The sequence below is a fragment of the Pantoea alfalfae genome, from assembly GCF_019880205.1.
Classification (GTDB): domain Bacteria; phylum Pseudomonadota; class Gammaproteobacteria; order Enterobacterales; family Enterobacteriaceae; genus Pantoea; species Pantoea alfalfae.
On sequence record NZ_CP082292.1, the window covers coordinates 3,040,764 to 3,097,568 of the forward strand.

At 57.2% G+C, this 56,805-nt stretch carries 57 protein-coding genes (2 of these 57 running past the window's edge); 21 read left to right on the plus strand and 36 right to left on the minus strand.

Annotated features, from left to right (window positions below; all coding sequences use genetic code 11):
• Positions 1-113, minus strand: partial view of a YajQ family cyclic di-GMP-binding protein gene (locus K6R05_RS14365; protein ID WP_003852530.1) — the 5' end (the start) only. Its footprint begins 379 nt before the window's first position; 113 of the gene's 492 nt are visible here — the first part of the coding sequence; it begins with the start codon at positions 111-113; its stop codon lies beyond the left edge, outside the window.
• Between the two features lie 135 nt (positions 114-248).
• On the opposite strand from K6R05_RS14365, the gene panE reads away from it, so the two are divergent.
• Positions 249-1,169 carry a 2-dehydropantoate 2-reductase gene (gene panE, locus K6R05_RS14370; RefSeq protein WP_033731754.1) on the plus strand — a complete coding sequence of 307 codons (921 nt, stop codon included), beginning with the start codon at positions 249-251 and terminating at the stop codon, positions 1,167-1,169.
• Positions 1,123-1,719 carry a protein deglycase YajL gene (gene yajL / locus K6R05_RS14375; protein WP_161735249.1) on the plus strand — a complete coding sequence of 199 codons (597 nt, stop codon included), beginning with the start codon at positions 1,123-1,125 and terminating at the stop codon, positions 1,717-1,719. Before panE ends, yajL begins: the two co-directional genes overlap by 47 nt.
• A gap of 80 nt (positions 1,720-1,799) precedes the next feature.
• Here the strand turns inward: yajL and thiI are convergent, their stop codons facing one another.
• Complete coding sequence (gene thiI, locus K6R05_RS14380; RefSeq protein ID WP_222924433.1) at positions 1,800-3,248, minus strand: tRNA uracil 4-sulfurtransferase ThiI; 1,449 nt, start codon at positions 3,246-3,248, stop codon at positions 1,800-1,802.
• 232 nt (positions 3,249-3,480) lie between these two features.
• On the opposite strand from thiI, the gene xseB reads away from it, so the two are divergent.
• From xseB to K6R05_RS14400, 4 genes are all read left to right on the plus strand, one after another.
• Positions 3,481-3,723: an exodeoxyribonuclease VII small subunit gene (gene xseB / locus K6R05_RS14385; protein WP_161735253.1), complete on the plus strand. Its 243-nt coding sequence runs from the start codon at positions 3,481-3,483 to the stop codon at positions 3,721-3,723.
• Positions 3,723-4,622, plus strand: coding sequence for a (2E,6E)-farnesyl diphosphate synthase (gene ispA, locus K6R05_RS14390; protein WP_161735255.1), 900 nt, complete (start codon positions 3,723-3,725; stop codon positions 4,620-4,622). Before xseB ends, ispA begins: the two co-directional genes overlap by 1 nt.
• 19 nt (positions 4,623-4,641) lie before the next feature.
• Positions 4,642-6,507 (plus strand): 1-deoxy-D-xylulose-5-phosphate synthase, encoded by a 1,866-nt coding sequence (gene dxs / locus K6R05_RS14395; protein ID WP_161735257.1) that lies wholly within the window; start codon positions 4,642-4,644, stop codon positions 6,505-6,507.
• Between the two features lie 81 nt (positions 6,508-6,588).
• Positions 6,589-7,563 carry an aldo/keto reductase gene (locus K6R05_RS14400; RefSeq protein WP_161735259.1) on the plus strand — a complete coding sequence of 325 codons (975 nt, stop codon included), beginning with the start codon at positions 6,589-6,591 and terminating at the stop codon, positions 7,561-7,563.
• Between the two features lie 59 nt (positions 7,564-7,622).
• Here K6R05_RS14400 and pgpA read toward each other — a convergent pair whose 3' ends face one another.
• The 6 genes from pgpA to nrdR form a co-directional block, all read right to left on the minus strand.
• Positions 7,623-8,162 (minus strand): phosphatidylglycerophosphatase A, encoded by a 540-nt coding sequence (pgpA, locus tag K6R05_RS14405; RefSeq protein WP_161735261.1) that lies wholly within the window; start codon positions 8,160-8,162, stop codon positions 7,623-7,625.
• The gene (gene thiL, locus K6R05_RS14410) at positions 8,107-9,084 is read right to left on the minus strand and encodes a thiamine-phosphate kinase (protein WP_161735263.1); all 978 of its coding nucleotides are present in this window, start codon (positions 9,082-9,084) and stop codon (positions 8,107-8,109) included. The genes pgpA and thiL overlap by 56 nt, the downstream gene beginning before the upstream one ends.
• 55 nt (positions 9,085-9,139) lie before the next feature.
• Positions 9,140-9,559, minus strand: a complete 420-nt coding sequence (gene nusB / locus K6R05_RS14415; RefSeq protein ID WP_009091744.1) for a transcription antitermination factor NusB — start codon at positions 9,557-9,559, stop codon at positions 9,140-9,142.
• 19 nt (positions 9,560-9,578) lie between these two features.
• Positions 9,579-10,049 carry a 6,7-dimethyl-8-ribityllumazine synthase gene (ribH, locus tag K6R05_RS14420; RefSeq protein ID WP_161735265.1) on the minus strand — a complete coding sequence of 157 codons (471 nt, stop codon included), beginning with the start codon at positions 10,047-10,049 and terminating at the stop codon, positions 9,579-9,581.
• 90 nt (positions 10,050-10,139) lie between these two features.
• Complete coding sequence (ribD, locus tag K6R05_RS14425) at positions 10,140-11,240, minus strand: bifunctional diaminohydroxyphosphoribosylaminopyrimidine deaminase/5-amino-6-(5-phosphoribosylamino)uracil reductase RibD (RefSeq protein ID WP_161735267.1); 1,101 nt, start codon at positions 11,238-11,240, stop codon at positions 10,140-10,142.
• 3 nt (positions 11,241-11,243) lie between these two features.
• Entirely contained in the window at positions 11,244-11,693 is a 450-nt protein-coding gene (gene nrdR / locus K6R05_RS14430; protein ID WP_009091750.1) for a transcriptional regulator NrdR, read from the minus strand.
• Between the two features lie 186 nt (positions 11,694-11,879).
• On the opposite strand from nrdR, the gene lysM reads away from it, so the two are divergent.
• Together lysM and K6R05_RS14440 are read left to right on the plus strand one after the other, a co-directional pair.
• Positions 11,880-12,317, plus strand: coding sequence for a peptidoglycan-binding protein LysM (lysM, locus tag K6R05_RS14435; RefSeq protein WP_161735268.1), 438 nt, complete (start codon positions 11,880-11,882; stop codon positions 12,315-12,317).
• 16 nt (positions 12,318-12,333) lie between these two features.
• Complete coding sequence (locus K6R05_RS14440) at positions 12,334-12,912, plus strand: SadB/YajI family lipoprotein (RefSeq protein ID WP_161735270.1); 579 nt, start codon at positions 12,334-12,336, stop codon at positions 12,910-12,912.
• A gap of 59 nt (positions 12,913-12,971) precedes the next feature.
• On the opposite strand, the gene secF is transcribed toward K6R05_RS14440, so the two are convergent.
• The 5 genes from secF to queA form a co-directional block, all read right to left on the minus strand.
• Positions 12,972-13,940 carry a protein translocase subunit SecF gene (gene secF / locus K6R05_RS14445; RefSeq protein WP_013356971.1) on the minus strand — a complete coding sequence of 323 codons (969 nt, stop codon included), beginning with the start codon at positions 13,938-13,940 and terminating at the stop codon, positions 12,972-12,974.
• A gap of 10 nt (positions 13,941-13,950) precedes the next feature.
• Entirely contained in the window at positions 13,951-15,798 is a 1,848-nt protein-coding gene (gene secD, locus K6R05_RS14450; protein ID WP_222924435.1) for a protein translocase subunit SecD, read from the minus strand.
• 25 nt (positions 15,799-15,823) lie between these two features.
• Positions 15,824-16,156, minus strand: a complete 333-nt coding sequence (gene yajC / locus K6R05_RS14455) for a preprotein translocase subunit YajC (RefSeq protein ID WP_009091760.1) — start codon at positions 16,154-16,156, stop codon at positions 15,824-15,826.
• Positions 16,156-17,304: a tRNA guanosine(34) transglycosylase Tgt gene (gene tgt, locus K6R05_RS14460; protein WP_033731739.1), complete on the minus strand. Its 1,149-nt coding sequence runs from the start codon at positions 17,302-17,304 to the stop codon at positions 16,156-16,158. The genes yajC and tgt overlap by 1 nt, the downstream gene beginning before the upstream one ends.
• A gap of 79 nt (positions 17,305-17,383) precedes the next feature.
• The gene (gene queA, locus K6R05_RS14465) at positions 17,384-18,454 is read right to left on the minus strand and encodes a tRNA preQ1(34) S-adenosylmethionine ribosyltransferase-isomerase QueA (RefSeq protein WP_222925495.1); all 1,071 of its coding nucleotides are present in this window, start codon (positions 18,452-18,454) and stop codon (positions 17,384-17,386) included.
• A gap of 103 nt (positions 18,455-18,557) precedes the next feature.
• Between queA and K6R05_RS14470 the strand changes: the two genes are divergently transcribed.
• The 4 genes from K6R05_RS14470 to K6R05_RS14485 are packed head-to-tail and all read left to right on the plus strand — an operon-like array spanning position 18,558 to position 21,417.
• Entirely contained in the window at positions 18,558-19,139 is a 582-nt protein-coding gene (locus K6R05_RS14470; RefSeq protein ID WP_161735276.1) for an ACP phosphodiesterase, read from the plus strand.
• Between the two features lie 46 nt (positions 19,140-19,185).
• Entirely contained in the window at positions 19,186-19,338 is a 153-nt protein-coding gene (locus K6R05_RS14475) for a hypothetical protein (protein ID WP_161735278.1), read from the plus strand.
• Positions 19,339-19,347: 9 nt separating this feature from the next.
• Positions 19,348-20,160 (plus strand): inositol monophosphatase family protein, encoded by an 813-nt coding sequence (locus K6R05_RS14480; protein WP_161735280.1) that lies wholly within the window; start codon positions 19,348-19,350, stop codon positions 20,158-20,160.
• The gene (locus K6R05_RS14485; protein WP_222924438.1) at positions 20,161-21,417 is read left to right on the plus strand and encodes a histidine-type phosphatase; all 1,257 of its coding nucleotides are present in this window, start codon (positions 20,161-20,163) and stop codon (positions 21,415-21,417) included. It begins immediately after the preceding gene.
• A 522-nt stretch (positions 21,418-21,939) separates the two neighbouring features.
• On the opposite strand, the gene proY is transcribed toward K6R05_RS14485, so the two are convergent.
• The 6 genes from proY to phoB all read right to left on the minus strand — a co-directional run bounded on the left by proY (position 21,940) and on the right by phoB (position 29,301).
• Complete coding sequence (proY, locus tag K6R05_RS14490; protein ID WP_033731734.1) at positions 21,940-23,292, minus strand: proline-specific permease ProY; 1,353 nt, start codon at positions 23,290-23,292, stop codon at positions 21,940-21,942.
• 70 nt (positions 23,293-23,362) lie between these two features.
• Positions 23,363-24,682: a branched-chain amino acid transporter carrier protein BrnQ gene (brnQ, locus tag K6R05_RS14495; RefSeq protein ID WP_222924439.1), complete on the minus strand. Its 1,320-nt coding sequence runs from the start codon at positions 24,680-24,682 to the stop codon at positions 23,363-23,365.
• A gap of 391 nt (positions 24,683-25,073) precedes the next feature.
• The gene (locus tag K6R05_RS14500; RefSeq protein WP_161735286.1) at positions 25,074-26,180 is read right to left on the minus strand and encodes a cobalamin-independent methionine synthase II family protein; all 1,107 of its coding nucleotides are present in this window, start codon (positions 26,178-26,180) and stop codon (positions 25,074-25,076) included.
• Positions 26,181-26,343: 163 nt separating this feature from the next.
• Positions 26,344-27,264 (minus strand): PstS family phosphate ABC transporter substrate-binding protein, encoded by a 921-nt coding sequence (locus tag K6R05_RS14505; RefSeq protein WP_222924440.1) that lies wholly within the window; start codon positions 27,262-27,264, stop codon positions 26,344-26,346.
• A 19-nt stretch (positions 27,265-27,283) separates the two neighbouring features.
• On the minus strand, positions 27,284-28,597 hold the full coding sequence (gene phoR / locus K6R05_RS14510) for a phosphate regulon sensor histidine kinase PhoR (protein ID WP_222924441.1): 1,314 nt from the start codon (positions 28,595-28,597) through the stop codon (positions 27,284-27,286).
• 14 nt (positions 28,598-28,611) lie between these two features.
• On the minus strand, positions 28,612-29,301 hold the full coding sequence (phoB, locus tag K6R05_RS14515; protein ID WP_003852491.1) for a phosphate response regulator transcription factor PhoB: 690 nt from the start codon (positions 29,299-29,301) through the stop codon (positions 28,612-28,614).
• Between the two features lie 197 nt (positions 29,302-29,498).
• Between phoB and sbcD the strand changes: the two genes are divergently transcribed.
• Both sbcD and K6R05_RS14525 read left to right on the plus strand, forming a co-directional pair.
• The gene (sbcD, locus tag K6R05_RS14520) at positions 29,499-30,698 is read left to right on the plus strand and encodes an exonuclease subunit SbcD (RefSeq protein ID WP_222924443.1); all 1,200 of its coding nucleotides are present in this window, start codon (positions 29,499-29,501) and stop codon (positions 30,696-30,698) included.
• Positions 30,695-34,369, plus strand: coding sequence for an AAA family ATPase (locus K6R05_RS14525; protein ID WP_222924445.1), 3,675 nt, complete (start codon positions 30,695-30,697; stop codon positions 34,367-34,369). The genes sbcD and K6R05_RS14525 overlap by 4 nt, the downstream gene beginning before the upstream one ends.
• A 29-nt stretch (positions 34,370-34,398) precedes the next feature.
• On the opposite strand, the gene K6R05_RS14530 is transcribed toward K6R05_RS14525, so the two are convergent.
• The 3 genes from K6R05_RS14530 to K6R05_RS14540 are packed head-to-tail and all read right to left on the minus strand — an operon-like array spanning position 34,399 to position 36,100.
• Entirely contained in the window at positions 34,399-35,055 is a 657-nt protein-coding gene (locus tag K6R05_RS14530; RefSeq protein WP_161735295.1) for a DUF799 domain-containing protein, read from the minus strand.
• A complete protein-coding gene (locus K6R05_RS14535) occupies positions 35,052-35,411 on the minus strand; it encodes a DUF4810 domain-containing protein (RefSeq protein WP_161735297.1) in 360 nt (119 codons plus the stop codon). Before K6R05_RS14535 ends, K6R05_RS14530 begins: the two co-directional genes overlap by 4 nt.
• Before the next feature lie 11 nt (positions 35,412-35,422).
• The gene (locus K6R05_RS14540) at positions 35,423-36,100 is read right to left on the minus strand and encodes a CsgG/HfaB family protein (RefSeq protein ID WP_161735299.1); all 678 of its coding nucleotides are present in this window, start codon (positions 36,098-36,100) and stop codon (positions 35,423-35,425) included.
• 154 nt (positions 36,101-36,254) lie between these two features.
• Here K6R05_RS14540 and K6R05_RS14545 point away from each other — a divergent pair, with 154 nt between their 5' ends.
• Positions 36,255-36,647: a cell envelope integrity TolA C-terminal domain-containing protein gene (locus K6R05_RS14545; RefSeq protein ID WP_222924446.1), complete on the plus strand. Its 393-nt coding sequence runs from the start codon at positions 36,255-36,257 to the stop codon at positions 36,645-36,647.
• Here K6R05_RS14545 and qhpR read toward each other — a convergent pair.
• Both qhpR and K6R05_RS14555 read right to left on the minus strand, forming a co-directional pair.
• Positions 36,644-37,711, minus strand: coding sequence for an AraC-like transcriptional regulator QhpR (gene qhpR, locus K6R05_RS14550; RefSeq protein ID WP_222924447.1), 1,068 nt, complete (start codon positions 37,709-37,711; stop codon positions 36,644-36,646). The genes K6R05_RS14545 and qhpR overlap by 4 nt on opposite strands.
• Positions 37,712-37,873: 162 nt before the next feature.
• On the minus strand, positions 37,874-38,878 hold the full coding sequence (locus K6R05_RS14555; protein ID WP_222925496.1) for a phosphotransferase enzyme family protein: 1,005 nt from the start codon (positions 38,876-38,878) through the stop codon (positions 37,874-37,876).
• Between the two features lie 249 nt (positions 38,879-39,127).
• On the opposite strand from K6R05_RS14555, the gene eat reads away from it, so the two are divergent.
• Positions 39,128-40,492, plus strand: coding sequence for an ethanolamine permease (eat, locus tag K6R05_RS14560; RefSeq protein WP_222924448.1), 1,365 nt, complete (start codon positions 39,128-39,130; stop codon positions 40,490-40,492).
• Between the two features lie 84 nt (positions 40,493-40,576).
• Here the strand turns inward: eat and mak are convergent, their stop codons facing one another.
• Positions 40,577-41,488 (minus strand): fructokinase, encoded by a 912-nt coding sequence (gene mak / locus K6R05_RS14565; RefSeq protein WP_161735307.1) that lies wholly within the window; start codon positions 41,486-41,488, stop codon positions 40,577-40,579.
• A gap of 146 nt (positions 41,489-41,634) precedes the next feature.
• Here mak and rdgC point away from each other — a divergent pair, with 146 nt between their 5' ends.
• The gene (gene rdgC, locus K6R05_RS14570) at positions 41,635-42,546 is read left to right on the plus strand and encodes a recombination-associated protein RdgC (RefSeq protein WP_150013087.1); all 912 of its coding nucleotides are present in this window, start codon (positions 41,635-41,637) and stop codon (positions 42,544-42,546) included.
• 60 nt (positions 42,547-42,606) lie between these two features.
• Here the strand turns inward: rdgC and ppnP are convergent, their stop codons facing one another.
• The 3 genes from ppnP to aroL all read right to left on the minus strand — a co-directional run bounded on the left by ppnP (position 42,607) and on the right by aroL (position 43,978).
• On the minus strand, positions 42,607-42,903 hold the full coding sequence (gene ppnP / locus K6R05_RS14575; protein WP_003850060.1) for a pyrimidine/purine nucleoside phosphorylase: 297 nt from the start codon (positions 42,901-42,903) through the stop codon (positions 42,607-42,609).
• Between the two features lie 247 nt (positions 42,904-43,150).
• Positions 43,151-43,342 carry a YaiA family protein gene (locus tag K6R05_RS14580; RefSeq protein WP_161735308.1) on the minus strand — a complete coding sequence of 64 codons (192 nt, stop codon included), beginning with the start codon at positions 43,340-43,342 and terminating at the stop codon, positions 43,151-43,153.
• Positions 43,343-43,453: 111 nt separating this feature from the next.
• The gene (gene aroL / locus K6R05_RS14585) at positions 43,454-43,978 is read right to left on the minus strand and encodes a shikimate kinase AroL (RefSeq protein ID WP_161735310.1); all 525 of its coding nucleotides are present in this window, start codon (positions 43,976-43,978) and stop codon (positions 43,454-43,456) included.
• Between the two features lie 316 nt (positions 43,979-44,294).
• Here aroL and K6R05_RS14590 point away from each other — a divergent pair, with 316 nt between their 5' ends.
• A complete protein-coding gene (locus tag K6R05_RS14590; protein ID WP_161735312.1) occupies positions 44,295-45,023 on the plus strand; it encodes a DUF2076 domain-containing protein in 729 nt (242 codons plus the stop codon).
• Here the strand turns inward: K6R05_RS14590 and K6R05_RS14595 are convergent.
• Positions 45,020-45,475, minus strand: a complete 456-nt coding sequence (locus K6R05_RS14595; protein WP_003850071.1) for a YaiI/YqxD family protein — start codon at positions 45,473-45,475, stop codon at positions 45,020-45,022. The two genes, K6R05_RS14590 and K6R05_RS14595, sit on opposite strands and share 4 nt — an antisense overlap.
• 168 nt (positions 45,476-45,643) lie before the next feature.
• On the opposite strand from K6R05_RS14595, the gene proC reads away from it, so the two are divergent.
• Entirely contained in the window at positions 45,644-46,456 is an 813-nt protein-coding gene (proC, locus tag K6R05_RS14600) for a pyrroline-5-carboxylate reductase (RefSeq protein WP_222924449.1), read from the plus strand.
• A gap of 52 nt (positions 46,457-46,508) precedes the next feature.
• Here proC and K6R05_RS14605 read toward each other — a convergent pair whose 3' ends face one another.
• The 3 genes from K6R05_RS14605 to K6R05_RS14615 form a co-directional block, all read right to left on the minus strand.
• Positions 46,509-48,035, minus strand: coding sequence for an FAD-dependent oxidoreductase (locus K6R05_RS14605; RefSeq protein ID WP_222924452.1), 1,527 nt, complete (start codon positions 48,033-48,035; stop codon positions 46,509-46,511).
• Positions 48,036-48,253: 218 nt separating this feature from the next.
• Positions 48,254-48,556, minus strand: coding sequence for a PsiF family protein (locus K6R05_RS14610; RefSeq protein WP_222924453.1), 303 nt, complete (start codon positions 48,554-48,556; stop codon positions 48,254-48,256).
• A gap of 201 nt (positions 48,557-48,757) precedes the next feature.
• Entirely contained in the window at positions 48,758-48,904 is a 147-nt protein-coding gene (locus K6R05_RS14615) for a hypothetical protein (protein ID WP_222924455.1), read from the minus strand.
• 253 nt (positions 48,905-49,157) lie between these two features.
• Here K6R05_RS14615 and K6R05_RS14620 point away from each other — a divergent pair, with 253 nt between their 5' ends.
• The gene (locus K6R05_RS14620) at positions 49,158-52,295 is read left to right on the plus strand and encodes a beta-galactosidase (RefSeq protein WP_222924457.1); all 3,138 of its coding nucleotides are present in this window, start codon (positions 49,158-49,160) and stop codon (positions 52,293-52,295) included.
• Here K6R05_RS14620 and K6R05_RS14625 read toward each other — a convergent pair.
• The gene (locus K6R05_RS14625) at positions 52,177-53,451 is read right to left on the minus strand and encodes a multidrug efflux MFS transporter (protein ID WP_161736662.1); all 1,275 of its coding nucleotides are present in this window, start codon (positions 53,449-53,451) and stop codon (positions 52,177-52,179) included. The two genes, K6R05_RS14620 and K6R05_RS14625, sit on opposite strands and share 119 nt — an antisense overlap.
• Positions 53,452-53,885: 434 nt before the next feature.
• Here K6R05_RS14625 and K6R05_RS14630 point away from each other — a divergent pair, with 434 nt between their 5' ends.
• Positions 53,886-54,137, plus strand: coding sequence for a biofilm development regulator YmgB/AriR family protein (locus tag K6R05_RS14630; protein WP_161736663.1), 252 nt, complete (start codon positions 53,886-53,888; stop codon positions 54,135-54,137).
• Between the two features lie 9 nt (positions 54,138-54,146).
• Here the strand turns inward: K6R05_RS14630 and K6R05_RS14635 are convergent, their stop codons facing one another.
• From K6R05_RS14635 to K6R05_RS14645, 3 genes are all read right to left on the minus strand, one after another.
• Positions 54,147-54,464: a hypothetical protein gene (locus K6R05_RS14635; protein WP_161736664.1), complete on the minus strand. Its 318-nt coding sequence runs from the start codon at positions 54,462-54,464 to the stop codon at positions 54,147-54,149.
• Positions 54,465-54,619: 155 nt separating this feature from the next.
• On the minus strand, positions 54,620-54,916 hold the full coding sequence (locus tag K6R05_RS14640) for an I78 family peptidase inhibitor (RefSeq protein WP_013356930.1): 297 nt from the start codon (positions 54,914-54,916) through the stop codon (positions 54,620-54,622).
• A gap of 275 nt (positions 54,917-55,191) precedes the next feature.
• Positions 55,192-56,805: the 3' portion of a bifunctional diguanylate cyclase/phosphodiesterase gene (locus K6R05_RS14645; RefSeq protein WP_222924459.1), read on the minus strand. 990 nt of this gene lie beyond the right edge of the window; 1,614 of the gene's 2,604 nt are visible here — the last part of the coding sequence; its start codon lies off the right edge, out of view; the stop codon is at positions 55,192-55,194.

Sequence of the window (56,805 nt, forward strand, 5' to 3'; positions counted from 1 at the left end):
TCGGCGCTCACGTTGCGGAAATCGAAGCGGGTAGACACTTCACGGTTGGCATTCTCCACCGCATTGCGAATTTCCTGCAGATCGACTTCTGAAACGATATCGAAAGATGGCATCTCTTCTTCTCCTGACGCTAAAGTGACATGCATAATACGCGTCTTAAGGTGCTAAATAAAATCAGGCTGCACACAACGCTATAATGTAGGTGTGACAGTAAATAACAGATGGCTAGCCCGCCAGCGGGAGGCAGCATGAAAATTACCGTGTTAGGTTGCGGTGCATTGGGTCAGGTCTGGCTGACAGCGCTTGCCCGCCAGGGACATGAAGTACAGGGATGGCTGCGCGTGCCGCAGCCTTACTGCTCAGCCAATGTGATTGATCCACAGGGCAACATTTCGAATCGCACATTTATCGCCAACGATCCGCTGTTTCTGGCGGAAAGTCAGCTGCTGCTGGTCACACTCAAAGCGCCACAGGTCTCACCCGCCGTGAAGAATCTGGAAAGTGTGCTGCCAGAAAACTGCCCGGTGCTGCTGCTGCACAACGGTATGGGCACGCTGGAGGAACTGAAAGGGCTGACTCAGCCACTCCTGCGTGGCGTCACCACGCATGCGGCGATGCGTGATGGCACCGTCATCAAGCACATCGCCAGTGGCATCACCCACATTGGTCCCGGTAACCGCAAAAGTGCCGCTTACAGTGATCTCGCCGATATACTGCACCCTGCCCTGCCCGACGTTGCCTGGCATGACAATATCCGGGCGGCCTGCTGGCGCAAACTGGCCGTCAACTGTGTCATTAACCCGCTCAGCGTGGAGTATGAGTGCCAGAACGGGGCATTGCGCGCGTATCCGGAGCAGATCGCGCAGCTGTGCGAAGAGATCAGCTGGGTCATGGAGCGTGAAGGCCAGAACGTGGCCAGTGACAGTTTGCAGGACATCATCTTCGACGTGATCGAAAGCACTGCGGCCAATACCTCTTCCATGCTGCAGGACGTTCGCGCCCAGCGGCTCACCGAAATCGACTATATCAGCGGCTTTCTGCTACGCCGCGCCCGGACGCACGGCCTGGTGCTCACGGAGAATACCCGTCTGTATGACATTGTAAAACGCAAGGAGTCCCATTATGACCGCGAACGCATCGGTGCTGGTTTGCCTGGCACATGGCAGTGAAGAAACAGAAGCTGTCACCACCATCGACCTGCTGGTTCGGGCCGGGCTGAAGGTTGTTACCGCCAGCGTCGAAAGCGATGGCAGCCGTGAGATTGTCTGCTCGCGCGGTGTTCGTCTGCTGACTGATGTCACGCTGGTTGAAGTCGCCGACAATGATTTCGCCGCCATTGTGCTGCCCGGTGGCCTCAAAGGGGCTGAGACCTTCCGTGACAGTCCGCTGTTAGTCGAAACGGTGCGTCAGTTTCACCTCAATGAGAAGATTGTCGCGGCAATATGCGCAGCCTCAGGCACGGTTTTGATCCCTCACGATCTCTTTCCGGTCGGCAATATGACTGGCTTTCCTGGTCTGAAAGAGACAATTCCGGAGGAAAAGTGGATGGAGCGGCGTGTCGTCTGGGATCCGCGCGTCAATCTGCTGACCAGCCAGGGGCCAGGTACGGCAATGGATTTTGCGCTGAAGTTAATCGATCTGCTGGTGGGAAAAGAGATGGCGCGTGAGGTAGCTGCACAGCTGGTGCTGGCTCCCGGCATTTATGACTATCAGGCGTAAAGACTCAGTCTTTGATAGAAAGGCTTAAAACGAGAAAGCCAGTCAGACCTGAACAGGCACTGACTGGCTCAACATGGTGACTACGGGCGGTAAACTTTAACGTTCTTAAAACCCTGCTCATGCAGATAAAGCGCCTGCAGACGGCTCATCACACCGCGATCGCAGTAAAGCAGCCAGGTCCGGTTCTGATCGAGATCGCCAAACTGCGTGCTGAGTTTATAGAATGGGAGTGATTTCACTTCTGTAGCGTTCAGCGTCAGTGGCTTCTCTTCCTGCTCATCAATAGAGCGGATATCCAGCACGACGTCGTTGTCACTCAGAAGCGCGACGGTCTCAACTTCAACCACCTCCTCTTCTGTCTGCTCAGCAATAGTACGGATGTCGACATTGGTCGCTTCTTCCACCACCCGATCCAGAATCGCAAAGTCGAAATTCTGCTCTTCCGCTTCAATCTTCGCCTTCACCGCCTTCACCGTTGGGCTTTTTGAGATCACACCACAATATTCCGGCATCGTGCTGGCGAAATCTTCGGTGCCGATCTCCCGGGCAACTCTGATGATGTGCTCTTTGTCATGAGAAATCAGCGGACGCAGAATCAACGTATCGGATGCGTTATCAATCAGTCGCAGGTTGGTCAGCGTCTGGCTCGACACCTGCCCCACCGCTTCACCCGTGACCAGCGCCTGCACGCCGTAGCGTTCAGCAATCGTCGAAGCAGCACGCACCATCATGCGCTTCAGCACCACGCCCATCTGGCCGTCATCCACTTTTTCGAGGATCTCACCGACGACCGGCTCAAAATTGATCGCCACGAAGCGCACGCGGTGTGAACGACCAAAACGATTCCACAGATAGTGCGCAACCTGACGCACGCCAATCTCATGCGCGGCACCGCCAAGGTTAAAGAAGCAGTAATGCACGCGACTGCCACGACGCAGCAGCATATAACTGGATACGCCGGAATCGAAACCGCCGGAAATCAGCGACAGCACATCTTCCTGCGTGCCGATTGGGAAACCACCCAGACCTTCGTAACGTGCAGTCACCAGTGTCAGGCGATTCTCTTCAACTTCAAGGTTCACCGTCACGTCAGGGTTTTTAAGCTGCACGCGGGCGCTTTCAATATGCTGATTCAGGCCGCCGCCCACATAGCGCTCTACATCCTGTGAACTGAAGCTATGCTTACCGCGACGTTTCACACGTACGCAGAAGCTCTTGCCTTCAAGACTGTCGCGATACTGCGTTAACGTCTGCTCAAAGATGTGATGTATATCGGTGTACTCACGATCTTCAACCGCTAAAACGTGATGGATACCGGGAATGCGGGAAAGCTCATCGGGAATAATGTCAGCCAGCGCCGCATTTTTTGACCGCACTTCAATGTGATCCCAGAAGCGCACAACGGCGATGTCGTCGCTGACGGTTTTCAGGACGTTGCGGATATTGCTGGCAAGAATCTTGATAAAGCGCAAACGCACCGACGGACTCTTGATGGTGATTTCAGGAAATAACTTGATGATAAACTTCATGGCGATACAGCTTCGTTGGGCAAATAAGTGCTAAAACAGGCGGCACTTAGCTGGTAAAATCACAAAATTGCGGGCTGCAAGGCGCAACCGCATCCGAGGCGCGGGAGTATATCACCTTTGTCAGGTGACTGCTTCTTCATCAGCCGCCGCATTGATTATTTTGCTAATCATAGGGTCTCAGCTACCATGACCGATTGCGAGATAATGTCCCAACCGTGAGTCGACACGAAATATGCCGAAAAAAGCCGAACAGCCAGCCAGCTTTGAAACGTCATTGCAGCAGCTGGAGCAGATTGTCAGCCGTCTGGAAAGTGGTGAACTGCCGCTGGAAGAAGCCCTGAACGAATTTGAACGCGGCGTGCAGCTGGCGCGGAATGGCCAGCAGACGCTGCAGCAGGCTGAACAGCGGGTCCGCATTCTGCTGAACGATGATAAAGATGCCGACCTCACTGCTTTCATGCCGGAAAACGACTAATGGATTTTGCCCGCTTACTCGACGCCTATCAGCAGCAGGTCAACGCCGCGCTGACGCGTTTTATAGAGCCACTTCCTTTTCAGAGTTCTCCTCTGGTGAATGCCATGCATTATGGGGCATTATTAGGCGGTAAACGTCTGCGTCCTTTTCTGGTCTACGCGACCGGCGAAATGCTCCACGCCAATCCGGCGAGTCTGGATGCCCCTGCCGCCGCAGTTGAATGCATTCATGCGTACTCTCTGATTCATGACGATCTCCCTGCGATGGACGATGATGCATTGCGTCGCGGGCAGCCAACCTGTCACATTAAATATGGCGAAGACACTGCGATTCTGGCGGGTGACGCCCTGCAGACGCTGGCTTTCTCCATTCTGGCCGATGAAGCAATGCCCGGTGTCAGCGCCGAATACCGTCTGCTGATGCTCTCCGAACTGGCAAAAGCCAGCGGCGTAGCCGGGATGTGTGGCGGGCAGGCACTGGATTTAGCGGCGGAAGGCAAATCCGTCGATCTTGATCAGCTGGAACAGATCCATCGCCATAAAACTGGCGCGCTGATCCGCTCAGCGGTGCGCTTAGGCGCATTAACGGCAGGCGATGCGGGCCGCGAAGCGCTGCCGCTGCTCGACCGCTATGCAGAGGCGATTGGTCTCGCATTTCAGGTGCAGGACGACATTCTGGATGTGATCGGTGACACAGCGGTGATCGGAAAACGCCAGGGTGCCGATCAGGATCTGGGGAAAAGCACCTATCCTTCATTGTTAGGCCTTGAAAATGCTCGAGCCAAGGCGCGGGATTTGTATCAGGAAGCTCTTGATGCTTTAGAATTGCTCGCTGCGCACTCCTATAACACCACAGCACTGCAGGCGCTGGCGAGCTTCATAATTGAACGCGACAAATAACTTCCATAATGAGTCTCTGATGAGTTTTGATATTGCTAAATACCCGACACTGGCGCTGGCAGACACCGTTCAGGCGCTACGCGCCCTGCCGAAAGAGAAGTTGCCTGCGCTGTGTGATGAACTGCGTCAGTATCTGTTAGACAGTGTGAGCCGCTCCAGCGGCCATTTTGCATCGGGTCTGGGCGTGGTTGAACTGACGGTCGCGCTGCATTATGTCTATAACACCCCGTTTGACCATCTGGTCTGGGATGTAGGTCATCAGGCTTATCCGCATAAAATTCTGACGGGTCGCCGCGATCGCATCGGCACTATCCGTCAGAAAAACGGCGTACACCCGTTTCCGTGGCGCGGTGAAAGTGAATATGACGTCCTGAGCGTCGGTCACTCGTCGACCTCAATCAGTGCCGGTCTGGGCATGGCCGCTGCGGCAGAACGTGAAGGTCAGGGCCGTCGTACCGCCTGTATTATTGGCGATGGTGCGATTACCGCAGGCATGGCGTTTGAAGCGATGAACCATGCTGGTGATATTAAGCCGGACATGCTGGTCATCCTCAATGACAACGAGATGTCGATCTCCGAAAACGTCGGCGCGCTGAATAATCGCCTGGCGCAGATCCTGTCGGGTAAAACCTACGCACGACTGCGCGAAGGCAGTAAACGGGTGCTGACAAATCTGCCGCCAATCAAAGAGCTGGTCAAACGCACCGAAGAGCATCTCAAAGGCATGGTCGTGCCGGGCACGCTCTTTGAAGAGCTGGGCTTTAACTACATCGGCCCGGTTGATGGTCACGATGTGCTGACGCTGGTCAATACGCTGAGCAACATGCGCAGCCTGAAAGGGCCGCAGTTCCTGCATATCATGACGAAGAAAGGTAAAGGCTACGCCCCGGCAGAGGAAGATCCGATTGCCTGGCACGCCGTTCCTAAATTTGACCCGGCGATTGGCGAACTGCCGAAAAGCGCAGAAGGTCTGCCGAGCTACTCTAAAATCTTCGGCAACTGGCTGTGTGAAATGGCCGCCGACGATCCGAAGCTGATGGCGATTACGCCAGCGATGCGTGAAGGCTCCGGCATGGTGGCCTTCTCACGTGAATTCCCGAAGCAATATTTTGACGTGGCGATCGCCGAGCAGCATGCGGTGACTTTCGCGGCCGGTATGGCGATTGGCGGCTATAAACCCATTGTGGCCATCTACTCGACCTTCCTGCAACGCGCCTACGATCAGCTGATCCACGACGTCGCTATCCAGAAATTGCCGGTCCTGTTTGCTATCGATCGCGGTGGTATTGTTGGCGCGGATGGTCAGACTCACCAGGGCGCGTTTGATCTCGCCTATCTCCGCTGCGTGCCGGATATGGTGATCATGACGCCGAGCGATGAGAATGAGTGTCGGCAGATGCTTTACACCGGCTATCACCATCAGGCTGGCCCAAGTGCAGTGCGCTATCCGCGCGGCACCGGTATCGGCACGCCGCTGGCTCCGCTGCAGAGTCTGCCGCTGGGTAAAGCAGTCGTGAAACGTCAGGGTGAAAAGCTGGCGATTCTGAACTTCGGTACTCTGCTGCCAGAAGCAGCCGCCACGGCGGAAGTGCTGAATGCAACTTTGGTTGATATGCGCTTTGTGAAGCCGCTGGATGAGGCGCTGATCGCCGAGCTCGCTAAAACCCACGACTCGCTGATTACGCTGGAAGAAGGCGCAATCAAAGGCGGTGCGGGCAGCGGCGTAAATGAGTTTGTGATGGCGAAACGGCTGGCCGTTCCGGTACTGAACATTGGCCTGCCCGATGAGTTCATCCCGCAGGGCACGCAGGATGAAGTGCGTCATGACTATCTGCTGGACGCCGAAGGCATTCAGCAACAGATCGCCCGCTGGCTGGCGCAGTAACTTCTCCTCTCTGCGCTCCCCCCTGGGGAGCGCAACATCCTGCTATGCTGTAACCTTTGCACTTTCGCAGGAGCCTCCACCATGAAAACGATTCAACTGGGTACTACCGATCTGCAGGTGTCGCGTCTCTGTCTTGGCTGTATGACCTATGGCGAGCCAACGCGCGGTAATCATGCCTGGACGCTGCCTGAAGCGAGCAGCCGTCCGCTGATCCAGCAGGCGCTGAACGCGGGCATCAACTTCTTTGATACCGCCAACAGCTACTCCGATGGCAGCAGTGAAGAGATCCTGGGCCGGGCGCTGAAAGATTTCGCCCACCGTGAAGAGATCGTGGTCGCCACCAAAGTCTATTTTCCGCTGACCAATCTCTCACAGGGACTCTCGCGCAAAAATATTCTGCAATCGATTGATGACAGCCTGCAGCGTCTTGGCATGGAGTATGTGGACCTGCTGCAGATTCACCGCTGGGATTATGACACGCCGCTGGAAGAGACGCTGGAAGCGCTGCATGAGGTAGTGCAGTCTGGCAAAGCCCGTTATATCGGTGCCTCGTCAATGCACGCCAGCCAGTTTGCTCAGGCGTTGCAGATGCAGTCGGAACAGGGCTGGCATCGCTTTGTCAGCATGCAGGATCAGTACAACCTGATTCAGCGCGAAGAGGAGCGTGAAATGCATCCGCTCTGCCTGAAAGAACAAATCGCCGTGCTGCCCTGGAGTCCGCTGGCGCGCGGTAAGCTGACCCGCCCGTGGGGGGAAAACACCGCGCGTTCCGCCTCCGACCAGGTGATGGCGAAGCTCTATGACAATACCGAAGCGAATGATGCCGTGATTGCAGAGCGGCTGGCACAGGTAGCGGAAAGCAAAGGCGTGACGCGGGCGCAGGTGGCGCTGGCCTGGCTTCTGAGCAAGCCTGCCGTTACGGCACCGATTATTGGTGCATCGCGCGCAGAGCAGTTTGAGGATCTGGTGAAGGCAGTGGATGTCACGCTGAGTGACGAAGAGATTACCCTGCTGGAAGAGGTCTATCAGCCGCATCAGGCGGTAGGATTTGAATAAAACCAGAATGTGACGCCCTGCCCGGGCGTCACCTCTTATCATGCGTTTAGCATCGACGTTTAACCCGCCAGCCAGACCCCAAAGCCATAGAGCATCGCCGCAGAAATCACGCCAGCAATAATGTCATCCACCATAATGCCCATGCCGCCATGTACATTGCGGTCAAACCAGCGAATCGGCCAGGGTTTCCACATATCAAGAATACGGAACACGACAAAGCCGCCCAGTACCCATTGCCAGTTGTTAACCGGAATCGCCATCAGCGTAATCCACATGCCGATGAACTCATCCCAGACAATACTGCCGTGATCGTGTACGCCCATATCTTTGGCGGTGCGATGGCAGAGATAGACACCGACGCAGATACCAACCAGCACAACCAGCGAATAGAGATCCTGCGGCAGAAAGGTCATCAGCCACCAGAATGGAATGGCCGCCAGCGATCCCATGGTACCAGGCACGACCGGGCTTAATCCGCTGCCGAAACCGGTGGCCAGCAGATGCCAGGGATTGCTCATCCGCAGGCGGCTCTTCGCCACGTCGTTATTTAGTATCAAAGTGATCAAACCCTTTATGATGGAACGTGGCGGGCTTGCCATTATCCAGCAGCGTTAAGCCTTCTGATTCCGGTGCTATCTGTCCGATGCAGGTATAAGGCACGCCCAGATGCCCCAGCGCCACATCAAGCGCACCGCGATTCACTTCCGGCACGGTGAAGCAGAGTTCGTAATCTTCTCCGCCACTCAGCGCCCAGCGCAATACCTGCTCAGGATCGAAATGGTCACGCAGCGCCGCCGACAGCGGCAACGCATCCAGGTTAAGCCTTGCACCACAGCCGCTGGCTTTCAGCACGTGGCCGAGATCGGAAATCAGGCCATCGGAAAGGTCCACGGCTGAAGAGGCCAGCGAACGCAGTGCCTGGCCCTGCAGAATGCGTGGCATTGGGCGCAGATGCCGTTTAATCAACGCTTCATGCACCGCCGGATCGCTGATGCGACAGTGATGCTGCAACAGCGCCAGACCCGCCGCGCTGTCACCCAGCGTGCCGGTCACGTAGATCCAGTCGCCCGGCTTCGCACCGGAGCGTTTCAGGGCGCGGCCCTGCGGCACCAGACCGTGAATCGCCAGCGTCAGGCTCAGCGGGCCACGGGTCGTGTCGCCACCCACCAGCTGCATGTCGTAATATTCCAGCAGTTCAAACAGGCTTTCGCTAAAGGCGGAGAGCCAGCTCTCATCGACCTGCGGCAGCGTTAAGGCCAGCGTCAGCCACGCGGGATCGGCACCCATGGCAGCAAGGTCGCTAAGATTCACAGCCAGCGCTTTGTAGCCCAGATCGGCAGGATGGATATCCCGTAAGAAGTGCACACCCGCGACCAGGGTATCGGTGCTGATCGCCAGCGTCTGTTTTTCCGGCACGCTAAGTAACGCACAATCGTCACCGATGCCGAGTTCGACATCACGGCGGCTGCGTGTTCTGCGGTTGAAGTAGCGTGCGATGAGTTCAAATTCACCACAAGACATAATTGCGTTCCGCTTAACTCTTCATGAAAAAAGGCCGGCAAGCCGGCCTTTTTGTTTATTTGCGATGGGGTCGAATTTGTGGACCGGCTTTATCCAGCACGCCGTTGACAAATTTATGGCTGTCTTCGGCACCGAAGACTTTCGCCAGCTCAATGCCTTCGTTGATGGCCACTTTATAGGGCACATCATCACGTTTGCTCAGCTCATACAGCGAGATGCGCAGGATAGCTTTTTCTACCTGGCCCAGCTCTTCGAGCTGACGCGACAGATAAGGCTTCATCAATCCATCCAGATACGCACTGTTGGTCGCCACACCGGACAGCAGTTCGCGGAAGTAGGTAATGTCGACGTCTTTGACGTCCTGTTCCGCCAGAAACTGGTATTCCACATCGGCAATGTCGTTATTCGACAACTGCCAGGAGTAAAGCGCCTGAACAGCGCACTCACGGGCGCGACGACGAGCAGCAGGTTTCACAAAATTCCCCTTACAAAAATCAGGCTTTAATGGCTTTCAATACGTTAATCATTTCGAGCGCAGTCAGCGCCGCTTCAGCACCTTTATTACCCGCTTTGGTGCCGGCACGCTCAATGGCCTGCTCGATGCTTTCAGTGGTCAGCACGCCGAACGCGACAGGAATGTCGCTGTTCATGGCAACGCTGGCGATACCGGAGCTGGCTTCACCCGCCACATATTCGAAGTGCGCAGTGCCACCACGAATAACGGTGCCGAGTGCGATAATCGCATCATATTTGCCGGTGTTTGCCAGGGCACGGGCTGCCAGCGGCAGTTCGTAGGCACCCGGCACCCAGACTACGGTGATATTGTCATCTTTGACCTGGCCGATACGTTTCAGGGCATCAACTGCGCCATCCAGCAGGCTGTCATTAATGAAGTTGTTAAAACGCGCGATGACGATGGCAACATTGGCCTCAGGCGTTGCAACAGCAGCTTCGATAACTTTCATACTTATCCTTTCAGGGGTTTGGTTGGCCCCGCGCAGGGGGGCGGATTCTATCATACTCTTAGGCGGCGTGCTCTCGCTTTTCCGGGCATGCTATTGCGGTGTCAGGGTCAGACGTAAATCGTCACCGACCTGCCGGACATCGCTGAAACGGAACGCAGGCGCGTCAGCCAGCTGGCTGAGCCCCGGCAGCTGACACAAGCCGCGTCCTTCATGGCCTAATAGCTTAGGTGCCAGATAAACGATCAGTTCATCCACCAGCCCGGCCTGTAACAGGGCACCAGCCAGCGTGGCACCCGCTTCAACCCAGACGCTGTTAATCTGTCGCTGTCCCAGCAGCATCATCATCGCCACCCGATCCAGGTGCTGTTCGCGCAGCGGAACGGCGATTTGCGTCACGCTGGCGGGCCAGTGCTGCTGATCCGGCTGATGACGCATCAGCCAGGTTTCGCCCGGCTGGGAGATGAGCCGATGCTGCGGCGTCACGCGATTCTGGCTGTCGATAATCACACGTACCGGCTGACGCAGTTGCTGTTCATCAACCAGAGCCTGGCTGTCGGTATTGAGTTCAGACCAGCGCACTGTCAGAGAGGGATCGTCCGCCAGCACCGTGGCGCTGCTGCTGAGAATGGCGGCGCTTTGCGCCCGCAGACGCTGCACATCACGGCGTGCAGCCTCAGAGGTGATCCACTGACTTTCGCCACTGGCCATGGCCGTGCGGCCATCCAGCGATGCGCCCAGCTTAAGCTGAATCCAGGGAAAGCCGGTGCGCATGCGCTTGAGGAAGCCGCGATTCAGTGCTTCTGCTTCCTGCATCATCAGACCATGGCTGACGTCAATGCCCGCCTGATGCAGACGGTGCAGTCCGCGCCCCGCGACCTGCGGATTCGGGTCCTGCATAGCGGCGACGACACGGGTTACACCTGCGGCGATCAGCGCATCACAGCAGGGCGGCGTGCGGCCATGATGGCTGCACGGCTCCAGCGTGACATAGGCAGTTGCGCCACGCGCTTTCTCGCCAGCCATGCGCAGCGCGTAGACCTCAGCATGGGGTTCACCGGCACGCTGATGCCAGCCCTCACCCACGACTTCGCCATCGCGCACAATCACACAGCCGACATTCGGGTTCGGCATGGTCGTAAAACGGCCGCGTCGCGCCAGTTCCAGCGCACGCGCCATGTAGCGTTCGTCCATACTTTAATCCTGTAACCGGGCGATCTCTTCGCCAAAATCGCGAATATCTTCAAAGCTGCGGTAAACCGAGGCGAAGCGAATATAGGCGACTTTATCGAGCTTCTTAAGCTCATCCATCACCAGATTGCCAATCAGCTTACTGGGGATCTCACGTTCGCCAGTGGCGCGCAGCTGCGTTTTAATATGGTTTACGGCGCTTTCCACCGCGTCAGCGCTGACCGGACGCTTCTCAAGCGCTTTCATCATCCCGCTGGCCATTTTGTCTTCATTGAAAGGCTCGCGCACATCATTGCTTTTCACCACGCGGGGCATCACCAGTTCCGCCACCTCAAAGGTGGTGAAGCGTTCATGACACATCAGACACTGGCGACGGCGTCGCACCGAGGAGCCTTCACTAACCAGACGAGAATCAATCACTTTGGTGTCGACAGCGGAGCAGAATGGGCAATGCATGACGTTTCCTGACGCGAGAGTGATGGGCCACACAGTGTAGCGCGAACTGTGAATCAACAAAATCTCTTCCGTGTCTTTCGTGGGCTTCTCATCGCAGGATAAACGATGCTAAATTTCGTCTGCGGCAAAAGGGACTACGCTTTAAGAGCGGCAATTAAAATTTTCCACTAACACATTGGAGGTTGTATGGGTCTGTTTAACTTTGTGAAAGAAGCCGGTGAAAAACTCTGGGACGCCGTACATGGCGGTGAAGACCAGAATAAAAAGCTACAGGATCACATCAACAAGCTCGGCTTGCCAGACAGCGACAAGGTGGACGTAAAAGTTAATGGTGATACCGTCACCGTGACCGGCGATGGCCTTTCTCAGGAACTGAAAGAGAAGATTCTGATCGCGGCAGGTAATGTGGCAGGCATCACGAAAGTGGAAGACAAGGTCACCGTCACAGACAGCGCGGCCGAGTCAGAGCTTTATACCGTAAAAAAAGGCGACACGCTGAGCGCTATTTCTAAACAGGTTTATGGCAACGCTAACGAATATAACAAGATTTTCGAAGCGAATAAGCCAATGCTCACCCATCCTGATAAGATCTATCCTGGCCAGGTTTTACGTATTCCAAAATAACGGACAAGGATCACTTATGAGCAGGATGGTTTGGGTTCCGGTGGCGTTCTCACTGGTGGCGCTGAGCGGCTGCAGTAGCAGTGCAGGTAACCCGCAGGTCAGAGAGCTGCACCAGGAAGTGAGTCAGCTCAATCAGCAGATGCAGCATCTGACCACACAGGCCAGCGCGCTGGAGATTCAGGGGCAGCTTAACAGCCAGTTGCAGCAAGGTGCCTGGCTGGTGCCACAGGCGAACACGCCAGTGGCGTTGCAGACTCAGCTCGGCACGCTGAGACTGACGCTCTCCCCTGTCACTGCAGAAGCCAGCGGCTCGCGGGCAACCCTGACCGTACGCTCAATGGACGATCGGCCTTTGCCCGCCCTGCATGCGACGGTGATCTGGGGTGAACTCGACCCGGCGACCGGTAAACCGCTGAGCAGTGACAGTCTGACTCAGACGGTCGCGGTGCCTGCCTCGCTGCTGCCGCAGCATTCGGCGACGATCCCGTTGCGTCTCAGTGGCCTGACCCCGGAGCAACTGGGTTATGTCCGCGTGCATAACGTGTCCGCTGCCACCCCGTCCCAGACCTCCCCTGCGGCACCTGCTAACCCTTAACCGTGGTGCAAAAAAAACGGGCAGCCAAAAGGCTGCCCGTTTTTATTACTGACGCGCGATTAAGGCAGGATAGAAGGCTGATCGGCGCCCTCTTTCTCGACTTTCTGCACCATCATATGTTCACGCTTCATGCCCAGCTTCAGCGCCAGCGCCGAAGAGACATAAATGGATGAGATCGTACCAATCGTCACACCAATCAGCATGGTCAGTGAGAAGCCTTTCAGCAGCGCACCACCAAATATGAAGAGGATGAGGATCATCGCCAGCGTCGTCAGTGAGGTAATCAGGGTACGGCTTAACGTCTGGGTCAGTGATACGTTCGTAATATCGTAAGAACTGCCGCGACGGATCTTGCGGAAGTTTTCGCGAATACGGTCAGAGACCACGATTTTATCGTTAAGCGAGTAGCCAATTACCGACATCAGCGAGGCAACAATCGTCAGGTCGATTTCAATGCGGAACAGCGCCAGCAGGCCGCAGGTGATGATCACGTCATGCGCCAGCGCCAGCACGGTGCCCAGTGCCAGACGCCACTCAAAGCGGAAACCGATATAGATCAGAATCGCAATCAGCGCCGATAGCAGGGCCATCGCACCCGCCTGCGCCAGGTCGCTGCCCACACTCGGCCCCACGAACTCAATGCGCTTAACGGTGGCGTTTTGCTGCGTAGTCTGGTTGATCACCGACACCACTTTATTGCCTAACTCGGTACCTGCCGGGCCGGTAACCGGTGCCATACGCACCATGACGTCACGGCTGCTGCCAAAGTTCTGCACCAGCGGCTCGTCAAAGCCCGCTTTCACCAGTTCGCTACGCAGCGTGTCCAGATCGGCGGGTTTCTCCAGCGCGATCTCAATCACCGTACCCCCGGTGAAATCAAGGCCCCAGTTAAAACCACGCACGCCCACGATCGCAATCGCGGCCACAATCAGCAGTCCCGAAATGATGAAGGCCAGCTTATCCCAGCGCATAAAGTCGACGACTTTACGCCCGTGGTTTAACTGCTCAATGTTATATTCCTGTGCCACAACGCACTCCTCAGATAGACAGCTTGTTGATGCGTTTGCCACCGTAAACCAGGTTAACAATGGCACGGGTACCGATAATCGCGGTGAACATTGAGGTCGCGATACCAATTGCGGTGGTAATCGCAAAGCCTTTGATCGAACCGGTGCCGACCGCGTAAAGAATGATAACTTTGATCAGGGTGGTCACGTTCGCATCGACAATACTGGAGAAGGCGCCTTTGTAGCCTTCATGAATTGCCTGCTGAACCGAGCGCCCGTTTCGCAGCTCTTCTTTAATACGTTCGTTAATCAGTACGTTGGCATCAACTGCCACCGCCAGCGTTAACACGATACCGGCAATACCGGGCATGGTCAGGGTCGCGCCAGGCAGCAGGGACATGATGCCGACAATCAGCACCAGGTTAACCAGCAGCGCACTCGTCGCAATCAGACCAAACTTTTTATAGAACACCACCATAAAGAGGATCGAGGCGAGCAGACCCCACAGGCAGGCTTCCAGACCCTGAGTAATGTTCTGCTGACCCATGGTCGGCCCGATAGTACGCTCTTCCACAATCTGGATGGGCGCAATCAACGCACCGGCACGCAGCAGCAGCGACAGCTGACGCGCTTCGTTCGGGTTATTGATACCGGTGATGCGGAAGCTGTTCCCCAGGCGAGACTGGATATTAGCGACGTTAATCACCTCTTCCTGTTTCACCAGAACTGAACGACCGTTGGCATCTTTTTTACCGCTGTCCTTGTACTCCACAAACAGGGTCGCCATCGGCTTGCCGATGTTGTCCTTAGTGAAGTTGGACATGATGTTACCGCCTGCGCCATCCAGTGAAATGTTCACCTGTGGCTGGTTGTACTCATCCATGCTGGAGGTTGAGTCGGTGATATGGTCACCGGTCAGAATTACCCGCTTGTAGAGCACGACCGGCTGGCCATCGCGCATATCTTTCACTTCAGAGTCACCCGGTACACGCCCACTGGCCGCCGCAGTAGGATCCACGCTGGTGTTAACCAGACGGAATTCCAGCGTCGCGGTGGCACCCAGAATCTCTTTGGCGCGCGCCGTATCCTGAATACCCGGTAGCTCAACCACAATACGATCGGAACCCTGACGCTGAACCAGTGGTTCAGCTACGCCCAGCTGGTTTACACGGTTACGCAGAATCGTAATGTTCTGCTGAACCGCATATTCACGCGCTTCGCTGAGACGGGCATCGCTCATGGTGGCACGCAGCGCATCACTGCCGCTGCTGTTGATCACCAGATCCTGATGACGGGAACTCAGCCAGGAGATCGCCGCATCACGACTGGCAGCGTCACGGAAACGAATTTCCACGCCGTAGTTCGCGATTTTATTGACGTTGGTGTAGGGGATATTTTTAGTGCGCAGGTCGCTACGCAGCGTGTCAGCATTCTGCTCCTGCAGCTTACTGAGCGCGGTGTCCATGTCCACTTCCATCAGGAAGTGCACACCACCACGCAAATCGAGACCGAGTTTCATCGGCTCTGCTGACAGCATCGTCAGCCAGCGCGGCGTGGCGGGCGCAAGGTTCAGCGCGACAACGTAGTTTTCACCCAGCGCTTTCATGATCGCTTCACGGGCGCGTAACTGCACATCCGTATTATTGAAGCGCGCGGTAATCGCACCATTTTCCAGCGCAACAGATTTGCTCTGGATATTGTCTTGTTTTAATACGGACTGAATTTGATCCAACGTCTGCTCACTGGCGGCGCTTCCGCGCGCACCAGTGATTTGAACGGCCGGATCCTCACCATACAGGTTGGGAAGCGCATAGAGCAGGCCGACGAGAATCACGACGACCAGCATTACGTACTTCCACAAAGGATAACGATTTAACACGGCAGTTCCCTTAGGGAAGAAAGAATTACAGCGCCTTGATAGTGCCCTTCGGCAGCACGGCGGCGACGAAATCACGTTTAATGACGACTTCATTGGTGTCATTCAGCGCAATAGCTACGTAGCCCGTGTCAGAGACTTTCGTTACGCGGCCTACCAGGCCACCGCTGGTCAGCACTTCATCACCCTTAGAGATGGAATCCATCAGCTTCTTGTGCTCTTTCGCACGTTTCTGCTGCGGACGCAGGATCATGAAATAGAAAATCAGACCAAACACCACCAGCATGATCACCAGAGAATACGGACTTCCCTGAGACGGAGCGCCTGCTGCGGCCACGGCGTCAGAAATGAATAAGCTCATTAAATTTCCCTCATTGATGAATTATCAGACGTTAATGGCGGAACTTCTTTGCCCGTCCGTTGGTAAAACTCAGTTACAAAGCGCTCTAATTTACCCTCTTCGATGGCCTGGCGTAAACCAGCCATCAGACGCTGGTAGTAGCGCAAATTGTGAATAGTATTCAGACGCGCGCCCAGTATTTCGTTACAACGGTCGAGATGATACAAGTAGGCACGGCTATAATTGCGACAGGTGTAACAATCACACTCCGCATCCAGCGGCGCAGTGTCATCTTTGTAGCGGGCGTTGCGAATCTTCACTACACCTTCGGTTACAAACAGGTGACCATTTCGCGCATTACGGGTTGGCATCACGCAGTCAAACATATCGACGCCGCGACGGACGCCTTCAACCAGATCTTCTGGCTTGCCGACACCCATCAGATAACGCGGTTTATCCTGCGGAAGCTGCGGACAGACGTGCTCAAGAATACGGTGCATGTCCTGCTTAGGCTCACCCACCGCCAGGCCGCCCACAGCGTACCCATCAAAGCCAATCTCTACCAGACCTTTCACCGAGACATCTCGTAAATCTTCGTAAACCGAGCCCTGAATAATGCCAAATAAGGCATTTTTATTTCCCAGGCTGTCGAAACGGTCACGGCTGCGTCGCGCCCAGCGCAGCGACATCTCCATGGAGCGTTTGGCGTAGTCCCAGTCCGCCGGATAGGGCGTACATTCATCGAAAATCATCACGATGTCGGAACCGAGGTCATACTGAATCTCCATCGATTTTTCCGGATCGAGGAAGATCGGGTCGCCGTTGATCGGGTTACGGAAATGCACGCCCGCTTCGGTGATTTTACGGATGTCGCCCAGGCTGAAGACCTGGAAGCCGCCGGAGTCGGTCAGGATCGGCCCTTTCCACTGCATAAAGTCATGCAGATCGCCATGCAGTTTCATGATCTCCTGGCCGGGACGCAGCCAGAGGTGGAAGGTATTGCCCAGAATGATCTGCGCGCCGGTCTCCTGCACTTCTTCCGGCGTCATGCCTTTAACAGTGCCATAGGTGCCAACAGGCATAAACGCAGGGGTTTCCACCACACCGCGATCAAAAATCAGACGGCCACGGCGTGCGCGCCCGTCTGTGGTATCAAGTTCAAATTTCACAAAGCCTCCATCGGAGAAACAGTCCGATGCAGATAACCTTCATTCGCACGACAGGCGATTCCGGCTATCGGTTAATAAATCAGTCGCCCACTTTTTCCAGCGGCGCCTGCGGATTTTTGCTGATAAACATCGCGTCGCCATAACTGAAGAAACGATATTGCTCAGCCACGGCTGCGCGGTACGCGGCCATGGTGTGCTGATAACCGGCAAACGCCGAGACCAGCATAATCAGAGTCGATTCGGGCAGGTGGAAGTTGGTGATCAGTGCATCGATCACCTGATACTCATAGCCCGGATAGATGAAAATCTGGGTATCGTCGAAGAACGGCGCAATCAGGGCATCCTGACTCGCTTTGGCGGCGCTCTCCAGCGAACGAACGGAGGTGGTGCCGACAGCGACCACCTTATTGCCACGCGCTTTGCAGGCCAGTACTGCGTCGACAACCTCCTGCGGCACTTCGGCATACTCCGCGTGCATGTGATGCTCTTCGATGGTCTCGACACGCACCGGCTGGAAGGTGCCAGCACCGACATGCAGCGTCACAAAGGCCATATCAATGCCCTTCTCTTTCAGTGCCTGCAGCAGCGGTTCATCGAAGTGCAGACCGGCGGTCGGCGCCGCCACAGCACCCGGACGGGCGCTGTAAACCGTCTGGTAAAGTTCGCGATCCGCCTCTTCATCCGGACGGTCAATATACGGCGGCAAAGGCATGTGGCCGACGCTGTTGAGGATGTCGAGCACCGCGCGCTCATCATCAAACGCGATCTCAAACAGGGCATCGTGACGTGCCACCATGGTCGCTTTCACGCTCTCATCTTCGCCCAGCAGCAGTTCTGCCCCCGGTTTTGGCGCTTTTGAGGCGCGCACATGTGCCAGCACGCGCTTGTCGTCGAGCATCCGCTCCACCAGCATCTCGATTTTGCCGCCGCTGGCTTTACGGCCAAAGACGCGCGCCGGAATCACGCGGGTGTTGTTGAACACCAGCAGATCGCCTGGATTCAGCTTATCCAGCACGTCGGTGAAAACACCGTGCGACAGCGCACCGCTGGGACCGTCGAGCGACAGCAGACGACAGCCGCTGCGCTGCGCCTGGGGATAGTGAGCAATCAGGGATTCGGGCAGTTCAAAAGCAAAATCGGCGACACGCATTGACATGTTCTTTCTCAGGCAAAAACAGGCGGCACAGTTTAGCGGAAAACCGACCAATTCTGAACAACTGGCTGCGCAAAGGCAGTTCTGCCTATAATGCGGCATGAACTTTCTTGCTCATCTCCATCTGGCTAAGCTGGCCGACAGCTCCCTTCTCGGCAATTTAATGGCCGATTTTGTGCGTGGCAACCCGCACCAGCACTGGTCCGCGCCTGTCGCAGACGGCATTCTGATGCATCGTCGTCTGGATGTGATGACCGATGCACTGCCGGAAGTACGCAGCGCCCGTCAGCTGTTCCGTGCGGAAACCTATCGTGTGGCCCCGATTACGCTGGACGTCATCTGGGACCATTTTCTGGCCCGTCACTGGCAGCAATTTACGCCCGACCAGACGCTGGTGCAGTTTTCTGCCACCGCCGAGCGCGAAATCCTGCCGCAGCTGGCCGACACGCCCGTAGAGTTTCAGGCACTCAACGCGGTGATGTGGCGCGAGCGCTGGTTCGAGCATTATGCCCAGCCTGCCCGGCTGGAGCGGGTGCTGCACGGCATGGCCAGCCGCCGTCCCCGCCTGTCGGCACTGCGCGACTCCTACCACGATTTCATCCAACATTATGATCAGCTGGAAGCGCTGTTTTTTGTTTTTTATCCGCGTTTAATGGCGCTGGCGACCAGCAGAACCCTGTAAAACCCGATCCTCTGCTGCCGGGCTGACGGACACGCGCTTTTGCCAGATGAAAAAAGCCGGCCACCCGGCCCAGCACTATCTTGCCATTGCTGCTTATCTGCGGCTTAATGAAGCCTTTCTTAACAATACTGAAGTAAACATCACAGCCAGACCGCCTGTTCAGGCGCGCCTTCCGTTCGTTATGGCAAAAAAATCATAAGAGGAAAAGATGTCATCCGCTTCGCATTCTGAAATAGACGCGCGTTACCGTTACGCCTGCGACATCGCCCGTGCAGCGGGCAGCCGGGCCTTATCATGGTATCAGCAGCGTCAGACTCTGGTCGTGGAACACAAAAGGGATTTGCAGGACGTGGTCAGCGAGGCTGATCGTAACGTTGAGGCATTAATTAAGACCTTAATCGCTGAACGTTTTCCTGAGGATAGCGTCTATGGCGAAGAGAGCGGCGGCGAGGTTGAGGGTGCGCCGTTTATCTGGGTTGTCGATCCGATCGATGGCACCGCCTGTTTCGTCAACGGTTTGCCTAACTGGTGCGTTTCGCTGGCGGTGGTCTGCGAGGGCCAGCCGGTGATCGGCGTCGTCTGCGATCCTAATCATCAGGAGCTGTTCCACGCACGGGCAGGCCAGGGGGCATGGCTGAATGAAAGTCGCCTGCAGGTTCATGACGCAGCGCATCTCAATGAGGGTTTACTTGGCATCAGCAACTCCAGCCGGACACCGGGCGAAAGCGTCTCACGCCTGATCAGCGGCTTAATTGAACAGGGTGGTATGTTTATTCGCATCGGTTCGGGTGCGCTGACCAGCGCCTGGGCGGCAGCCGGTCGGCTGATTGGTTACTACGAAGCGCATATGCATCCGTGGGATAGTCTGCCGGGCATCGTTCTTATGCGCGAAGCAGGCGGTGTCACCAATGATTATCTGCGTAATGAAGGCCTGAAAAACGGTAACCCTGTGTTGCTGGCCAATGCGGCTCTGTATCCAAAAATTAAAGCGCTGACCGGCAACGGCGCACTGGAAGAGTAAATGACGCTGCCAACCCTGTGCCGCTGTGCGCTGATCCTCGGTTCTCTCTGGCTGTTAAGCCCGGCGACACAGGCGGCGGATTACCAGCTGGAGAAAGTGGTTGAACTGAGCCGTCACGGCGTACGTCCACCCACGCCAGGCAATCGAAAAGAGATTGAAGCCGCCAGCCAGCAACCCTGGACACAGTGGACCACTGCCGATGGCGAGCTGACGGGTCACGGCTACAGTGCCGTGGTGAATAAAGGACGCTGGGAAGGCGAGCACTATCGCCAGCTCGGCCTGCTGGGCACGGGCTGTCCGGATGCGGCTCAGGTCTACGTGCGCGCCAGCCCGCTGCAGCGCACCCGTGCCACGGCTGCGGCGCTGACGGACGGCGCCTTTCCCGGCTGCGGCGTAACCGTGCATCACGTCGCGGGCGATGTTGATCCCCTGTTTCAGAATGAAAAGCTGACGGTCACCCGGACCGACCCCGTGCAGGAACTGACTGCTAAACAGCAGAAAGCGGGCAATCTGGCACATCTGCAACAGCAACTGCAACCGGCGATTCAGCAGCTGAAAACCGCCGTCTGTCCCCCCGCAACGGCTTGTCCCCTGTTTGATGCGCCCTGGACGTTCCGGCAAACCCGCAACGGAAATAGTTACGTTTACGGGCTGAGCGTCATGGCGAGCATGGTGGAGACGCTGCGACTGGGCTACAGCGAAAATCTGCCGTTTGATCAGCTCGCCTGGGGGCATATCACCTCGGCCGCGCAAATCACCTCCCTGCTGCCGCTGCTGACCGCAAACTACGATCTCAGCAACGATGTACTCTACCTGGCACAGCGCCGTGGCTCGATACTGCTCAACACGATGCTGGAGGCGATCGCTGCCAATAGCTCGCCGAGCCGCTGGCTGATTCTTGTCGCGCATGACACCAATATTGCGATGGTGCGCACCCTGATGGACTTTAACTGGCAGTTACCCGGTTACTCGCGCGGTAACATTCCGCCGGGCAGCAGTCTGGTGCTGGAGCGCTGGCGCGACACCCGCAGCGGCGAGCGTTTTTTACGGATCTATTTTCAGGCGCAGAGTCTGGATGGCATCCGCCAGTTGCAACTCATTGATGATAAATATCCGTTATTACAACAGGAATGGCATCAGCCTGACTGCAGAGTTACCGATGTCGGCCTGCTCTGCCCTTATCAATCCACACTGACTCAGCTCCGGAAAAACCTGGATAACAGCGCTGTGCTGCCGGTTTCGGTTATATTGCCCTGAGTCTGTCGCTAATCAAATTAAGGCCGCAGCCGCAATGCGGCCTTAATAATGTTAACCGCTGTTAATTAACGCCACTCAGACCTTTTCTTATTTAATTCATCTGACTATCAGCGCCACACATTTTGATTTACGATAGTCCTGTCAATCATCCCTTTATTATCTATTTTCCTGTAATTCTTGCGTATTTCGGCGACTGGTTTCGCCGTTTTTTATTTCCGCCTCTCTGCTTTTTTAGCGCACCACTGCCCGTATAGCTGCACATTCCTGCGCATGAAGCCCCATCAACAATTTTTCCCGCCTGTAACCTTCAGCGATATTCACTGCCCGTTTGAATAATCTTTTCGGGATACATTCGCCGTAATAAACCGGCGCAGCGTCTTATTTCGCTGACAGAGCGTTAACGCGTAATAAAAGAATTCAGCGTTGTGGCGAAGATCACGCAAATAAGCAGCGATGTGAGAAAATAAAAGAGGAATATTGCGGGTTCTGCTCCCCCATATATCAGGAGAGCAGAACAGGAGATTAGCGTGGTTTACGCACCAGTTTATAGCCCAGTAGCAGCACCACAATCCACACCATGCCAACATAGAGTGAAATGCGGGTATCGGGGAAATAACCAATCAGACCGATAATAAAGCAGAGGAACGCAACGCCAACGCCAGCCGTCCAGCTGCCACCTGGCAGCGCAAACTGCAGCTTACTCGCCGCCTCTTTGCCAATTTTGCGACGGAAGGCGATCTGCGACAGCAGAATCATGATCCAGACCCACACCGTTGCAAAGGTCGCCAGCGAGGCGATCACCAGGAAGACTTTTTCCGGCATCAGGTAGTTGAGATAAACCGCAATCAGCATGGCGAACATCATCACCACCACCGTCACCCACGGAATCCCGCGCGACGAGACCTTCATAAAGACTTTCGGCGCATGACCCTGCTGCGCCATCCCGTGCAGCATGCGACCCACGCCAAACACATCGCTGTTAATCGCCGAGAGCGACGCGGTCAGCACGACGAAATTGAGGATAGAGGCGGCTGCCGCGATCCCCAGATGCTGGAAGGTCAGCACAAACGGGCTGCCCGAGGTTCCTACCTGATTCCAGGGATAGATCGACATAATCACAAACAGCGTGCCAACGTAGAACACCAGAATGCGCCACGGCACCGAGTTAATCGCGCGCGGAATCGACTTCTCCGGATCTTTCGCTTCACCCGCAGTGATACCGATGATTTCGATGCCGCCATAGGCGAACATCACCATCTGTAGCGACAGCAGCATGCCGACGACGCCGTGGGCGAAGAAGCCGCCGTTGGTCCAGAGGTTATGGATACCGGTCGGCTGACCGCCGTTGCCAATCCCCCAGATAATCATGCCGAAACCAGCCAGAATCATCACAATGATGGTGGCGACTTTGAAGAAGGAGAACCAGAACTCCACTTCGCCAAACACCTTCACGCTCATCAGATTGACGGCACCGATGATCAGCACCACGCTCAGCACCCAAATCCAGTGCGGCACCTCAGGGAACCAGACGCCCATATAGATGCCGAATGCGGTAACGTCCGCAATCGCCACAATCAGGATTTCAAAACAGTAGGTCCAGCCGGTGATATAGCCCGCCATCGGCCCAAGGTAGTCCTGCGCGTAGCGGGAGAAAGAGCTGGCCTGAGGATTGTTAACGGACATCTCACCCAGCGCGCGCATGATGATGTAGGCTACTGCCCCGCCGATGATATAGGCGAGCAGCACGCTCGGTCCGGCCATTTTTATCGCGTCGGCGGAACCGTAAAACAGCCCGGTGCCAATCGCCGATCCCAGCGCCATAAAACGGATGTGGCGCGTGCTCAGTCCGCGTTTGAGCTTATTGGTTTCTTGCATAACAACCTGTACCTGTGAAATGAAAAAACCACGGGCAAGCCCGTGGTTAAAGAAGAATCAGTGCGCTCTGTTACGAGTGAACCGTCACCTGTTCCGGTCCTTTCACCCGATCCACAACAGCGGCAATCAGCAGCATTACCAGCGACGGTGGCAACCAGGCGAGACCCTGATCGGCCAGCGGCAGATGCTGACTGAATGCCGGCAGCAAATCTTTAAACCCGGTAGTTTTAATCGCATCAACAATGCCAAACAGCAGGCTTACCAGCATCGCTGGCGCGATAATCCGGCTGCTCTTATTCCACCAGTTGAGGGTGAAACTCAGCACCACCAGCACGATACAGGGCGGATAGATCGCCGTCAGTACCGGGATGGAGATCTGAATCAGGTGGCTCAGGCCGAGATTCGACACCACCATCGAGAACAGACCCAGAATAAACACCAGCGTTTTATACGACAACGGCAGGTATTGCGCAAAAAATTCCGCACAGGCACAGGTCAGGCCGACAGCGGTCACCATACAAGCGACGAAGATCAGCGCGGCCAGGAAGAAGCTGCCCATGTTGCCAAAGGTATGCTGAACATACGCGTGCAGAATCGCTGCACCATTGGCATTTTGATCCACCAGCGCCCCGCTGCCCGCGCCCAGTTTAAACAGGCAGAGGTAGACCAGCGTCAGGCCCAGACCGGCAATCAATCCTGCCAGCACGGTATAGCGGGTCAGCAGCGCGGCATTATCAACACCACGTGAACGGGCGGCATTAACAATCACGATGCCAAACACCAGCGCGCCCAGCGTATCCATGGTCAGATAGCCATTAACAAAACCGCTGGAGAACGCCGCACGCTGATAATCAGCCGTCGCCGGAATGGTCCCGCCTGCAGGCCAGACCAGTGCAGCTACGCCCAGCACGGTCAGCGCGATAATTTTTAGTGGCGCAAGGAAGTGCCCTACCGTGTCGAGCAGCTTGCCCGGATAGAGCGACACGCCAATCACCAGCGCGAAGTAGATCAGGCTATAGATGAACAGCGGCAGCGCGCCATCGCCGGTCAGCGGTGCAATGCCCATCTCAAACGAGACCGTTGCCGTGCGCGGGGTAGCAAACAGCGGCCCGACAGCCAGATAGCACACGGTGGCCAGCACGATACCAGCGACCTTGCCTATCGGGCTGCTGAGCGCATCCACGCCGCCGCCGACGCGGGCCAGCGCGATCACGGTCATCACGGGCAGACCGACTGCGGTAATCAGAAAACCAATCGCGGCTGTCCAGACGTGTTCGCCAGACTGAATGCCGACCATTGGCGGAAAAATGATGTTACCCGCGCCAACAAACAGGGCAAATGTCATAAAGCCCAGCGCGAGAATGTCCTTCGAAGTTAAACGATGTGTCATACGGCCTGTCACTGATGTTGCGGTGGAAGTTGGGTTAGTGTTGTCCCCTCGCTGCGTGCAAACCGCGACCTGGCTGACAATGTCAGCGCATTATGCTCATCGCAGGGTAAAGCGCAGGTGATTTAAGCTGCTTTTATTCTGTTCACAGAGGGATGGATCGACAACGGCGCTAAGTAAAACGTTTATAGCGGTGAAAGGCAATACGGGATCGGAAAACCAGAAGGTTATGCCGCCATTTTTTCAAAAGGCAGTGGATAGCGTTAATTTTTGCCGTAGGCACACAAGATGATGTGCTTAAATAACAGACAGAGCGTGAGAAAACCCCGCATAAATGGGCCAGAAGATACACAAAAGGCGCGTTTTACGCGCCTGTCTGCACAACGTTACAGCATTACCAGACCTGATTAGCGATATCGACCACTAAACGAATCTTCTGCCATTGCTCCGCTTCGCTCAGGCTATTGCCCTCTTCGGTAGAAGCAAAGCCGCACTGCGGGCTGAGGCAGATCTGGTCCAGGCTGACATACTGCGTCGCCTCTTCCAGTCGGGCTTTCACCTGCGCCGGATCTTCCAGCTCACCTACTTTGGTGGTGATCAGGCCCAGAACAACCTGCTGATGGCCCGGCCTGACGTAACGCAGTGGCTCAAAGCCGCCAGAACGGGCATTGTCATACTCCAGGAAGAACGCATCCACGTTGACGCTGCCGAACAGGATTTCTGCCACGGGTCCATAGCCGCCTTCAGAAATCCAGGTTGAGCGGAAATTACCGCGACAGACATGCAGACCCACGGTCAGATCGGCAGGTTTATCCGCCAGCGCTTTATTCAACACCTGAGCATACGTCTGGGCCAGCTGGTCCGGATCGTCGCCACGTGCGCGGATATCGCGCTTCTGATCTTCGGAACAGAGATACGCCCAGACGGTGTCATCCAGCTGCAGATAGCGACAGCCCGCGTCGTAAAAGGCCTTGATCGCCTGTTTGTAAGTCTGCGCCAGATCGTCGAAGTAGTCCGCCAGATCGGGATAGACTTCCGAATCAATCACTTTGCGTCCACCGCGGAAGTGCAGCACGCTGGGGCTGGGAATGGTCATCTTCGGCACCGCATCACCGGCAATACTCTGCAGGAAGCGAAAATGGCCGAGCATCGGGTGATCCGCCGGGAAACCGAGTTTGCTCACCACTTTCACGCCATGCGCTTTAGTCTGAACGCCATTAAACTGGATGCCCTGCTCCGCTTCATAGCTCTCGACGCCGTCAAGGCCATAGAAGAAGTCGAAATGCCACCAGCCACGACGGAACTCGCCGTCTGTCACCACTTTCAGGCCATTTTCGCGCTGTTTCGCGACTACATCGCGGATTGCCGCATCTTCAACCTGACGCAGGGCTGCGGCATCAATCTCGCCCGCTGAAAACTGTTCGCGCGCCTGCTTAATCGCAGCAGGACGCAGGAAGCTGCCAACGGTGTCGGCGCGGAACGGGGCGGTTTCTCTTTGCATGATCACTCCTGTCTCTCCTGCAAATGATTGCGGCAGGAAATAATTACATTCTGATATGGATAGCCATCTGGATGGCTATATGTCTGAATGCAGAGTGACATGAGTAACCTCTGTCTGCAACTGAAGAAAATTCAGCGATGATGAAAAAAATTCAGGTTGGAAATTATTGCAGCGCTGCGCGTGCCTGTGCCATCTGGCTGTCAGAGAGCGGCAGGTAGCCTGCTTCGCTGACCCGCCGCTGGCCTTGAGGAGAAAGTACCTGCTGCAAAAAGGCGGCGACCAGCGGTGGCAACGGTTTGCCGGGCGCTTTGTTGACGTAGAGATAGAGCGGACGCGCCCAGGGATAGCGGCCACTGCGGATAGCATCGGCATCCGGAACAATCGCCTGCCCCTGATCGTTCATCACCGCCAGCATTTTTACACCGCTGAGATGAAAGCCGAAACTGGCGTAACCGATGCTGCGCGAATTACCGGCCACCGCCTGCACCACGGCGGCCGAGCCGGGAAACTCTGCCACGTCGCTGCGGAAATCGCCTTTGCACAGCACCTGCTGCTTGAAGAAACCCCACGTGCCGGAGGCGGAGTTGCGGCCATAACGCTGAATCGGCCGTTTGCGCCACTGGTCGCCGGTTAAACCGAGATCGCCCCAGCGCAGCGGCACACCGTGCGCGCCACACAGGCGGGTAATGGAGAAAATAGCATCGAGCTGACGCGGTTCAATCTGCTGCAGCGGATTGCGCTGATTCACCACCACCACCAGCGCATCCATCGCCACCGGCACCGCCAGCGGCGGATAGCCGTAGCGCGCCTCAAAGGCCTGGCGTTCGTCGGCCTGCATCGGTCGGCTCATCGGCCCGAGCTGAGCGGCACCCGCTGCCAGCGCGGTCGGCGCGGTAGACGAACCAGAGGCCTGAACCTGCACATTAACGCCCGGTGCCTGGCGGCTGAAATCTTCGCCCCACAGGGTCATCAGATAGCCAAGCGTGTCGGATCCGACGCTGCTGAGATTGCCGGAGAGCGCGCCGGGCTGGGCCAGCGCCATGCCCGGCAGCAGAGAGACGATTAACAAAAGAAGGAGGCGCATCAGAGAGATCCGGCAGCGATTAATGAACGGCATTCTCCTGCATCACGCTGCTGACAATCAACCTCGCGGGCAGCGTAAAAGTAAAACAGGTCTCTTTATGCGGCACGCTGGTGATATCGAGCCGCGCGTTGTGGTGGCTCAGCGCATGTTTCACAATCGCCAGCCCCAGCCCGCTGCCGCCGGTGGCGCGTGAACGCGCTTTATCAACCCGGTAGAAGCGCTCGGTCAGACGCGGAATATGTTCTGAGGCGATACCTGGCCCGTTGTCGCATACCCGGAAGGTTGCGCCCTGCTTGCCACGCAGCCAGCTGATATCGATCCGCGTGCCCTCCGGGGTGTGATTGACCGCGTTGTAAACCAGGTTGGAGATCGCGCTGCGCAGCTGTTCGTCGTTGCCGAACACTTTCAGATGGGGATCGGTATGAAAATGGATATCGTGCCGACCGCCACTCAGTGTCGCCGCCTCATGCTGCAGCAGTTTCAGCATCACCGGCACATCGACCTTCTCTTTGAGATCGATCGCGGGGGCGGCTTCAATACGCGACAGCGTCAGCAGCTGTTTCACCAGGCTGTCCATGCGGCGCGTCTGCTCCGACATGGTGTGCAGCGCTTTGCTGCGCGAAGGCTCGCTCATCACCGAGTCGTTCATCATCTCCAGATAGCCCTGTAGCACGGTGAGCGGCGTCCGTAACTCATGGCTGACGTTGGCAAAGAAGTTACGGCGCGCCCCTTCCAGCTGATGCATCTGCGTCACATCACGGGCTACCAGCAGCCATTGCCCCTCGCTGTAGGGCATGACGCGGAATTCCATATGAAGTTTGTTGTTCAGCACCAGCGTCAGCGGCTTGTCAAAATCGCGCTGGCGAAGATAGCGGGAGAACTCCGGGTAACGCAGCAGATTGAGGATATTCTGGCCATTATCTTCCGGCCAGCGCAGCCCCAGGTGCTGTTGCGCCAGGCCGTTACACCAGAAAATAGTGCCCTCTTCCGTGGTCAGGATCACCGCATCCGGCAGCGATTCGGCCCCGCTGCGGAAGCGTTTAATGAGATTGCCCAGTTCACGCCGCCGCCGCCGGTTGCGCAGTTGCATCTGGTAAAGCCCATAAAACAGCGGTTCCCAGCTGGCACGCCCGGTCGGTGGCGTCATGGTGCGGTCGAGCCACAGCCAGTGCGACAGCCGCATCAGATTGTGGAAATGCCACAACAGCACCACCAGCACGCTCACCAGCAGCCACCAGGGCAGGCTGCCAAACAGCAGGCCCAGCAGCGCAGCAGGCAGACTGGCCAGCAGCAGTTCTGTCAGTAATCTCTTCCAGGAGAGGCGTTCCAGCACGGTAAAGGCTCCGTTCAGTAGCGGGCAGAGAAACGATACCCTGTTCCACGGACGGTTTGTACCATGCGATCGTGGCCGGAGACTTCCAGCGCTTTACGTAAACGGCGAATGTGAACATCGACAGTGCGATCCTCCACATACACATTGGTGCCCCAGACGTGGTTCAGCAGCTGTTCGCGGCTGTAGACGCGTTCCGGGTGAGTCATAAAGAAGTGCAGCAGCTTATATTCGGTGGGGCCCATCTCCAGCGGCGTGGTTTCGGACATCACGCGATGTGAGGAGGGATCCAGACTCAGCCCCTGCATCTCAATCACCTCTTCCACCGCCATCGGCGAAATGCGGCGCATCACCGCTTTGATCCGCGCCATCAGCTCTTTGGGTGAAAACGGCTTGGTAATGTAATCATCGGCGCCCACTTCCAGGCCACGTACCCGATCTTCCTCTTCGCCACGCGCGGTCAGCATCATCACCGGGATATCGCGGGTCATCGCCTCGCGCTTCAGATGCTTAATAAACTGAATACCGCTGCCACCGGGTAACATCCAGTCCAGCAAAATCAGATCGGGCCAGGGTTCAATCAGCTTGCCAACGGCGCTGTCATAATCTTCCGCCTCGATTGGCTGATAGTCGTTCTGCTCCAGAACAAAACACAACATTTCACGGATGGGGGCTTCATCCTCCACAACCAAAATGCGCTTAGCCATTATTACTCCTGCTGATTATGACGGCTGTCACTGAGATTCGCGGCGCCATTATGCGTCAGATTTGTGACACTTTTATGAAAAACATAACCTGCCTGTAACCTCACTGGTAATCATTTATGACAGCGCAGCGACATTTTTTTGCTTTGGCCGCAGAGCCAGTATAATCGCCCGGCGAATCACAACGGCAGGGACTCATCATGCGCATTATTCATACTGCGGACTGGCATCTGGGGCAGTTCTTTTACAACAAAAGTCGGGCAGCCGAACATCAGGCGTTTCTCGACTGGCTGTTGATCCAGATTGAACAGCATCAGGTGGATGCGCTGATTATTGCAGGCGACCTGTTTGATACCGGCACGCCGCCCAGCTACGCCCGCGAGATGTTTAACCGTTTTGTGGTGGCGCTGCAGCCCACCGGCTGTCAGCTGATTGTGCTGGCGGGTAACCACGATTCCGTGGCAACGCTGAACGAGTCACGCGAGCTGCTGGCCTGTCTCAATACCCGGGTGATCGCTACACCGCAGGAGCAGGATGATGTGCTACTGCTCAACACCCGCCAGGGCGAGCCGGGTGCGCTACTGTGCGCCATTCCCTATCTGCGCCCGCGCGATATCCTGCGCAGCCGGGCGGGTCAGTCGGGCCGCGACAAACAGACCTCGCTGCTGGAGGCGATTGCCCACCACTATCAGCAGCGTTTCGCCGCTGCCCAGGCGCTGGGCTATGCGCTGCCAATCATTGCTACCGGTCACCTCACCACTGTCGGCGTCAGCCAGAGCGATTCGGTGCGCGACATCTACATCGGCACGCTGGACGCGTTTCCGGCCAGCGCGTTTCCGGCTGCTGACTATATTGCGCTCGGCCATATTCATCGCGCCCAGCGCGTGGCCGGCAGCGAGCATATCCGCTATAGCGGCTCGCCGATTCCGCTGAGCTTTGATGAGCTGGGGAGTGAAAAGAGCGTCTTCCTGCTGGAACTGGCGGTCAGTGGCCTGCAGTCAGTTACGCCGCTGGTGGTGCCACAGGCGCAGCCGATGCAGGTGCTGAAAGGTTCGCTGGCGCAGATTGCGGAGCAGCTAAACGCCTTTAGTACGACAGAGCAGGAAAAACCGACCTGGCTCGACATCGAAGTTACCACCCAGGAGTACCTCAGCGATCTGCAGCGCCAGGTCGAAACACTGACCGCTACGCTGCCGGTCGAGGTATTGCTGTTACGCCGCAGTCGTGAACAGCGTCAGCAGAGCCTGGCGCGGCTCGACAACGAAACGCTGAGTGAGCTGAAGGTGGAAGAGGTCTTCGCGCGCCGCCTGGCGCTGGATGAGGCGCTGCAACCGGCGCAAATTGACGAGATGACCACGCTGTTTCGCCAGACGCTGGCCGCTATGGAAGAGACCCGATGAAGATTCTTACGCTACGGTTTAAAAACCTCAACGCCCTGCGCGGTGAATGGTTCATCGACTTCCGCGCCGAACCCTTTGCCAGCAACGGCCTGTTTGCCATAACCGGGGCCACCGGGGCCGGTAAAACCACCCTGCTGGACGCGATCTGCCTGGCGCTCTATCACCAGACGCCGCGCCTGGGGGCGATTTCCCAGAGCCAGAATGCCCTGATGACCCGCGACTGCGCAGAATGTCTGGCTGAGGTCGAGTTTGAGATCAAAGGTGAAGCCTGGCGCGCCTTCTGGAGCCAGAACCGCGCACGCGGCACCGCCGACGGCAAACTGCAGGCACCGCGCGTTGAGCTGGCGCGCTGTGACGACAACCTCATTGTTGCCGATAAAGTCGGTGACAAGCTGAAGCTGATCGAAACCCTCTCAGGTCTTGATTTCGAACGCTTTACCCGCTCGATGATGCTGTCACAGGGCCAGTTTGCCGCCTTCCTCAATGCTAAAGCCAGTGAACGCGCCGAACTGCTGGAGGAGCTAACCGGCACCGAAATTTACGGCCTGATTTCCGCTGCCATCTACGAGCGCCACAAAGAGGCGAAAACTCAGCTGGATCTGCTGCGCAGCCAGGCGGGGGCGATGGCCCTGCTGGATAGCGACGCCCGTGACGCCCTGCAACAGCAGCTCACCGCTCTGACTGACGCGGAACAGCAGCTCAGTGCACACTATCAACTGGCGCAGCAACAGCAGCAATGGCAGCAGCAGGCACAGCAGTTACTGCAGGACAGTGCGCAGGCTGAAGCCGCGCTGCAGCAGGCTCAGGCCGTCTCACAGGCGGCAGAGACGGATCGCCAGCGGCTGGCTCGCAGCGAACCGGCTGAAAAGCTGCGGATAAAACTGCAGCAGCGCGACGCGTTGCGCAGCGAACAGCAGCAGGCTGAGAGCCGCTATCAGCAGCTCACGTCAGCGACGGCGCTGGCGCAGAACCAGCAGCAGCAGCATCAGCAGCACTACGCAGCCGCTCAGACGGCCCGCCAGCAGGCGCAGCAGGAACAGCAGCAGCAGGAAAACCTGCTGACGGAACAGGTGCTGCCGCTGGATCAGCGGATGAGTACGCTGCAGCAGCACCTTGCGGAGCAGCAGCAGGAGAACAGTCGTCTGCAGCAGCATGCCGATCAGACCCAGGCCAGCCTGACGCAGCAGATGCAGCAGGTCGCGGGCTGGCAGCAGGCGATTACAGAACAGCATCAGTTACGCGAGCAGCTTGCCGATCTGGCGCACTGGGGCGCTTCGCTGCCGGTATGGCAGGAGAATTTTGCTTTGCTGGCACAGCGTGAGGCGACGCTGGCGGAACTGACACAACAGCGCGAGCAGCAGCAGCAACAGATTGATGCGCAACAGGCGAAACAGCAGCAGCAGGCACAACAGGCACTGCCGCGCCAGCAGGCGGAGCAACAGGCCCGCCAGGCGCTGTTGCAGGCGGAGCAGGAACTCACTTCGCTTCATGAACAGCATCCACCGGCTGCACTGCGCCAGGCATTAAGCCAGTTGCAGAACAGTCGTCCGGCGCGTCAGCAACTGCTGCTGCTCTCAACGCAGTGGCAGCCGCTGCACCAGCAGCTGGACCAGCACCAGCAAAAGCTGAGCGCGCTGGTAAAAGCGCATCAGCAGAGTGAAGCGGAACTTCAGACCCTGCGCGAGACGTGGAAACGCGAAAAGCAGCAGCTGGATGACGTCGAAAAAATCTGCGCGCTGGAGCAGCAGATTGTCGACCTCAGCGATTACCGCGCCCGGCTCACCGCCGATCAGCCCTGTCCGCTGTGCGGCTCCTGCACCCATCCTGCGGTCGAGGCCTACAGCACACTGGAAGTAAGTGCTAACCAGCAGCGCCGGGCTGCGCTGCAACAACAAACCGAGGCACTGCGCGAAGCGGGCACGGCAAAAAACGAACAGCTGAAGCAATCAACGGTGCAGCAGCAGACTCTGCGCGAGGAAATCGCCGGGATGCAGCAACAGCTTGATCAGCTTGAGCAGCAATGGCAGGCGCTGAGCGGTGAGCTGGCACTTACCTTCCCGCTTGCCGATCGCGAGTCCTTAGCCACGTGGCAGCAGCAGCAAAGCGACCGTGAAAGTCAGCTTGAGCAGCAGCGACAGGCTCAGGAGGCCGCTGAACAGGCGCGTCAGGCTGCGAAAGATCACCATCTTCAGCAATTGCAGGCCTGGCAGCAGCACCAGCAGGCCGGACAGCTGGCGCAGCAGTCGCTGACCAGCCTGCAACAGGCGCTGGATGCGCTGCAACAGCGTCAGCAGCAGGAACAGCAGGCCTGGGCGCAGTTGCAGAGCCGTCTGGAGCAGCAGTTCACTGCACACAGTCTTGCCCTGCCCGATGCCGCCCATCGCGATGCGTGGCTGGCGGAGCAACAGCGGCGCTGGCAGCGCTGGCAGGAAAGTGAGCAGTTGCTCGCTAACCTGCAGCCGCAGCTGTTAAAAGGGGAAACTCAGCTCACTGCCCTGCAGCAGCAGGCTGAACAGGAACAGCAGCAGCTCACGACCCGTCAGCAGCAGCAGCAGCAGAGCCAGACGCAGCTCAGCGAGATGCGCCGTGCCCGTCTGGCGCTGTTCGGCGATCGCGAGGTTACCCTCGCCCGTCAGCAGATGCAGACCCGCGTTCAGCACGCTGATGAACAGCTGGCACAGCAGCTCACCGCCCTGCAACAGGCGCACGCCGAGGTCAGTCGCCTGCAGGGTGAGCTGTCGGGGCTGGAAAATCAGCGTCAGACCCTCAGCGGCAAACTGGCAGAGGCGGAAAGCGCACTGCAGCAGGCACTGGAGAGCGCCGGATTTGCCGATGAAGCCAGCCTGCGCGAGGCGCTGCTGGATGAGCAGACTGCACTGCAACTGCGCCAGCAGCTGCAGCAGCTCGATCAGCAATGCCAGCAGCAGCAGGCGCGACTGGCGGATCTGCATCAGCGGCTCAGCGCGCATCAGCAGGCGAAGCCCGACGCGATGCCGGAATCTGCGGAAGCGCTGGCGCAGCAGCTGGAGCAGTTGCGGCTGGCCCTGCGCGACAACGCCAGCCAGCAGGGTCAGATTCAGCAGCAGCTGTACAGCGACGCCAGTCTCCGCGCCCGACAGCAGAGCCTGATGACGCAGATTGAACAGGATGGTGTGATACTGGCGCAGTGGAGCCTGCTCAACGATCTGATCGGCTCCGCCAGCGGCGACAAGTTCAGGCGCTTCGCGCAAGGGTTAACGCTGGATCATCTGGTCGCGCTCGCTAATCGCCAGCTTGATCGGCTACATGGCCGTTATCTGCTGCAGCGCCGGGCGCAGGATCTGCTGGAGCTGGATGTCGTCGATACCTGGCAGGCCGATGCGGCGCGCGATACCCGCACGTTATCAGGTGGCGAGAGCTTCCTGGTCAGTCTGGCGCTGGCACTGGCGTTATCAGATCTGGTCAGCCACAAAACGCGCATCGAATCGCTGTTTCTGGATGAGGGGTTCGGCACGCTGGATGCGCAGACGCTCGACACCGCGCTGGATGCCCTGGACGCGCTGAACGCCAGCGGCAAAACCATTGGGGTGATCAGCCACGTGGAAGCGATGAAAGAGCGCATCCCGGTGCAGATTAAAGTGCGCAAAATGAATGGCCTGGGTTACAGCCAGCTGGAGCTGCCGCAGGGATAACGGGCGCCAGAGCGCCCGTCTGAGTCTGATCAGCGGGCGCTGACGACCTTGTAGCGAGGGCCGGTGAGTAATCCGCCCTGCTCGTTCTGTGCCAGCAGACGATTGCTGGTCAGTCCGGCCACGGTATGGGCTTTGTCACTGACGTTGTCGGAGATCTGCTTGATCGCCGCGCTGACCAGAATACCGATCACGCCGTTATTGTTATTGTTGCCCTGATCATTGTCGGTAGCGGTGGCGGAACCCTGCCAGATCTCTTTGCCGCTGCGTAAATCCACCAGCCGTGCTTTGGCGGTCACCGTGGTCACGCTGTCAATGACACGATAGCTGCTGCCATAGTCGCTGATCGAGATATAGAGCGCGCTGTCGGCGTGGAAAATCTCATTCAGACGCTTCGCGCTGACCGCCTGGGCGTCGCTGGCGCTGGACAGGCCGTTCTGCTGAAAGGTCTCTTCAACCACCGCTACCGGGAAGACGTAGTAACCGGCCTCGGCCAGCGGACGCGTCACCAGCGAGTTCAGGCTGTGCGCAGCGTTGATATCCGGCGAGGTGTTAGCGGCAGGCAGCACCAGAATCGAGGCAGGCTTGCTGGCATGAAACGCCGTGTAGTCATACGGTTTTTTCGGCTGCGCACAGCCAGTCAGTAGCAGCACGATCAGCGCGCCGCTCAGAGCAATCCATTTTTTCACTGTACCCCTCCTTGTTTTTTACTCATCAGAAAATCCATGTAAGGTGCCGATTCGGGAAACAGCTGCTTCTCGGTGGCGAACTGACCAAACGCTTTATTGGTATCACCGGTTTTAGCGTAGAGCAGGCCGAGCTGCGCATGCAGGCCTGGCGGCACTGGCTGACCCGCAGCACGGGCTTTTTCCACATCCAGATTCAGCGCATCGATCTGCTTCAGCGGATCGCCGCTTTGCTGATAGTAGCTATAAATCTGTTCCTGATAGTCGCCCCAGTAGTAGATCGTTTTCGGCGCTTTTGGCGCACAGCCGGCCAACAGCGCCGCTGCCATCAGCAGGCTGCTCAGTGTCATCATTTTCATTTACTGCTTCCTTATTTAGCCGGGCGCCATGCGCCGTTGTTGATTCCATCCACTAAATGATCAACCGCTTCGCGAATCGCCAGATCCATCACTTTACCGTTCAGCGTCGAGTCATAGCTGCTGGTGCCGCCAAAGCCGATCACTTCGCGTGCCGAAAGCTGGTACTCGCCCGCACCCTGGGTGCTGTAAACCACTTCAGAGGTGGCGACATCCACCACGTTGAGATTCACTTTGGCATAGGCGATCTGAGTTTTGCCGCGGCCCAGAATGCCCCACAGCTGCTGATCGCCTACTTCTTTGCGGCCAAACTCGGTGATATCACCGGTGATGATGAAGTTCGCGCCTTTGATATTCTGCTGGCTGCGTTTGAAGTCTGACTCCTGCTGCAACTCTTTCAGGTTGCTGCGATCCAGCACGCTGAAGCGATTGGTCTGCTGCAGATGGGTAATCAGAATGGTTTTCGATTGATTACCCAGCCGATCGACGCCATCAGAGAAGATGCCGTTCATGTACGAGGAACGGTTATCAAACTGACCTACCGCAATCGGGCTGCGCACGCCCTGATAAACCGGCTGGCTGGCTGCGCGAACCTGCGGCGCCTGAATTGCACGGGAAGATTCGGTGGCACAGCCGCTGATCAGCGAGGTGGTTAACAAGGAGAGTGCCGCAAAGGCATATTTTTTCTGCATTTCTAATCCATGAAGTGAAAAGAGACATCATCCGCACAGGGGCGGTAAATTCTGGTTCTGCCGACAGTCGGAGGAATGCCATAGCATTCAGCATGCCGGTCTGTAGACTGTCGGCAGCAGACCGGAAGATCTTTAGAAAAAAGTGGCTAATTTAATGAATTTAATTAATACAATAGTGAGAATGTTGCCGGGTGTGATTATTGCTTTTTCGCTCAGTGCCTGTCAGCAACCTTTGTCAAAGCAACGTGATAGCGTGGCAAACCTGTGTGAGCCTGCGAAGGATCCGGACAGTAAATCCTGTCACTGGACTAATCGAATGCAGCCGGTACTGAATCGGCAGTTTACTGATGCGGTACGTTATACGGGTCAGCAATGTCTGGTACGGATGGAGTGGCAGCAACATAGCAGACATTATGCGGTGACGCAGACTCAGGGGGATGAGGCGCTCTGCCTGCGTGCCTGGCAACTGGTGGCACAAACGCGCGATCTGCCACCGCCACCGGAGCCTGGACAACCGGCGTGGTTTGGCTTTGCGCCGCGTGGTTAGCTGGCCAGACCTTCCTGACGCCACTGGCGCGGACTGATGCCAAACCAGCGGCGAAATGCGCGTGAGAACGCGCTGACTTCCGAGTAGCCCAGCAGCAACGCCATCTCCGAGATCGGCAGCTGCTTCTGCTGCAGATAGTACGTCGCCATCTCGCAGCGCACCTGATCCACCAGCGCAGTAAAGCTGCTGCCCTCTTCGCGCAGCCGTCGCTGCAGTGACCAGCTCGACAGCCCGAGTTTATCCGCCACCTCTTCCAGTACCGGCTCGCCCTGCATCAGCGATAAATTAACCTGCGAACGCGCCTGCTCAATCATGCTCTGTTGAGACGTCCCACGGTTCAGCCGCCGGATCGCATCCTGCATCACCATCAACAGGATCGGATCGCTCTCCGGCATCGCGCGCAGCAGATCGCGTTTCGGGATCACCAGCGAATTAAACGGCTGATCGAACCAGACCGGCGCATCAAATACTTTGCAGTGATCGTGCCACTGGCCGGGACGGGGGTGTTCGAAATGGACTTCACGTGGTGCCCAGTGTCTGCCAGCGACGTGGCGGATCAGATTCATAAACATTCCCAGCGTCAGCTCGGCATCCTGACGGCGCGACAGGATCGCGCCGTGCCGTACCTGATAGTCGAGCCGCCAGCACTCTCCCTTATCCACCAGCCGGGTTAAGGTGTCGTGCTGATGCCAGGGAAATGCGTTAACCACATTGTGCAGCGCCTGTTCCAGCGTATCGGAGCACAAGCCAATGTAGCCGATCAGACCTAATGACTGCGGTTTAAACTGCCTGCCGTAGTGCAAACCGAAGTTATCAAAACCGGAGTGACGCGCCGCCTCTTCCAGTACCCGACAATAGTTAACCAGCCCCAGGCTCAGCGTCGGGCTGGCCAGGCGCTCCGGATCGATGCCGCTGATGCCAAAAATGCGATCAACATCGCCGCCCTGAGAATGAATAAACTCGCTTAAACCGGTCGCCGCCGCAGCCAGCACGCCGTGATTGCCTGCCCCCGCCGCTGCAGAGCAGGCCGCAAATGCATCAGGCTTGATCAGTGTCGGATTCATGGTCGCCTCAGTCAGAAGTCAGGTGGATCACCCGTTCCTGAGATCAGAGCAAATTCCATACCAGGTTCCCAGGCCCCGCCGCACCGCCTGCGGGTGGTCCAGACTGCGCGCGGACACGGCATCCGGCACTGCGGCGGCGCAGCTACGCCCGCCGCTGGTGCATCAGACGCCGACCGGCAGCGGTTTACCCGCCAGATAATCGCGGCAGAGGCGGACCGAGTGACTGGCCCACTCCGGGCCGAGACTGCGCGCCATTTCGGTTTCAGCATGCGATCCTATCCAGGCGGTGAGCTGGATACGACGCTGGATCAGCAGCGCGGGCAGCATGGCCATCTCGGCATCGCTGATATGCGCCACCTGCTCATAACCGCGTATCCAGTGATCGATCCACTCTGGTGCGCGCGGATGATGCTCAACAAAACTGATCGCCGCCGCCAGATCGTGCAGATACCAGCCAAGTCCGCAGTCATCGAAGTCGATCACCCGCGTTTCGCCCTTGTGCAGCAGCAGATTGGTCAGCCGCAGATCGGCGTGGATCAGACCATAGCGATCCGATCCCTTACCAAACTGCGCCATCGCCGCGCCGACCTGCGCGATCGTCTGTTCGACGACGCCGTGATCGGCGGGAGGCAGAGTGGGCGCATCCTGCCAGCGTCCCCAGTGACTCTCAGCGCTGGTCATGGTGTGGTGATCCCAGATGATGCGCTGGAAACCCGCGGGTGGCTGCCACTGCTTACTGTGCTGATGCAGCCGCGCGGTAATCTGTCCCAGCTGCTGAAAGGCGCGGGGATCAACGTCGGTGGTCGGCATCTCCCCCTCGATCCAGTGAAACAGCACCACGTAGCGCTCACTGCCATCCGGCAGCCGCAGCGTCAGCACCGTTTCGCCCGCGTTGTCCGGCACCGCTTCCGGCACCATAATGCCGGTTTCGCGCAGCGCGTCGAGCCACAGCAGTTCGCTAAGGATATCCGCTTTCTGATGGTAATCGCCGCGATGCAGCCGCAGCGCATAACGCCGGCCTGCCGCTTTAACCAGGAACGTGGCGTTCTCTGAGCGGCACAGCAGGCTGAGCTGCCCCTGCAGCGCAGCGGGATAACAGGCCAGCGCCTGCTGCGCCATCAGGGTGAGTTGGGAATCAGTCAGGTTGTCATATTGTTTTGCGCTCATCATCCGGCTCCTTTTCACTTGCGTTATCTCAGCATGTGTTGCCAGAAGGTGAGTTGCTTGACCTCAGAAGAGACAAAGTTGACCGCAGCGTGCATCCGGCCCGGTTGTTGCCTGTGAGTTGACCGTGGAGGACAGAAGTCACTGCGCCCGCGTCAAGTCGTGGTGAGTAATGCAACGGCATTATCCCCTTACTTTAGTAGTTATGGCGGTGTAAGGCCGCGTGAGACCAACAACGACGGGGATAGCAGAATGACAAACAGACTCAAGCCCACGCTGGGCACCCTGCATCTGTGGGGGATTGCGGTTGGCCTGGTGATCTCAGGCGAATATTTTGGCTGGAGTTACGGCTGGGCCGTGGCGGGCACGCTGGGATTTCTGGTTACTACCGCGCTGATCGCCACGCTCTACACCTGCTTTATTTTTAGCTTCACCGAGCTGACCACCGCGATCCCTCATGCAGGCGGACCCTTTGCCTATAGCTGTCGCGCCTTTGGCGAAACCGGCGGGCTGATTGCTGGTCTGGCGACGCTGATTGAATTTGTCTTTGCGCCTCCGGCGATTGCCATGGCGATCGGGGCTTATCTGAATGTGCAGTATCCCGAACTTAATCCGAAAACCGCGGCGGTCGGCGCGTACCTGCTGTTTATGACGCTGAATATTCTCGGTGTAAAACTGGCGGCGATGTTCGAACTGGTTGTCACTGTACTGGCGGTCATTGAGCTGCTGGTATTTATGGGCGTGGTCTCACCTGGCTTCAGCCTGGCAAACTTTGCCGCACACGGCTGGGCGGGCAGTGACAGCTTCGGACTGCCCGCCTTCTCCGGCATTTTCGCCGCTATTCCCTTCGCTATCTGGTTTTTCCTTGCCATTGAAGGTGCCGCGATGGCGGCCGAAGAGGCGAAAGATCCTACCCGGACCATTCCCCGTGCCTGGATCAGCGGGATCCTGACGCTGGTAGTGCTGGCAATTGGCGTAATGCTGATGGCGGGCGGCGCAGGTGACTGGCGTAAACTGGCCGACATTAACGATCCGCTGCCACAGGCGATGAAAATGATCGTTGGCGAACACTCTACCTGGATGCATATGCTGGTGTGGATTGGGCTGTTTGGCCTGATTGCCAGCTTCCACGGCATCATCCTCGGCTATTCACGGCAGTTTTTTGCCCTGGCCCGCGCGGGCTATCTGCCGCCTTCGCTGGCAAAACTGTCGCGTTTCCAGACCCCACATCGCGCCATTATTCTCGGCGGCGTGCTGGGCATCGCGGCGATTTACAGCGATGGCGTGATTAATCTGCAGGGAATGACGCTGACGGCGGCGATGATCACCATGGCGGTGTTTGGCGCGATTGTGATGTACATCATGAGCATGCTGAGCCTGTTTAAACTACGCCGCAGCGCGCCGGAGATGGTGCGCAGTTTCCGCGCGCCGGGCTATCCGATTGTACCGGGCATCGCTCTGCTGCTGTCAGTCATCTGCCTGCTGGCGATGCTGTGGTTTAATCCGGTGATTGGCGCACTGTTTTTCGCCATTATGCTGGTCGGCTATCTCTACTTCCTCGCCACCAAAGCGCAGCGCGACCGGGCTCCGCAGGACACGATGCTGGTGGGCGAATAACCGCGGCGCGGCAGGATGCCGCGCCGGGGCTTAAGTTCAGCGCCAGAAACCCAGGCGCTGAACGTCAGCGGATGTGCGGGACACTCAGCCGTTAAGCGGCCAGAGCCACGCCGCACCGCGAACGCCGCTGGAGTCGCCATGCTGCGCCTTCAGCACCGGCGTTTCACACTCCCCGCCAAACACCCATTTCTTCATCAGCACCGGTACGGTCTGATAGAGACGATCCACATTGCTCATCCCGCCACCCAGCACGATCACGTCGGGATCGATCAGATTAACCACCTGCGCCAGCGATTTGGCCAGCCGCAGCTCATAACGGCTCATCGCCCGTTCGGCGATCGGATCCTGCTGCGTCAGCAGCGAAACGATCTCAGCACCTTTGCGATGCACGCCACTCAGCCGCTGATAGTCGATACCAAAACCGGTGCCAGAAACAAAGGTCTCGATGCAGCCCTGCTGCCCGCAATAACAGGGCACTTCCTGGCGGTAGCGCAGCTCATCTTCATCCATCCACGGCAGCGGATTATGGCCCCACTCGCCGGCATTGCCGTTGCCACCGATGCGCGACTCCCCATTGATCGCTACACCTGCGCCCGACCCGGTGCCGATGATCACGGCAAACACCAGCGACTGTCCGGCACCCGCACCATCGACCGCTTCCGACACGGCCAGACAGTTGGCGTCGTTGGCAATACGCACTTCCCGGTTCAGCGCCTGAGCCAGATCTTTGTCCAGCGGCTGGCCGTTGAGCCAGGTAGAGTTGGCATTTTTCACCCGCTTACTGAAGGGCGAAAGCGAGCCAGGAATACCCAGCCCGACCGTGCCGGTCTCGCCGGTTTTCTGCTCCGCCAGTGTGACCAGATCGACAATCGCCTGCACCGTTGCCTGATAGTCATCACGCGGGGTATTCACCCGATGGCGGAACAGCTCCTGTCCCTTATCCGACAATGCAATCACTTCTGTCTTGGTGCCACCCAGATCTATGCCTATGCGCAAGGTTACCTCCTCGTTATTCGTTCAGGTGAGAGATACAGTAGAAGGCGGCTGCCTTAAAGGCAATGAAACCACTCCGATGTTTCGCTATCATGCGCGCTGACTCTCGCAGACTTGTGCGCCCGATCGCGCCACGGTAAGGAATCCCGATGTTGTGGTTTAAAAATATGATGGTTTATCGTCTGAATCGTGACATTCCGTTGTCCGCAGATGAGATGGAAAAACAGCTCGACGCCTTCACGTTTTCACCGTGTGGCAGTCAGGATATGAGCAAGACCGGCTGGGTCCCGCCGATGGGTAACCGCAGCGACGCGCTGACCCATGAGAACAAAGGCCAGATTGTGATTTGCGCCCGCAAAGAGGAGAAAATCCTGCCGTCGCCGGTCGTGAAACAGGCGCTGGAAGCGAAAATCGACAAGCTGGAATCTGAGCAGAGCCGCAAGCTCAAAAAGACCGAAAAAGATTCGCTGAAAGATGAAGTGCTGCACAGCCTGCTGCCGCGCGCCTTCAGCCGTTTCAGCCAGACTTATCTGTGGATCGACACGGTCAACAATCTGATTATGGTGGACTGTGCCAGCGCAAAAAAAGCGGAAGATACCCTGGCGCTGCTGCGCAAAAGCCTGGGTTCACTGCCGGTGGTGCCGCTGACGCTGGAAAACCCGATTGAGCTGACCCTGACCGAGTGGGTTCGTTCGGGCGATCTGCCTGCCGGTTTTGCGCTGATGGATGAAGCGGAGCTGAAAGCGCTGCTGGAAGATGGCGGCGTCATTCGCTGCAAGAAACAGGATCTGGTATGCGATGAGATCGCCAACCACATCGAAGCGGGCAAGCTGGTGACCAAACTGGCACTCGACTGGCAGGAGCGCATTCAGTTCGTGCTGGCGGATGACGGTTCGGTGAAACGTCTGAAGTTCAGCGACACGCTGCGCGACCAGAACGACGATATCGACCGCGAAGATTTTGCTCAGCGCTTTGATGCTGACTTTATTCTGATGACCAGCGAACTGGCCGCACTGACCAGCAATCTGGTGGAAGCCTTAGGTGGCGAAGCCCAGCGTTAATCAGAATCACCCGGACAGACATGGTTTGCCCAAAAAAAGGGCCGCTTAGCGGCCCTTTTTTTAATCTTTGTCTTTCAGGTAGCGGCAGAGATAGGAACTTGGCTCGCCGACCTGCAGATGAAATTCACTGTGACCCGGCACGTTAAACACCGAACCCGCTTCAAACCATTTCCACTCAGTCTCACCCGGCAGCAACACCTTAAGCGAGCCGCTGACGACGGTCATCTCTTCCGGCTGGCCGGTTCCAAATGTGTATTCACCTTCAGACATCACGCCCACGCTGGCACGACCGGTGCTCGCACTGTCAAAACCGATAGATTTAACTTTTCCGTCAAAATACTCACTTACGTTGAGCATAATAGTTCTCCAGAGCACATGTTGTGTGTCTGGAAGTGTAGAAGGGAACCCGCTGATCTGTCACGCGAAATGATGGTCGTTTGTGATCTCTTCCGATGGGAGAGCGCGTTAAGCAGGTGGTCCGGGCAGCGCTGTTTTGATTCGGCTATGGGGATTTGGGGAGTCAAACATAGAGGGAAAAGATCAGGCAACTTACGGGCAGATTAAAGCTGAGCAGCAGGCTGGCGTCCCTGCCAGCCGTGACGTGTTACTCTTTTTCGACGTCTTCGTAGCGCGCTTTAGCATCATGCGCTTCTTCTTCCGTCTCGTGCTCGCTGATTAATGAATTCGGTTTGGGATGATCAGCACGCAATTCGTAAGAAGTGACTTTATTACCTTCAGTGCCCTTTTCAACGGGCACAACTTTCGCTTCACGTGGGTACGGTGGTCTGGTCGGCATACTGTGTCCCTCTTGTCTGAATAACATTCCACAGGACAGGCCGCTGCCTGTCATAGAGTAAGTATAGACAATGCCATCCGAAGCGGGATCAAAGCGGGAAAAATCGGAGGGTTAGCTGGCGCGCGCCAGGGAAAGTGACAGCAGAATCTCTTCCACCACGCACGCCGGCGATTGCATGGCGTTGACCTGATGATGGGCCGCCGCCTGGTAGAGATGCGCACGTTCACGCAGCACATCACTCATCTCATCGGCAATCGGACGTCCGGTCAGCGTTGGACGCTGAGCCGCTTCAGGTTCGCTTTCCAGTCGTTCTGCCAGCACTTCGGGCGACGCGCTGAGCCAGATCACCCGGCCCTGCTCCTGCATGAAGCGGCAGTTCTCTTCAGCCAGAATCATACCACCACCGGTAGCAATCACGGTCCCGGGTGCTGTTACCGCTTTAAGCGATTCCGTTTCACGGGCGCGAAAACCTTCCCAGCCTTCTGCCGCAACAATCTCGGCCACGCTGCGCTGCGTGCTGAGTTGCAGATAGTGATCGGTATCTCTAAAGGCGTAGCCCAGCGCCTGCGACAACGCTTCGCCGACCGTGGTTTTGCCGCAACCGCGAGCGCCAATCAAAAAGATGGGTAGTGACATCAGGGCCATTCCTCCGCCTGACCGCGCGATGCGGCTGCATGGTGAGCTTAATAATGCGACGCATGATAACTGGAAATTATTATGGCCTCCACCTGTCAGGCATGATTTACGCATTTTCGTTACCTGAACAGCGATAACATTCGTATTTTCAACAGGAAAAGCATGCACGTTTTGTGCATCAGGGCGCTAACAGGACGATAAAACAACGCGTAAAGTAGCGTCCGGAATGCGCTGGCAATATTTGCTTACCGCCGCGATTTTACTTTTCTCACTGGCGCCCACATATACTGATAAACATTGCCACAGGAGAGTCATCATGCAACGCGAAGAACAACAACTGATCGAAGGGCTGTTCAGCCGTCTGAAACAGGCTGAAAGCCAGACCGTGGCACGCGATGCCGCAGCCGAACAACTGATTAATCAGCATCTTCAGGCGCAGCCGGGCGCGCCTTACTACATGGCGCAGGCGATCCTGATTCAGGAAGCGGCACTGAAAAAACTTAATGAGAAAGTGTCAGCGCTGGAAAGCCAGGTTGCACAGTTGCAACAGCAACAGCAGCAGCAACCCGCACAGAGCAGCGGCGGCTTTCTGTCGGGACTGTTTGGCAGCGGTTCGCGCCAGCAGCAGCCCGTTCAGCAGCAGCAACAATCGTCGCCGTGGAACAGTGCACCGCAGCAACCGGCACAGCAGCAATATGCTCCTGCCCAGGCACCCGCGCCACGCGGCACCGGTTTCCTTGGCGGCGCACTGCAAACAGCGGTGGGCGTGGCTGGGGGGGTCGTGATGGCCGACATGCTGACCAGCATGTTCCACCATTCACAGCCGGAAGAGATTGTGAACATCATCAATGAGCCGCCATTGCCGGAGGTGAATGATAATCTCAACACCTTCAACGGTGGCGATGACAACGCCGATGCCTTTAACGGCGGTAATGATAACGCCTTCCTGGACCAGAACGCGGGCTGGGACAGTAATTATGCTGACAACAGCGATCTGAACGATTTTGGCGGCGGCGATTTCGACGACGACGATAGCTTCGTTTAAGTAGAGCGTTTCTGCTGAGTGAGCCAGCTGTCCAGCTCATTGGCAAACTGCTGGCGGTCACGCGGACTCATCGTCGCGGGGCCGCCGGTCTGCACGCCGCTTGACCGCAGAGTATCCATAAAATCCCGCATCGTCAGGCGTTCACGTATCGTGGCCGGTGAGTAGCGCTCGCCGCGCGGATTCAACGCTGCCGCCCCTTTCTCAATCACCTCAGCCGCCAGCGGAATATCGGCGGTGATCACCAGATCGCCGGGCTGACAACGTCTGACAATCTCATTGTCCGCCACATCAAATCCGGCTGGCACCTGCAGGGTGCGCAGATAAGGCGATGGCGGCACACGCAGAAACTGGTTTGCCACAAAAGTGACCGTGGTGGCGGTGCGATCCGCAGCACGGTAGAGCACCTCTTTGATCACATTCGGACAGGCATCGGCATCGACCCAGATAAACATCATGATTCCTTACAGTCAGAGAAGCCTGAGATCTTGCCGGGTTCTCCCTGAATGGCAAATTTTATTTGCGGCACGCTTTCCAGCCCGCACCCGGCTGACTTGTTATTCGGGCTGGCTGAAGTAAGCTAGCCCACTGAGAAAACCGAATAATGTCCTAAGGAGATGGCGATGCTGGCAAAAAAAATCGGGTTTATCGGCGGGGGAAACATGGCGAAAGCCATTATCGGCGGACTGGTCAATAGCGGCAAAATCGCCCCGTCTGATATCTTCGTTTACGATCGCAAAGCAGAGACCAACCAGGCGATGGCAGAGCAGTATGGTATCAACGCGGCTGAGAGCACGGATGCGCTGGCACGTGAAGTGGACATCCTGTTCGGCGCGGTAAAACCCAATGTGATCCTGAAAGTATTAAAAGAGCTGGCCGGCAGCCTGAAAAAAGAGGCGCTGGTGGTGTCGATTGCGGCGGGCGTGACGCTGGATTCGCTTTCATCGGTGCTGGGCTACGATCGTAAAATCGTCCGGGCGATGCCGAATACGCCTTCGCTGGTCAGCGAAGGCATGACCTCGGTCACGCCCAACGTGCTGGTTGAGCAGGCGGAGATCAACGAGGTCGTTGCGATTTTTGAGAGCTTCGGCAAAGCGGCCGTGGTGGATGAATATCTGATTCACTCCGTGGTCGGCGTCAGCGGTTCTGCGCCGGCCTACGTCTTTATGTTTATCGAAGCGATGGCGGATGCGGCCGTACTGGGCGGCATGCCGCGCGCCCAGGCCTATCAGTTTGCTGCACAGGCGGTAAAAGGAGCGGCGGAGATGGTGCTGACCAGCGGTAAACATCCGGCTGAACTTAAAGATATGGTCTGCTCACCTGGCGGCACCACCATTGAAGCCGTGAAGGTGCTGGAAGAGAAAGGGATGCGGTCGGCAGTGATTGAAGCAATGCAGCAGTGCATGGCGAAGTCCGAAAAACTGAGCCGCAGCTAAGCGTCAGGCATTGCGCAGGGCGGACCAGCTCGCGGCCCGCCCTGCGCGCAGCTTAACTGATGTGCGCCTGACAGAGCGCTACCGCGTCGGCAAGCGTCATCGGTTGCTGCATCCGCTCCACCAGCTCAGCGGTCAGCGTGTACATACCGCATGAGCAGATCGCGGCCAGTTGCCCCTGCTGACCATAAAACGCCATAAACTTTTTGTCCTCCAGCGAGCCGATCAGCTCGAAATTATCCCATTCTGCTGCGTGGCCAACATACTCATAACGGGTGCCATACTGCGTCGTCCAGAAAAACGGCACACGATCAAAGGTGACGTTCTGATCCAGCATATTCCATGCGGCAGTCTGTCCCTGCTGATGCGCGACGCGATAGTGCTCAATGCGCAGCGGCCCCTGTGCCGACGGATACGTGGCGATATCACCCGCCACCCAGATATTGTCAGCGACCCGTAAATGCTCGTCTGCCTGCAGACTGCCATCCTCTGCCAGCGGCAGATCGTGGATAAAGTCGGTAGCCGGTTTAACGCCGGTAGCAAACAGCACAACATTCGCGTCCAGCTGCCGTCCGCCCTTAAGCTGCACGCCACTCACCTGCTGGTCGCCCTGCAGTGATGCGATCTCACCCTGCACCCACTTCACGCCATTTTGCTCATGCAACTGGTAGAAATAGCGGCCAATCTGATCGCCAAACCGTTTTGCAAAGGGCAGCGCCTGACGGGCAATCACTGTAACGTCGATGTCACGGTTACGCAGTGCCGACGCCAGCTCGGTGCCGATAAAACTGTTACCGATAATCACGATTTTATGGGTCGCATCCACCGCCTGAAGCAGCTCATCGGTCTGCGCTTTGCTGCGCAGCAGATAGACCCCGTCAAGATCGCTGCCCGGCAAATCGGGACGGACAGGCTTCGCGCCGCTGGCGATCAGCAGTTTGTCGAAGGCAAGCGTTTCGCCATCGTCGAAGATCAGCCGTTGCTGCTGCGCATCGAGGCGGCTCACGGTTGCCTGCACTCGTTCAACGTGATCCATCACATCCGCTTTCAGCAGCTGTGGCACCTCGCTGATGTCCATTTTGCCCGACGGCACAAATTTGGTCAGCGCGGTGCGGTCGTAAGGTGCGTCCGCCTCCCGCTCAACCAGAATCAGGCGGCCTTTGAAACCGTCATGACGCAGACGCCACAGCGCTGCGCTGCCCGCCGCGCCACCACCCAGCACCACATAGACCGGCGCGGCTGCCCCGCTGCCAATGGGGGCAGCGGGTGACATCGCTTTAGGATTCACCAGCACCCGCCCCTGTTCGATGCGCAGCGGATACTGTTTGAGATCGGCTAGCGCCAGCGGTTCACACATTTTGCCGTCGGCAAGATCAAACGCGGCTTTGTGCCACGGGCAGACCAGCCGGTCGCCGCAGATGGCGCCCTGCTCCAGCGGCGCGCCCGCGTGTGGACATTTCGCCTGATACGCGCGTACGTTGTCCCCGTCGCGAATCAGTAAGACCTCTACCTCACCCAGCGTTTTTTTAACCGGCTGTCGCTGAGGCAGATCGTTCAGGTCGGTGGTAAATTGATAGTTCACGGCATGGCTCCTTTCGCTGTTTCTGGACTGATGCTGCGCGGTAAAACGAGGCCTGCGCAAATCCTCACAAACAGTAAGTGTGGCAAAGGAACCAGGAAGCCTGACGCCGAATGTTTGTCAGAAGGTTAACCTGCTGTTGTGAAAGATAATTTAATCGTCTTCAGGCGGGCAAGGAATCGGCAGGGAGAAGCGGCCACCTGCGTGGCCGTGAGGGATGATTAGCTTTTTTTCAGGCACTGGCTCATAAAGGTTTTACGCGCGTCGCCTGCCAGCTTTTTATCGCCAGCTTCGCCGTTACAGCTTTTCATTTTCATCTGCTGCGGCGTCATGTGCGACAGTTTGCTGTCCTTTTTCAGGCATTTACTCATAAAGGTTTTACGTGCTTCCCCTTTGAGATCCTGAGATTTGGCGTGCTGGTTACACATCGTCATTTTCTCCTGCTGCGGCGTTTTTTCCGCCGCACCCGCCATACCACTGACCAGCAGGCCCGCCATCATCATCGCCATTAAACTGACTTTCATCTTGTTATCTCCACAATGGATTGTCACCTGTTATTCTGGCAGCGAATAAGCAAAGCGGAAAATGTTTCAGGTCAAAGTGACGTGAAGATCCCATTCCCGTCTGGGACTAACGGCGTTACTGGCGGGGATGCCGCAACAGCTTTTCGATGTAACTGCGCAGCAGGCGCACATCGTCATTTGCCAGCATTCATCAGGCAGGGCTTAACTGGGATCGACAAATCCGCGGCCCGGCCCGCCGCCATGTCCGCCCCAGCCACCCCCACCGCCGCCACCAGGAGGCGGGAAAAGACATCCACTTAATGCAGTCACTAATGCCACAACGGCAGCCAGCTTAACGATTCGTACCATATTTACCTCAGGGTGATGAAATCGGGCTGAGTGTATGAAGGCACCCGCATGGCGACAAGTGAGATTCCTCCGCTTCCGGCTGCTATTCATCTTTGCTGACCAGACTTAACGTTTTACAGTCAGTAAGCCGCCACATTCTCAACAGTGCGGCCTGCTTTCGGGGCAAACTATTTGTGCAAATCGGGATGGCGAACGCTTTACAGCCTGAACAATATTCCGCATTGTGAGCGCATCACATTTACAGGATATAACCATGACTCTCTCACAGGCTGCTTTCAGTGACATCCTCTCCCGGCGCGACTGGGAAAACCCGGTCATAACCTCGCTGCATCGGCTGGATGCGCACCCGCCTTTTGCCAGCTGGCGGGATGAAGCGGCAGCGCGAGATGACACGCCCTCCGCGTCACTAAAGAGTCTGAATGGGGAGTGGGGTTTCAGTTACTTTGTACAGCCTGAGGCGGTCCCGGCCAGCTGGTTACTGCAGGATCTGCCGGATGCCAGCACGATTCCGGTCCCGGCAAACTGGCAGATGCACGGTTTTGATGCGCCCATTTACACTAACGTGCAGTATCCGATTCCGGTTAATCCTCCGCTTGTGCCCAAAGAGAACCCGACCGGATGTTACTCGCTCACATTCAGCACGGACGCTGCCTGGCTCACTTCCGGGCAGACACGCATCATCTTTGACGGTGTCAATTCAGCCTTTCATCTGTGGTGCAACGGAAGCTGGATTGGCTACTCTCAGGACAGCCGCCTGCCCGCCGAATTCGACCTGACGCCTTATCTGCGACCAGGCAAAAACCGGCTGGCGGTGATGGTGCTGCGCTGGAGCGACGGCAGCTATCTGGAAGACCAGGATATGTGGCGGATGAGCGGCATTTTCCGCGATGTCACGTTACTGCATAAGCCGCAGGTGCATCTGGCTGACGTGCAGCTGGAAACCCGGCTCAGCCCGGAGTATTACCGTGCCGCGCTGCGCGCCCAGGTCCGCGTCGCCCTGCCGCCTGATCTCACCTCGCACTATCAGCTGCGCCTGACGCTGTGGCAGGGTGAACAGCCGGTTGCGCAGTGTCAGCAGCCGCTGGGCAGCGCCATTATTGACGAGCGGGGCCACTATCCTGAACGCGCCCTGCTCAGCCTGCCGGTGGAACGGCCTGTACTGTGGAGCGCCGAAATGCCCCATCTCTATCGCGCCACGCTGGCGCTGCTGGATGGGGATCAGCAGCTGGTCGAGGTGGAAGCGTATGATGTCGGCTTCCGTCAGGTCACTATCGATAACGGCTTGCTCTGTCTCAACGGCAAACCGCTGCTAATCCGTGGCACCAACCGCCACGAACACCATCCGGAGCACGGTCAGGCGGTGGATGAGGCGACAATGCGCCGCGACATTGAGCTCATGAAGCAGCACAATTTCAATGCGGTGCGCTGTTCGCACTACCCTAATCATCCGATCTGGTATCGGCTGTGCGACCAGTATGGGCTTTATGTGGTGGATGAAGCGAATATCGAAACCCACGGCATGCAGCCAATGAACCGGCTCTCCGACGATCCCCGCTGGTTCGCTGCCTATAGCGAACGCGTGACGCGTATGGTGCAGCGCGATCGTAATCACTGCAGCATTATTATCTGGTCGCTGGGTAATGAGTCTGGACATGGCACCACGCATGATGCGCTCTACCGCTGGGTGAAAAGCAGCGATCCTACCCGTCCGGTACAGTATGAAGGCGGCGGTGCGGACACCGCCGCGACCGATATCATCTGCCCTATGTATGCCAGGGTCGATGAAGATCAGCCGTTCCCGGCGGTGCCGAAGTGGTCGCTGAAAAAGTGGATCGGTCTGCCGGGCGAAACCCGTCCGCTGATCCTGTGTGAGTACGCGCATGCGATGGGCAACAGCTTTGGCGGTTTCGCGAAATACTGGGAGGCATTCCGTCAGTTTCCGCGTCTGCAGGGCGGCTTCGTCTGGGACTGGGTTGATCAGAGCCTGACCCGTTATGACGATCAGGGCCAGCCATGGCAGGCCTACGGCGGCGATTTTGGCGATAAGCCCAACGATCGCCAGTTCTGTATGAACGGGCTGGTGTTTGCCGATCGCACGCCGCATCCGGCGCTGTATGAGGCGCAGCGCGCCCAGCAGTTCTGGCAGTTTACGCCCGATCCCGGCGACCCGCTGAGCTTTACGGTCAGCAGCGACTACTTATTCCGTCACAGTGACAATGAAGTGCTGCGCTGGCGCATTGAGCAGGAGGGCCAGGTGGTGACGGAAGGTGAAGTCTCACTGGATATCGGCCCGCAGGGTCAGCAGCGGATCACGCTGCCGTCACCGCCCGCGTTACAGGGCGAATGCTGGCTTAACGTTGCGGTTCATCAGATTCACCCGACCCGCTGGAGTGCTGCGGACTGGTGTGTCGCCTGGCATCAGTGGGCGCTGCCTTCGCTGCTGGTGCTGCCCCCGCTGCCGGAAACAGCTGAAGTACCTGTCCTCTATGATGACGCCAGTGAGATTGTCGTCACTCACCAGCAACAGCGCTGGCATTTTTCACGCCACAGCGGTGAACTGACGCAGTGGTTTGTGAATGAGGCACCGACGCTGCTCTCCCCGCTTCAGGACTGCTTTATTCGCGCGCCGCTGGACAACGATATCGGCACCAGCGAAGCAGAGCGGGTGGATCCCAATGCGTGGGTTGAGCGCTGGAAAGCGGCAGGTTATGACCAGATGAGCAGCCAGCTGGTGTCGATAGCCGCGAATGCGTTGCCGCAGGCGATACAGATTGAGACGCTGCATAGCTGGATCGCTAATGACCAGCTCGCCTTTATCAGCCGTAAGCGTTATCTGATCAATGCGCAGGGTGAGTTGCAGTTACAGCTTTCCGTTGTGCAGTCTCGCGGTTTACCACCGCCTGCACGCATCGGATTGCGCTGCGCGCTGGCGCAAATCCCGCAGCAGGTAAGCTGGCTCGGCCTGGGACCGCATGAAAACTATCCCGATCGCCAGCTGGCCGCGCAGTTCTCACGCTGGCAACTGCCGCTGGATCAGCTTTCAACGCCCTACGTTTTCCCCAGCGAGAATGGTCTGCGTGGCGGCACCCGCCAGCTCGACAGCGGCAGCTGGCAGGTCAGCGGCGATTTTGCTTTCTCGCTGAGCCGCTTCAGTCTGGAGCAGTTGCGTGAAGCCTCCCACCGCCACCTTCTGCGTCCGGAAGCGGGCTGCTGGCTGCACCTGGATGCCTTCCATATGGGCGTCGGCGGCGATGACTCCTGGAGCCCCAGCGTCAGTCCTGAGTTTTTGCTGACTCAGCAGCGCTGGCAGGCTGAGCTGACGATTTGTCAGCCGACGCGGGCAGCACAGTCTTCGGACGCCGGTAAAAGCGTTTCAGGAACAGGACATTAATCAGCACTACAACGGCGGTGGCACAAAAGACCCAGCGGAAACCTGCCACCGCCGATACCGCTGCGCCCAGTAATGGGCCAGCAACATTGCCAAGATACATAAACGACTGGTTATAACCGAAGATCCGGCCGGTGATAGTGTCGCGCGAATGACGCACCAGCAGCGTCTGTACCGCAGGCATCATCGCGCCATCGGCGAAGCCCAGCAGAAAACGTAAGATGCCCAGCTGCGTGGCACTGGTGACAAAAGACATGGCGATAAACAGCAGCAGCGAGATAACCATCGTTGCGAGCAGAATACGCTGCGTGCCGATGCGATCGCCGAGTCGCCCCAGACGAGGCGCGGCCAGCAGTGCAGAGACGCCAGGCAGCGCGGCAATGACCCCGCTAAGAAAAGCGATATTCTCAGCGGTGGGTGCCAGTTCCCGCACAAAGAGCGTCAGGATAGGGTTCACCGATCCGTTGCACATCTGGATGACCATGGTGGTGAAAAACAGGCAGAGCATCAGCTTTGGGTTGTCCAGCGAACGAAAAACCTCGCGTCCGCTGAGTTTCTCTTTTTTACTCACCGGGGTGTAACCGGTCTCTTTAATCAGGAACAGCGTCACCATAAAGCTGACCATCAGCAGCGCCGCGGTGACGATAAATACCGTGCGCAAACCGACCCAGTCAGCCAGCAGCCCACCCAGCATCGGCCCCAGAATCACACCGCCAATCTGCCCGGTGGAGACACAGCTCAGCGCCCAGCCGCTACGTTCACGCGGCACCTGAGCCGCCACCAGCGCCATCGCGTTGGGGATATAGCCAGAGGTCAGCCCCATCAGGGCGCGCAGCAGCAGTAACTGCCAGGCTTCGGTGACAAAAGCCTGTAGCAGGATCACCACGCCCATACCAAACGCCGCGCGCAACAGCATCAGTTTACGCCCTTTGCGATCGGCCAGACTGCCCCACAGCGGGGCGACCGCCGCCGAAACCACGAAGGTGATACTGAAGGTGAGCCCCGACCAGAGACTCAGGGACTCGCCTCCGGTGACGCCAAGCTGCTCAAGGTAGAGCGGCAGAAACGGGATAATCTGGCTGATGGCCAGGCCAGTAAAAAAACAGCCAAACCAGACTGAGATCAGGTTTATCTTCCAGGGTTCAATAGTGCGTGGCATGGGCAGATGATTCAAAGAGAGGGAGTGCTTAGTTTAACGCGACGATTCTTAACGTGACCGACATAACATGGCACAAACGGCAAAAGACAGGATTCCTCTTGATTCAGCGCAATTACCCGCGAAAATTTTCTCTGACCAGCGGTTTACAGCGTGAATCCCGTGGCCGATGGCCTGCCCTGGCACCCTCTTCCTCAACCATGCCTCATCAATATGGAAAAATATGTCATTCTGTTACTGACAACGATTCACGCCGCTTCTATGTTTAAAAAATCGCCAGTCGTGGCGATGTGACGATCATTCTGCCTGGCGCGACGTCCTCCGCTAAAAAACGGTCCAGACCATCCGGCTACGCTGAGGCAGTTCAGCTTATGACGTGCATAGATGCCCTTACACCTGCGTAAGGGTCGGGGTAGCGTTTCAGCGGAGGTAGGGAAATGAGAGTGCAAACAAGCAGTGCCAGCCGCGCTATCAGTGACTATTTCAACAGCCCGAACTGGCGAATACCGCCAGAGTCCGATCTGCTGGCGGTTATTCTGCGTGAAATTATGGAGGCGGGAGAACCCGCGACCAGTAAGGCACTGATTGCGCGGGTGATCGACAAACTGGAAGTCGAAGGCGATGAGGCGCAGTTGCAGCGGTATCGCACCCTGCTGGCACAGCTCATCGACACGCATCCGGAGGTGTAAAGCGTCGGTTTACTTCACCCAGCGCAGTTTATCCGCTTCGCTGACGCTGGCCCGTCCGCTGCTGAGCTGAAACAGGCAGAGCTCGCGTCCACGCCTGTTTTTCATATGCTGCTGGGGATAGCGCCCCTCCAGCAACAGTGCGCTGTAACCTGTGTTGTCGTCATACTCAATCGGCTCGCCCAGCACCTTTACTTTACTCAGATGGCTGGCATTAATACACGCCTGTGTCATGATCTGGCGGCTCTTCTGCCAGGCCTCTTCACTGGACGCCTGTGCCAGTGTGCTGCTGAGTAACAACGTGGGCAGCAGTGCCCCTATGCATTTCATCTTCTCCGCTCCTGTTCCGGCCCGAAGGCGCTAAAAAAATTCCCGCCGGGGCGGGAATAAACAAGACGAGCACTATTTATTGTGTGACGAGGAAGTTTCTTAAACGCGCTGCTATCCTCGCCTGCCGTTATGACAAGCCTATGACAGACCGGCCGTCAGCCACAATAAACTGAGCTGATATTGCCATTTTTGTCGGCCAGGAAGTTAAGCCGGTTAAGGTTGAAATCCATGGTGACCGCAGAATTATAGGGGATTGGACGCACCTGCTGTTCAAAGTGTTGACCCTGAAGCACGGTTAACGGTTTGCCGACATAGTTCTGAAACTGAGAGGCACCGCAGCGGTCGGCTTCAGGATCCTGCGGCACACTGGCGGTGTCAGGTTTACTGGCAGACTGACAGGCGGTTAATGCAAACAGACCCACTACCAGCAGCCCTTTTCCATAAAATTTCACGTTTGTTCTCCTGTTGGACGTGTAAAACCTGCCCCAAGAGTAGCAAAGCGTGCCTGCTGACCAGAAGCCGGAAAAGGTAAAGTTGTTACAGTGAGCGCGGATCCGGGTGTCCCACAGACTCTCTTTTTAAGATTAATCGCACTCACTGCCTAAAAAAACCACAGTGAGCCGCTACACTATCTTAAGACTATTCTTACCCCTGTGGAGGTCATGATGGAACTGATTATTTTTGTTGTCTGCGCAATGCTGATGACCGCCGTGGCGGTCAAAGTCCGTTAAACCGGCTCAGCCTGATTCTGCGTTGTTCTTTCCAGAAGCGTACTGAATGCAGCCAGCGGCATCGGCCGACCGAGGAAGTAGCCTTGCCCCTCTTCGCACGAGAGCTGTTTTAGCTGGTTCAGCTGCGCTTCTGTCTCAATTCCCTCCGCCGTGATCGTCAGGGCGAAGGCGCGTGCCAGCGCAATAATGCCCGCCACCACCGATTGCGCCTGCTGCGACTCCGGGAAATCTTTCATCCAGGAGCGATCAATCTTCAGACCGTTAAACGGGAAGGTCTTCAGATAGCCCAGCGCGGCATAGCCGGTGCCAAAATCGTCGACGGTTAACCTTACCCCCAGCGACCGTAAGCCCTGCATTACCTCCAGCGCATGCTGTGGATGTTCAAAGGTGACATTCTCCGTGATCTCCAGCTCCAGCCTTGTCGCTGGCAGACCACTTTTCGCCAGCGCATCTGCCACCCGTTGCACCAGATCGCTGGTGCGAAACTCCATCGGCGAAATATTGACTGACACATAGCGATCGCCACCCCAGCCCAGCGCATCCTGGCAGGCACGCATCAGAACCCAGTCGCTGATAGTGGCGATCAGACCGCTCTCTTCCGCCAGCGGAATAAAGTGGTCTGGCGTAATCCACTGATCCGGGGCAATCTGCCAGCGAATCAGCGCTTCAGCGCCGGCCAGCTGACCGGTCAGCAGCTGATAACGGGGCTGATAGTGCAGACGGAATTCATTAGTAGTCAGTGCTTTCTCAATGCGCCGCGCCATTTCACGCTTATCTTCGCGCTGGCTCGCCATTTCATTGGCGTACCAGACCCACTGATTACGTCCCGCATCGCGTGCTTCATTCAGTGCGATATCTGCCATCTGCAACAGCGCTTCCGGATGGCTGGCATCCTGTGGCGCACAGGCAATGCCCATGCTGATGGTGAGATAGTGGACATGCTGACCGGTGCTGACTGGCTGCTGAACCTCGTGCACCAGCTGAGCACAACGCTGATCGATCCGCTCACGGTTCGTTTCCCGCAACACCAGTACAAATTCATCACCGCTCAGCCGCGCCACCAGCTCCTGCGGGCCGATACAGTGCTTCAGACGCTGCGCTATCTGGCTCAGTACCTCATCGCCCGCCGCATGACCCCAGGTTTCATTAATTGGCCGGAACTGATCGAGATCGAGGGTAATCAGCGTCAGCGGCGCAGCGCCATCAGGCAGCGCAAGGTGCAGCGTCAGAAACTCCAGCAGCTGCACGCGGTTCGACAGACCGGTTAAAACGTCGTGACGCGACAGAAACTGAATGCGTGCCTCTGCTTCCATGCCCTGGGTGATGTCCGATACCGTGCCGCGAAATCCGATACGTCGCGCATCATGCCAGATGGTTTTCGCCACCAGTTGACCGATGCGGCGGTGACCCTGTGCGGACATAAACTGACAGCGCAGCGGCATCTGTTGCTCTTCCGCCTCCTGCCGCAGCAGCCAGGCGACCAGTGAATGGCTGGGATGGGTCAGCAGGTGATCGATGTGACGTCCCAGCCAGTGTGTGATGTCGTGGCCGGTAAGGGTATGAAAGCGCGCGGACAGATAGATCAGGCGACCCTCTTCATCCGTTTCCCA

Coding starts and splice junctions, on each gene's coding strand:
- panE (WP_033731754.1), top strand. CDS start 249: ATGAAAATTACCGTGTTAGGTTGCGGTGCATTGGGTCAGGTCTGGCTG.
- yajL (WP_161735249.1), top strand. CDS start 1,123: ATGACCGCGAACGCATCGGTGCTGGTTTGCCTGGCACATGGCAGTGAA.
- thiI (WP_222924433.1), bottom strand. CDS start 3,248: ATGAAGTTTATCATCAAGTTATTTCCTGAAATCACCATCAAGAGTCCG.
- xseB (WP_161735253.1), top strand. CDS start 3,481: ATGCCGAAAAAAGCCGAACAGCCAGCCAGCTTTGAAACGTCATTGCAG.
- ispA (WP_161735255.1), top strand. CDS start 3,723: ATGGATTTTGCCCGCTTACTCGACGCCTATCAGCAGCAGGTCAACGCC.
- dxs (WP_161735257.1), top strand. CDS start 4,642: ATGAGTTTTGATATTGCTAAATACCCGACACTGGCGCTGGCAGACACC.
- K6R05_RS14400 (WP_161735259.1), top strand. CDS start 6,589: ATGAAAACGATTCAACTGGGTACTACCGATCTGCAGGTGTCGCGTCTC.
- pgpA (WP_161735261.1), bottom strand. CDS start 8,162: ATGGCAAGCCCGCCACGTTCCATCATAAAGGGTTTGATCACTTTGATA.
- thiL (WP_161735263.1), bottom strand. CDS start 9,084: ATGTCTTGTGGTGAATTTGAACTCATCGCACGCTACTTCAACCGCAGA.
- ribH (WP_161735265.1), bottom strand. CDS start 10,049: ATGAAAGTTATCGAAGCTGCTGTTGCAACGCCTGAGGCCAATGTTGCC.
- ribD (WP_161735267.1), bottom strand. CDS start 11,240: ATGGACGAACGCTACATGGCGCGTGCGCTGGAACTGGCGCGACGCGGC.
- nrdR (WP_009091750.1), bottom strand. CDS start 11,693: ATGCATTGCCCATTCTGCTCCGCTGTCGACACCAAAGTGATTGATTCT.
- lysM (WP_161735268.1), top strand. CDS start 11,880: ATGGGTCTGTTTAACTTTGTGAAAGAAGCCGGTGAAAAACTCTGGGAC.
- K6R05_RS14440 (WP_161735270.1), top strand. CDS start 12,334: ATGAGCAGGATGGTTTGGGTTCCGGTGGCGTTCTCACTGGTGGCGCTG.
- yajC (WP_009091760.1), bottom strand. CDS start 16,156: ATGAGCTTATTCATTTCTGACGCCGTGGCCGCAGCAGGCGCTCCGTCT.
- queA (WP_222925495.1), bottom strand. CDS start 18,454: ATGCGTGTCGCCGATTTTGCTTTTGAACTGCCCGAATCCCTGATTGCT.
- K6R05_RS14470 (WP_161735276.1), top strand. CDS start 18,558: ATGAACTTTCTTGCTCATCTCCATCTGGCTAAGCTGGCCGACAGCTCC.
- K6R05_RS14475 (WP_161735278.1), top strand. CDS start 19,186: ATGAAAAAAGCCGGCCACCCGGCCCAGCACTATCTTGCCATTGCTGCT.
- K6R05_RS14480 (WP_161735280.1), top strand. CDS start 19,348: ATGTCATCCGCTTCGCATTCTGAAATAGACGCGCGTTACCGTTACGCC.
- K6R05_RS14485 (WP_222924438.1), top strand. CDS start 20,161: ATGACGCTGCCAACCCTGTGCCGCTGTGCGCTGATCCTCGGTTCTCTC.
- proY (WP_033731734.1), bottom strand. CDS start 23,292: ATGCAAGAAACCAATAAGCTCAAACGCGGACTGAGCACGCGCCACATC.
- brnQ (WP_222924439.1), bottom strand. CDS start 24,682: ATGACACATCGTTTAACTTCGAAGGACATTCTCGCGCTGGGCTTTATG.
- K6R05_RS14500 (WP_161735286.1), bottom strand. CDS start 26,180: ATGCAAAGAGAAACCGCCCCGTTCCGCGCCGACACCGTTGGCAGCTTC.
- K6R05_RS14505 (WP_222924440.1), bottom strand. CDS start 27,264: ATGCGCCTCCTTCTTTTGTTAATCGTCTCTCTGCTGCCGGGCATGGCG.
- phoB (WP_003852491.1), bottom strand. CDS start 29,301: ATGGCTAAGCGCATTTTGGTTGTGGAGGATGAAGCCCCCATCCGTGAA.
- sbcD (WP_222924443.1), top strand. CDS start 29,499: ATGCGCATTATTCATACTGCGGACTGGCATCTGGGGCAGTTCTTTTAC.
- K6R05_RS14525 (WP_222924445.1), top strand. CDS start 30,695: ATGAAGATTCTTACGCTACGGTTTAAAAACCTCAACGCCCTGCGCGGT.
- K6R05_RS14535 (WP_161735297.1), bottom strand. CDS start 35,411: ATGAAAATGATGACACTGAGCAGCCTGCTGATGGCAGCGGCGCTGTTG.
- K6R05_RS14540 (WP_161735299.1), bottom strand. CDS start 36,100: ATGCAGAAAAAATATGCCTTTGCGGCACTCTCCTTGTTAACCACCTCG.
- K6R05_RS14545 (WP_222924446.1), top strand. CDS start 36,255: ATGAATTTAATTAATACAATAGTGAGAATGTTGCCGGGTGTGATTATT.
- qhpR (WP_222924447.1), bottom strand. CDS start 37,711: ATGAATCCGACACTGATCAAGCCTGATGCATTTGCGGCCTGCTCTGCA.
- K6R05_RS14555 (WP_222925496.1), bottom strand. CDS start 38,878: ATGAGCGCAAAACAATATGACAACCTGACTGATTCCCAACTCACCCTG.
- eat (WP_222924448.1), top strand. CDS start 39,128: ATGACAAACAGACTCAAGCCCACGCTGGGCACCCTGCATCTGTGGGGG.
- rdgC (WP_150013087.1), top strand. CDS start 41,635: ATGTTGTGGTTTAAAAATATGATGGTTTATCGTCTGAATCGTGACATT.
- ppnP (WP_003850060.1), bottom strand. CDS start 42,903: ATGCTCAACGTAAGTGAGTATTTTGACGGAAAAGTTAAATCTATCGGT.
- K6R05_RS14580 (WP_161735308.1), bottom strand. CDS start 43,342: ATGCCGACCAGACCACCGTACCCACGTGAAGCGAAAGTTGTGCCCGTT.
- aroL (WP_161735310.1), bottom strand. CDS start 43,978: ATGTCACTACCCATCTTTTTGATTGGCGCTCGCGGTTGCGGCAAAACC.
- K6R05_RS14590 (WP_161735312.1), top strand. CDS start 44,295: ATGCAACGCGAAGAACAACAACTGATCGAAGGGCTGTTCAGCCGTCTG.
- K6R05_RS14595 (WP_003850071.1), bottom strand. CDS start 45,475: ATGTTTATCTGGGTCGATGCCGATGCCTGTCCGAATGTGATCAAAGAG.
- proC (WP_222924449.1), top strand. CDS start 45,644: ATGCTGGCAAAAAAAATCGGGTTTATCGGCGGGGGAAACATGGCGAAA.
- K6R05_RS14610 (WP_222924453.1), bottom strand. CDS start 48,556: ATGAAAGTCAGTTTAATGGCGATGATGATGGCGGGCCTGCTGGTCAGT.
- K6R05_RS14615 (WP_222924455.1), bottom strand. CDS start 48,904: ATGGTACGAATCGTTAAGCTGGCTGCCGTTGTGGCATTAGTGACTGCA.
- K6R05_RS14620 (WP_222924457.1), top strand. CDS start 49,158: ATGACTCTCTCACAGGCTGCTTTCAGTGACATCCTCTCCCGGCGCGAC.
- K6R05_RS14625 (WP_161736662.1), bottom strand. CDS start 53,451: ATGCCACGCACTATTGAACCCTGGAAGATAAACCTGATCTCAGTCTGG.
- K6R05_RS14630 (WP_161736663.1), top strand. CDS start 53,886: ATGAGAGTGCAAACAAGCAGTGCCAGCCGCGCTATCAGTGACTATTTC.
- K6R05_RS14635 (WP_161736664.1), bottom strand. CDS start 54,464: ATGAAATGCATAGGGGCACTGCTGCCCACGTTGTTACTCAGCAGCACA.